Below are 53,251 nucleotides of genomic sequence, written 5' to 3'. Positions count from 1 at the left end.
ATCAGTGAAACCGACACGCTGATGGCGCGTTTTCGGGGCTTGCTGCGCATCAGCGAGCTGGAAGACCGCCGCCGTCGAGCAGGTTTCCAGCAGCTAGACCCACAAGCCTTGCTGGCCGAACTGCATGACTTCTACCTGCCGCTGGCCGAGGACGGCGGTATCCGCCTGGCGCTCGTACAGCCTGAACAGTTGAGCACGCTGCATGGGGACCGCGAACTGTTGTTCGAAGCGCTGGCTAACCTGGTGGGCAACGCGATCAAGTTCACCCCCGAAGGTGGGCAGGTGCGTGTGACCGCACGCCAGGACGAGGCTGCAGTGCACATTGCCATCGAGGACAGCGGGCCGGGGATTCCAGTGGATGAGCGCGAGGCGGTGCTCAAGCGTTTTTACCGCAGTGAAGAGGGCCATCGCCATGCAGGGTTCGGGCTGGGGTTGTCGATCGTCGCGGCGATCGTCGACCTTCACGGGTTCGGGCTTGAGGTGGGCAGCAGTGAGCTGGGGGGCGCGAAACTGGTGCTGCACTGCCCGCTGGGTGGGGCCGGCAGGTAGCCCCTGCCGAACTCCCGTGTAGGAGCGGCCTTGTGTCGCGAAAGGGCTGCATAGCAGCCCCCAAGATCTCTGTCTGACACAAAATCATGGGGCTGCTACGCAGCCCTTTCGCGGCACAAGGCCGCTCCTACAGGGGCGCGTAAGTGCTGATTAGTCAGCCAGGCGCCAGGTAGTCGCGCCTTTGCTGTCTTCCAGCACCACGCCCATGGCAGTGATCTGGTCACGGATGCGGTCGGACTCAGCCCAGTTCCTGTCGGCACGCGCCTGCAGACGCGCCTGGATCAGCGCCTCCACCTCGGCAGCATCGACCTTGCCCTCGGCCCCTGCACGCAGGAAGTCATCAGCATCCAGCTGCAACACGCCCAGCACATCGCCCAGCTCACGCAGACGGCCGGCAAGGCCAGCAGCAGCCTGCGCATCGCTCTCGCGCACGCGGTTGATCTCGCGCACCAGGTCGAACAGCACGGCGCAGGCTTCAGGGGTGCCGAAGTCGTCGTTCATCGCTGCGGCAAAACGCTCGACATAGGCCTCGCCACCTAGTGCGGCGACCCGTGGCAGGCCACGCAGCGCATGGTAGAAGCGCTCCAGGGCGCCTTTGGCGTCACGCAGGCTGTCTTCCGAGTAGTTGATAGCGCTGCGATAGTGGCTGGCCACCAGCAGGTAACGCACCACCTCCGGGTGGTACTTCTCCAGTACGTCACGAATGGTGAAGAAGTTGTTCAACGACTTGGACATCTTCTCGCCGTTGATCCGGATCATGCCGCAGTGCATCCACGAAGCTGCGTACTGCTTGCCAGTGGCCGCCTCGCTTTGCGCGATCTCGTTTTCGTGGTGCGGGAACTCGAGGTCGCTGCCACCGCCATGAATGTCGAAGCTCTCGCCCAGGCAGCAGGTGGACATCACCGAGCACTCGATGTGCCAGCCCGGACGGCCAGGGCCCCATGGCGATTGCCAGTGCGGCTCGCCAGGCTTGACGCCCTTCCACAGCACGAAATCCAGTGGGTCCTGCTTGGCCTCGTCGACCTCGATGCGCGCACCGATGCGCAGGTCTTCGATTTTCTTGCGCGACAGCTTGCCGTAGCCGACGAACTTGCCGACCCGGTAGTACACGTCACCATTGCCTGGCGCATAGGCATAGCCCTTGTCGATCAGGGTCTGGATCATGGCGTGCATGCCGGCGATATGATCGGTGGCACGCGGCTCCTGATCGGGCGGCAGGATGTTCAGGCGACGCTCGTCTTCGTGCATCGCATCGATCATGCGCGCGGTCAGTGCGTCGAACGCTTCGCCGTTCTCGTTGGCCCGATTGATGATTTTGTCATCGATATCGGTGATGTTGCGCACGTAGGTCAGGTCGTAGCCACTCTTGCGCAGCCAGCGGGTCACCAGGTCGAAGGCCACCATGCTGCGGCCGTGGCCGAGGTGGCAGTAGTCGTACACGGTCATGCCGCAGACATACATGCGCACCTTGTTGCCATCGAGCGGCTTGAAGGGTTCCTTGGTCTTGCTCAGCGTGTTGTAGATGTTAAGCACGGTGTTTCCTCAGCTGCCCCAGGAGTCACGCAGGGTGACAGTGCGGTTGAACACCGGGCGGCCCGGCTGGCTGTCTTTCAGGTCGGCGCAGAAGTAGCCTTCACGCTCGAACTGGAAGCGGTCTTCAGGCTGCGCCTGGCCCAGCGAAGGCTCGGCACGGCAGCCGGTCAGCACTTGCAACGAATCGGGGTTGATGTTGTCGAGGAAGCTGCCGCCGTCTTCGGTTTTTTCCGGGTTGGCGGAGCGGAACAGGCGGTCGTACAAACGCACTTCGCACTCTACGCTGGCTGCCGCTGGCACCCAGTGGATCACGCCCTTGACCTTGCGGCCTTCAGGGTTTTTGCCCAGGGTGTCCGGGTCGTACGAGCAACGCAGCTCGACGATGTTGCCGTCGGCGTCCTTGATGGCTTCGTCGGCGCGGATCACGTAGCTGCCGCGCAGGCGCACTTCACCGGCCGGCTCCAGGCGCTTGTAGCCCTTTGGCGGCTCTTCCATGAAGTCGTCGCGGTCGATGTACAGCTCGCGCGCGAACGGCAGCACGCGCACGCCCATGTCTTCCTTCGGGTGGCGCGGCAGTTCAAGCTGCTCGACCTGGCCTTCGGGGTAGTTGGTGATGACCACTTTCAGCGGGCGCAGCACGCACATGGCGCGCGGGGCGCTGCGGTCGAGGTCGTCACGGATGCTGAACTCGAGCATCGACATGTCGACCACACCGTCGGAGCGGTTGGTACCGACCATGTCGCAGAAATTGCGGATCGAGGCCGGGGTGTAGCCACGACGGCGGAATCCCGACAGGGTCGACATGCGCGGGTCGTCCCACGCCTGCACGTGGCCTTCATCTACCAATTGCTTGAGCTTGCGCTTGGAGGTGATGGTGTAGTTGAGGTTCAGGCGGCTGAACTCGTACTGGCGCGGGTGCGCCGGGACCGGCAGGTTGTCGAGGAACCAGTCGTACAACGGGCGGTGGCCTTCGAACTCCAGGGTGCAGATCGAGTGGGTGATGCCTTCGATGGCATCCGACTGACCGTGGGTGAAGTCGTAGTTGGGGTAGATGCACCACTTGTCACCGGTCTGGTGGTGGTGGGCGTGGCGGATGCGGTACAGGATCGGGTCGCGCAGGTTCATGTTCGGCGACGCCATGTCGATCTTGGCGCGCAGCACGCGCTCACCGTCCTTGAACTCGCCGGCTTTCATGCGGGCGAACAGGTCCAGGTTTTCCTCGACGCTGCGCTCGCGGAACGGGCTGTTCTTGCCAGGCTCGGTGAGGTTGCCGCGGTATTCCTTGGCCTGATCAGGGGTCAGGTCGCAGACATAGGCCTTGCCACGCTTGATCAGCTCGACTGCCCAGTCGTGCAACTGGTCGAAATAGTCGGAGGCGTAACGCACGTCACCGGCCCAGTCGAAGCCCAGCCATTTCACATCGCTCTGGATGGCGTCGATGTATTCCTGGTCTTCCTTGGCCGGGTTGGTGTCGTCGAAACGCAGGTGGCAGACACCGCCGAACTCTTTGGCCAGGCCGAAGTTCACGCAGATCGACTTGGCGTGGCCGATGTGCAGATAGCCGTTGGGCTCTGGCGGGAAGCGGGTGACGATGCTGGAGTGCTTGCCCGAGTCCAGGTCGGCCTGGATGATCGGCCGCAGGAAGTTTGCAGGGACGGCGGGGGCGCCTTTGGCAGCGGCGTTTGGCGCGTTTTCGGCAGTGGGCTTGCTCATAGGGTCCTTGAATGCAGGTAGCCGGCCGGGTAGGCCGATTGAATCAAAGGGCCTATCATAGCCGAAGCAGTCAAGCCGCTGACACCCGCGCACGTACAATCTCACGTGATTTGTAGCAGCATTTTGTCGCCTGCGCGGGTCGAAACCGGCAGAATGGCCGCCCGGCGCCTGCCGCCCCCTATTTCCGATGCCTTGAGAGCGAACTTAAGCATGTCCAAAGTCAAACTGAGCACCAACCACGGCGACATCGTCCTGCAACTGAACGCCGAAAAAGCACCGATCACCGTTGCCAACTTCCTGGCCTACGTCGAAGCTGGCCACTACAGCAACACCGTGTTCCACCGCGTGATCAAGGGCTTCATGATCCAGGGCGGCGGTTTCGAGCCTGGCATGAATGAAAAGCGTGACAAGCGTGCCAGCATCCAGAACGAAGCCGACAACGGCCTGAAAAACACCAAGTACAGCATCGCCATGGCCCGCACCATGGACCCGCACTCCGCGTCTGCCCAGTTCTTCATCAATGCTTCCGACAACGACTTCCTCAACCACAGCGGCAAGAACACCCAGGGCTGGGGCTATGCGGTGTTTGGCGAAGTGATCGAAGGCCGTGAAGTGGTCGACGCTATCGAAAAGGTCGCCACCGGTTCCAAAGCAGGCCACCAGGACGTACCTAAAGAAGACGTGATCATCGAGAAAGCCGAGATCATTGAGTGATTCTGCTGATCTCCGATCTGCACCTGCAAGAAGAGCGCCCGGACATTACCCGGGCGTTTGTTGATCTGCTCGACGGCCGCGCCCGCCACGCCAGGGCGCTGTACATTCTCGGCGACTTCTTCGAGGCATGGATCGGTGACGATGCCATGACGCCGTTCCAGCAATCGATCTGCCAGGCCCTGCGCCGGTTGAGCGATAGCGGCACGGCGGTGTACCTGATGCATGGCAACCGCGATTTCCTGATCGGCAAGGCCTTTTGCCAGGCCGCTGGCTGCACCCTGCTGGCCGACCCCAGCGTGGTCCAGCTTGGCGGCGAGCCAGTCTTGCTGATGCATGGCGACACGTTGTGCACCCGCGATGTCGGCTACATGAAGATGCGCCGCTACCTGCGTCACCCGGTAACCCTGTGGGTTTTGCGCCACCTGCCGTTGGCTGCTCGCCGCCGGCTGGCGCGCAAGCTGCGCAGCGAAAGCCGTGCACAGACGCGCATGAAGGCGACCGAAATCGTCGATGTAACGCCCGAGGAAGTGCCCAAGGTGATGGCCGCCCATGGTGTTCGCACGCTGGTGCACGGCCATACCCACCGCCCGGCAATTCACAAGCTGGTGGTCGATGACCAGCCAGCACGGCGGATAGTGCTGGGTGACTGGGACCGCCGCGGCTGGGCGCTGCAGGTGGACGAACAAGGCTTTGCCTTGGCGCCGTTTGAGTTTTCCTGAATGCCGGCATCCACCTGAATCAACCGCGATGCTCTTACACCGACCGCGTGAAGTCCGCTTCACCGGTCCTACACCACCTACACTGTGCAGGTTGCCTCTGATCATCAGGAGCCTGGCATGGACGACCAACCTCAGGGTAAACCACCCACCTTCTGGCAAATGTTGCACAGCATCCTCGCCGCCGCACTGGGCGTGCAAAGCGGCAAGAACCGCGCCCGCGACTTTACCCATGGCAAAGCCAGCCATTTCATCGCCATGGGCGCCGTCTTCACGCTGTTGTTCATTCTGGTACTGATCGGCCTGGTCCAGTTGGCCATGCACCTGACCGCGCGCTGAGCGCCCAGGCAAAAACGCCTGCCGAATGGCTCCGGCAGGCGCCCTGCTGTATCACGGTTTGCACAACTGGCTACTGGTGGCTGACCCAGTACACGGCGGTGACCACCACCAGCACGATCAGGCACAGAATCGCCCAGGCATCGACACTGCTGTCTGCTTTGCGGACCTTGGTCAAGTTACCCATTGCATTGCCTCTTGTAGTGATTATGGGAATGCACTTCACCAGCAGCAGTTAAGTCCAGCAATGCCCTTTGCTCAAGCAGGGTCTTTCAATAGTCGACGGGTGACGCAAGAAACGGGTAACGGAAGTCCGACGGCCTGCCTTCGGCGCTGTAGCGCTTGAAATCGATACCGTAGTCACTGTGCTCAAGCAACTTCAGCCAGCGCTGTGCCTTGGCGCCATCGACCGATTGCAGCACCGGCACCTGATGTTCGCGCACCCCGTCGCGGGCAAGGCTCACACCATGGGCATCATCATGCAGCATGACCATGGCCCAGCCGCCAAGGCTGAAGTGCCCGCCCATAAGCACACCCAGGCGACCATCGATACGCGCGCGCAGCGCTTCGGGCGAGCTGTTGACAGCGCTGAACACCACGTCCCGGCCAGGCACGCGGCCGGCCTCTTCGAAAGCACGCATGGCGCCGAAGGCCATTTCGTCGTTGGCCGACCATACCAGGCGGGTGTCGGGATAACGCTGCACAAGCATGCCTGCCTGTTCGTAGGCACGCTCACGACTCCAGCCGCCGTATACCACTTGGCGCAGGCGCACCTGAGGGAAGTCGGCAAGGGCGCGGCGCATGCCCTGCTCGCGCAACAGCGAGGCTGGCGTGGTCTTGACCCCGACGAACGCCACCAGGTCGACAGGGCCGCTGTCTTTGGGCAACAAGGCGACCATCTCGCGCAGCATCTGGTAACCAGCCTGCTCGTCGTTGACCGTCAGGGTGCCGAGCACCTGTGCGTACTTACCCGGCTGGGCCTGAATGCTACGAGCCTGGCTGGCCGTCAGGCCGTTGTTGACCAGAAACAGCTTGACCCCGGTGCCCTGCGACAAGCGGATGATCTCGGGGGCGATGTACTGTTCGTTGACCAGCACCAGGTAGTCCGGCCGCTTCGGCCCCTGCAGAATATCGCGGGCCTGGGACAGTGTCCGTTCCGGGCTGCGCTCGCTGTATTCAACCTTCAGGCTCATGCCCAGGTCCTGCGCGGCTGCCTGCATGAAACGGCTGTAGCTGCTCCAGAACACCTCACTGGAGGAGCCTGGGTTAAGAAACACTACTGAAGCTGCGTGCACGTTGGCTGCCAGTGGCAGGCTCAGGCACAAGCTTTGGCACAGCGCCTTGAGCATGCGATAACACCCCTTGAAACAAATGCACCAGTATAAACCCGTCCGGCGGCGCGACGAACAAATGGCAGTCAGTCTCACTTAGTCCGTTTGGTTCTTTTCATATGCAAAAACATCACTTTAGCGCATAAACCCAACCTGCTATCGTTCCCCGGCTCCGAACCGGAGTGCGCGGCCGTGCGCGCGAATAGCTGCATGCAGCCTGAGACAGGACTTTTATGTACGTATACGACGAGTACGATCAGCGGATCATCGAGGACCGCGTCAAGCAGTTTCGTGATCAGACCCGCCGCTACCTGGCCGGTGAGCTGAGCGAAGAAGAATTCCGCCCTCTGCGCCTGCAGAACGGCCTTTATGTCCAACGCTTCGCCCCGATGCTGCGCGTCGCCGTGCCCTACGGCCAGCTGAACGCGCGCCAGGTCCGCACGCTGGCCAAGATCGCCCGCGACTACGACAAGGGCTACGCGCACATCTCCACCCGCCAGAACGTGCAGTACAACTGGCCGGCACTGGAGGACGTCCCGGACATCCTCGCTGAACTGGCCACCGTGCAGATGCACGCCATCCAGACCAGCGGCAACTGCCTGCGCAACACCACCACCGACCAGTTCGCAGGTGTAGCGGCCGACGAAATCATCGACCCGCGCCCGTGGTGTGAAATCGTCCGTCAATGGACCACTTTCCACCCCGAATTCGCCTTCCTGCCGCGCAAGTTCAAAATTGCCATCAATGGCTCGAAGCAAGACCGCGCCGCCATCGAAGTGCACGATATCGGCCTGGAGCCGGTGTACAACGAGGCCGGCGAACTGGGCTTCCGCGTGCTGGTCGGCGGCGGCCTGGGCCGTACCCCCGTGGTGGGCTCGTTCATCAACGAGTTCCTGCCGTGGCAAGACCTGATCAGCTACCTCGACGCCATCCTGCGCGTGTACAACCGTTACGGGCGCCGTGACAACAAGTACAAGGCGCGGATCAAGATCCTGGTCAAGGCCCTTACCCCTGAAGTGTTCGCCGAAAAGGTCGAGGCCGAAATGGTCCACCTGCGCGGCGGCAGCAGCACCCTGACCGAGGCCGAAGTGCAGCGCGTATCGCGCCATTTCATCGACCCCGAGTACCTGGCGCTGGAAAACGTCGATTACAGCGCTTTGGACGCCGAGAACCCAGGCTTTGCCCGCTGGCGCTCGCGCAACACCCGCGCCCACAAGCGCCCGGGCTACGTTGCTGTAACCCTGTCGCTCAAGCCAACCGGCGTTGCCCCTGGCGACCTGACCGACAAGCAGCTCGATGCGGTAGCAGACCTTGCCGAGCGCTACAGCTTTGGTTTCCTGCGCACCTCCCACGAGCAGAACATCATCCTTGCCGACGTCGAGCAGCGCCAGTTGCATGCGCTGTGGCTGGAACTGCGTGAAAGCGGCTTTGCCACGCCGAACATCGGCCTGCTGACCGACATCATCTGCTGCCCAGGCGGTGACTACTGCTCGCTGGCCAACGCCAAGTCGATCCCGATCGCAGAATCCATCCAGCGCCGTTTCGACGACCTGGACTACCTGTTCGATATCGGTGAGATCGACCTGAATATTTCGGGTTGCATGAATGCCTGCGGCCACCACCACGTTGGTCACATCGGCATCCTCGGGGTAGACAAGAAGGGCGAAGAGTTCTACCAGGTTTCGCTGGGCGGCAACGCCGCGCGCGACGCCTCGTTGGGCAAGATCCTCGGCCCGTCCTTCGCCCAGGACGCCATGGCCGATGTGATCGAGAAGCTGATCGCGGTGTACGTTGAACAACGTACCGAGGAAGAGCGTTTCATCGACACCTACCAGCGTATTGGCATCGACCCCTTCAAGGAGCGCGTCTATGCAGCGAATCATTAAGAACAACCAGATCGTCGACGAAACCTGGCACCTGCTGCCCAAGGAAACCTCGTTCGACGAGCTGACCAACTGCGACGACTACATCGTCCCGCTGCAAATGTGGCGCGACCACGCCCATGTGCTAAAGGCTCGCGATGGCGGCCTGGGCATTTGGCTGGACAGCGATGAAGAAGCCGAAGAAATCGGCGAAGACGTTCAGCACTTCCAGGTCATCGCCCTGAACTTCCCGGCCTTTACCGACGGGCGCAGTTACTCCAACGCGCGCCTGCTGCGTGACCGCTACAAGTTCAAAGGTGAGCTGCGCGCCATTGGCGATGTGCTGCGTGACCAACTGTTCTTCATGGCCCGCTGTGGCTTCGATGCATTCGCCATCCGTGCCGACAAGGACCCGGAAGACGCGCTGCAAAGCCTGAAGGATTTCTCGGTGACCTACCAAGGTGCCACCGACGAGCCGCTGCCGCTGTTCCGCCGCCGCTGATCAGCGTGCGCTAAAACGAATAACCCGCCTGTATGGCGGGTTATTTCATTTTGCCGCTCATGTTCGCTGCCACCACGCCGATATCATGGCTGTATTCATGACTTACGCAAGGACAGCGATGATGAACCCCGTCACCTCCGCGCTACGGTTCACACCCGTTTACACCCCGCCTGCACCTTTGCAGATCGCCAGCGTGCGCCAGGCCGCCAGCGCCGTTGCCGACGCCCCGGCCACCCAGGTCACCCTTGGCCAGGACACCCGCGTCGCCAATGCCGAAACCTATTCGTCCAAAGGCACCCTGGGCACCCCGGTGGTGCGCCTGGTCTGGGAAAACGAGGGCGCGCAGGACAAACTCAGCACGCAGATGTTCACCAGCGCCGCCAGCACCAACATCGGTGCACGCTTCCAAGGGCTGGGCGCGTCGCTGATCGAGCAACTGGCAGCCAATGGCGGCCAGCGGGTTTCGCAATCGGCCCTGGCCGTGGGCGTCAACGGCTCCACCGAGCCCGGCATCCTTGACCTGCAGCGCGCCAACTTGCGCGAACATGCCAGCAACAGCGTCACCCTTAGCCTCACGACCGCCTCCGGCGCAACGGTGAACATCGGCCTGTACAGCGGCGAACAGGGCCTGGCGGTCGAAGCCTCGGTCAGCAATGGCGAGCTCAACGACGATGAGCTCAAGGCACTGGCAGCCATGGCCGACGGTTTCCAAAAGGCAGTCGATGGCCTGAACCAGGAAAAGCCGAGCCTGCAACTGGGTGATCTGCTCAAGGTTGACCAGAGCCTGTTCAGCGGCCTGCAGATGAGCGCCAAGCTGGAACTTGCCAGCGGCGAACAGCAGACCTTCGACCTGCGCCTGAACGGTTCAACCCGCAGCCTGAGCCTGCAAGGCCCAAGCGGCCAAGTGCAGTTGGAACTGGACAGCAAAGGCGGCGCCCTGCTGGGCGGCAAAGCCCAGCGTGAGGCCGCCATCGGCAATTACCTGACGCAGTTCGATGCCGCCCGTCAGCGCGGCAAGGGTGATGAGCAACTCGCTACGTTGTTCAAGGACGCCTTCAGCCAGCTCAACAGCGTGGATGACGACAGCGCCCGCCCGGCCCGCCACAGCTCAGCCATGAACACCCTCAGCCGTTCGCTGCTGAGCGGCGTGGCCGACTTCACGGCTTCGATCAGCGAAACCGTGAAGGCCAGCAACCCGATGCGCCCCGAAGAGATTGACCGCTTCGACTACAGCGTGTCGCAATCGACCAGCAAGGACGGCAAGGGCAACAGCTTCTCGCTGCAACAAGAGCAGCAATCGAGCCTCAAGGCGTCCTGGCACTCAAGCCTGAACCCGCTGGTGGGGTTGCAGTTATCCCGTGACAACGCCTCGCAGAACTACCGCTACCATCAGGTCAACGACGAAGCGAGCAGCAGCACGCGGGCCTCGGTGGTCAACGGCGCGCTGACCGAAGCCAGCTCGACGCAGCAAGCCAGCCGCAGCGAGCGCGTTCGGGTCTACCAGGAAGGCGTGCTGGAATCGGACAACACCACGTCCGCGTCAGAGCGCAAATCCCGTGACCAGCTTGCGCTGATCACCACCCTGCTGGACAACGACGCCAAGTCGCGCCGCCAAAGCGGCATTTCGACCTTCGAGCAGCAAATGGCCGACAAGAGCAGCGCCTGGCTGCTGCAAAGCGACCCTTCGCGCATCTGAAAACAGGCTTTCAGTGCCCTTCGCCGGGCGCTGAAAGCCCCTGTTTCAGCTACCGCTGCCCTGCCCGATCAGCACTCCGTCGACCTTCTGCCCATACAGGTTGACGCCATCATTGGCGTGGAACTTGAGCCGCGTCTTTTCAATCGAGCCTTGCACCAGGCGCGGATCCTGCGGGCGCTCATGGCGGTTGATCCAGGCGGCCACATCCCAAGCCTGCTGGTCGCTCAGGCTGCCAGGCCGGCCAAGCGGCATGTTGTATTTGATGAACGACGCGGCCGTGTTGATGCGGTGCATGCCCGCCCCCCAGTTATACGAGTCCTTGCCCCACAGCGGCGGCATCACGTACTCGCCCGCCACCTTCTGCCCCTCGCCTTCCTTGCCATGGCAAATGGCGCACTGCTCGCTGTACACCTGCTGGCCACGCTTGAAATCATAGCCTGCAGCCGGCTGCGGGACCTCGGGGTAGCCGCGCCCGGCGATCTCGACGCCAGTGGGTGCCTGGGTCGACAACCAGTATGAGTACACGCTCAAGGCGGTCATCTGGCGGCTTTCTGCTGCGGGTGGGCGGCCGTTCATGCTGAACTGGAAGCAGCCCTGGATACGCTCGGCGAAGGTGTTCACCTTGTCGTTTTTCTTGCGATAGGCGGGGTACATAGGGTACGCGCCCCACAGCGGCGCCGAATGCGCCATGCGTCCCTGGTCGAGGTGGCAATTGCTGCAGTTCATGCCATTACCCACCGCATCCGGCATCAGCCGCCGCGTGTCGACAAACAGGGCATGGCCTTCGCGCACCATCTGGCCGAAGGCATTGTCGGGAATCGCGCTTTCGGCAGGCGGCACGAACTGCGGGACAGCCTGCACGCCGGGGACCTTGAGCTGGGATTGGTCGGGCATGACAACGGGTGCGGCCTGGGCGCTGGCCGCAGACATCAGCAAAAGTGGCAACAGAGCTTTCATGGCGTGGCCTCCTGGGCTGCCGGCTGGGCAAAGTAGTTGGCCACGGCCTGGATTTCGCTCTCGCTCAGCGCCTTGGCCACGCCTACCATCAGCTGATTGGGGTCGTTGCTACGGCTACCGTCGCGCCAGGCCTGCAACTGCGCAACCAGGTACGCCGCAGGCTGGTGGGCCAAAGGCGGGAAATGCTCGCCCACACCACTGCCACCCGGCCCGTGGCATTGCACACAACCGGGCACCTGGCGGCTCCAGTCGCCATAAAGGGCCAGGCGCGCGGTCGGGTCGGTGGCTATCTGCTGGCGACGCAGGTCTGGCACCGCATCGCTGGGCAACTGCGCAAGGTAGCTACTGACCGCTTCGATTTCAGCGTCGTCCAGCGCCTTGGCCAGGGGCTCCATCACCGCCTGCTTGCGGCTGCCTTGGCGAAAATCGTGCAGTTGCTTGGCCAGATAACCCGCTGGCAGGCCCGCCAGGCGCGGAAAGCCGGCAGCAGCGATGCCCTTGCCGTCAGGCCCGTGGCAGCCCATGCAGGCCATTGCAGCCGGGTTGGCGCCACCTTTGTTGAAGATCGCCTGACCGTCGGCAGCATGCGCCAAGGGCCAGGCTACGAACAGCAAGCTGCTGATCGCAACGCGACTCAGATGATTCATCACGGAGACTCCATTTCCTTGTTATAAGCTTAGATCCAAACGACATAAGCCATTGGATACTAGGGCTCACCCACGCGACGCGACAACCTGTCACGGGCAAGGAAAGTGGCAATCTGCTAGCTAATTGCCAAGGAACTGCGCTAAATCAATTCCCGGAAATGCACACCGTCGCGGCGTCGCGCACATCACCTGGGCGCAATGGGAAGTTGCTGAGGCGCTCGTGCACCTTGATGGCACTGCCATCGCCACGCTTGTCAATATCGACCAGCGCTGCCGGGCCGCCGGTGGCGGAGAGCTTCTGCGGCACGATCAGGCGCAGGTCCTCGCCACGCGCCACTTCCTGCAACGGGTCGCGGCTGCCTTGAAGCTTGCCTTTCACGCAGTCGGCGTATTCGCGCGGTGATTTGCCGGACTTCACATCCATGGTTTCGTGGGTCTGCTCCAGGTCCGTCACGCTCGCGCAGCCGCCCATCATCAGCGACACCATTACTACCAGCCATCTCATGTAAACGCTCTCCTGCTTCAAATGCATGCTGTGACCACGCCCGGGCGGATTTACTCCCCTATCTGGCAGAAATCTCATGGCCCGGGCCAGGCAAGGGGGCAAGTGTACCCTCACATCGTGATATCTTTCCGGTTTGCTGAACCAATCCTTGCGGAGCACCCCATGAAATTCGTACACCAGCGCGAGCACCTCAACGAAGACGATATCGTCGTCGTCGAAGGCTCCCAGCGCTGCAACATCCGCCTGATGAACGACGCCAACTTCCGCAGCTTCAAGAATGGCGGGCGCCACACCTATCACGGCGGGCATTTCGAAAAACTGCCAGCACGCATCACCGTGCCGAGCACAGGCTTCTGGAACATCACCGTCGACACCGTCACCACACGGCCGATTTCGGTGACCCGCAAGCCGGCCTTCACCCCCAAGATCAAAATCATTCGACGCTCGTCGACGAAACTCGGATAAGCCACGCATGAGCCAGACCATCAAGTACGTCATCAAATACAAGCTCGACGGCGAGCGCCGCTGGGACTTCGCACTCATGGCCGATGCCTCGCTCGAACAGGCGCAAGCTGCGTTGCGCAAAATTCACGGCGACGACGCCGACAAGATCAGCGACATCCAGGTCAGCAAGGCCCTGTAACGCCCCGAGCCCGCTGCACTCAAGGAGCTGCCCATGAGCACCTGGCACGACCGCCGCATCCTCGACCTGCTCGGTATCGAGTTGCCCATCCTGCAGGCGCCCATGGCGGGTGCCAGCGGTGCAGCCATGGCCATTGCCGTGGGTAATGCCGGCGGGTTGGGCGCCCTGCCCTGCGCCATGCTCACCGAAGCGCAGGTGCGCGCCGAAATAGCCACCTTGCGCAGTGCCTGCCAGGGCCCGCTCAATCTGAATTTCTTCTGCCACCAGCCGCCGCAGCCTGCTCCCGAGCACGATGCGCGCTGGAAGCAGGCGCTCAAGCCTTACTACGACGAGGTGGGCGCTGATTTCGAGGCGCCGACGCCGGTGTCCAACCGGGCACCGTTCGACGAACAGGCCTGCAGCCTTATTGAAGAACTGCGCCCTGAAGTGGTCAGCTTTCACTTTGGCCTGCCCGAGGCCACGCTGTTGCAGCGGGTCAAGGCGAGTGGCGCCAAGGTGCTGTCCAGCGCGACCACGGTCGAGGAAGCTGTCTGGCTCGAACAACAGGGCTGCGACGCGATCATCGCCATGGGCTACGAGGCCGGCGGGCACCGCGGCATGTTCCTGAGCCGTGACATCACCAGCCAGATCGGCACCTTTGCGCTGGTTCCGCAGATCGCCGATGCGGTAAAGGTGCCGGTGATTGCCGCGGGGGGCATCGCTGACCACCGAGGCCTGCTTGCAGCCCTTGCGCTGGGGGCGTCGGCGGTGCAGATCGGTACCGCGTACCTGTTCTGCCCCGAAGCCAAGGTTTCACCGGCGCACCGGCGTGCATTGGACACCGCCTCAGCCAGCGATACGGCGCTGACCAACCTGTTCACCGGGCGGCCTGCGCGCGGGATCAACAACCGCATCATGCGTGAGCTTGGGCCGATGAGCCCGCTGGCGCCGAGCTTTCCGCTGGCCGGGGGCGCGCTGATACCGCTGCGGGCAATCACCGACCCGCAGGGCAAGAGCGATTTCAGCAACCTGTGGGCCGGGCAGGCGCTGCGCCTGGGGCGCCCTATGGGGGCTGAGGTTTTGACGCGGGACATCGCTGGCAAAGCGCTGCGCACGCTCTTTCGATAGTTTGGGGCTGCTTTGCAGCCCATCGCGGCACAAGGCCGCTCCTACATCGACCGCGTAGCGCCTGGCTAAGCGCGGCCGATGTGGGAGCGGCCTTGCGCCGCGATGGGCCGCTAAGCGGCCCCGGCGATCTTGGCAGCACCTCTATCCTGGCAATGGGTTATCGCTATATAGTAAATGCTATAACGATAACCCCAAGGAGCCGTTTTCATGCGTATTCGCCCGCCCCACGTGGTCGTAACTGCCCTCTTCAGCCTGATGCTGGCCAACAGCGCATGGGCCGATGAAGTTCAGGTCGCCGTCGCGGCCAACTTCACAGCGCCTATCCAGGCCATTGCCAAGGGTTTCGAAAAGGACACCGGCCACAAGCTGGTCGCAGCGTTCGGCGCCACGGGGCAGTTCTACGCACAGATCAAAAACGGCGCACCGTTCGAAGTGTTCCTCGCCGCCGACGACAGCACCCCGGCCAAGCTTGAGCAGGAAAACCAGATCGTCGCCGGTTCGCGCTTCACCTACGCCGTCGGCACCCTGGCTTTGTGGTCGGCCAAGCCCGGCTATGTGGACGCCAAGGGCGAGGTGCTAAGGGCAAACGCATTCAAACACCTGGCCATCGCCAACCCCAAAGCTGCGCCATACGGCCTGGCGGCAACCCAGGTGCTGGACAAACTCAAGCTGACCGACGCCACCAAAACCAAGATCGTCGAGGGGCAGAACATTACCCAGGCGTACCAGTTCGTCTCCACCGGCAATGCCGAGCTTGGCTTCGTCGCCCTGTCGCAGGTGTACAAGGACGGCAAAGTCAGCGAGGGCTCGGCGTGGATCGTGCCGGCCGAGCTGCATGAGCCCATCCGCCAGGACGCGGTCATTCTCAACAAGGGTAAGGACAACCCGGCAGCCAAGGCATTGGTGGACTACCTCAAAGGCCCTGAAGCTGCCGCGCTGATCAAATCCTACGGCTACCAAATCTGATGCCGCTCGACGCCGGTGAACTGGGCGCCGTCTGGCTGACCATCAAGCTGGCCAGCCTTACCACGGCAATCCTGCTGCTGGTCGGCACGCCCATTGCCTGGTGGCTGGCGCGCACGCGCTCCTGGCTGCGCGGGCCAGTTGGCGCCGTGGTGGCACTGCCGCTGGTGCTGCCACCGACGGTGATCGGCTTCTACCTGCTGCTGGCCCTGGGGCCCAATGGCTGGATCGGCCAGGGGCTGCAGGCGCTGGGCCTGGGGACGGTGGTGTTCAGCTTTACCGGGTTGGTGATCGGCTCGGTGGTGTATTCGATGCCATTCGTAGTGCAACCGCTGCAAAACGCCTTTGCGGTCATTGGCCAGCGCCCGCTGGAAGTGGCCGCCACGCTGCGCGCCAGCCCTTGGGATACGTTCGTCCATGTGGTACTGCCGCTGGCACGCCCGGGCTTTGTCACCGCCAGCATTCTTGGTTTTGCCCATACCGTGGGCGAGTTCGGCGTGGTGCTGATGATCGGCGGCAATATTCCCGATAAAACCCGCGTGGTTTCAGTGCAGATCTTCGATCACGTCGAGGCCATGGAATACGCACAGGCCCATTGGCTGGCTGGCGCTATGCTGGTTTTCTCCTTCCTGGTGCTGCTGATGCTGTATGCCGGCCGCCGCGGCAGGACAGGCTGGAGCTGAAATGAGCAAACTGATCCAGGCGCGCCTGCAACTGCGGCGCGACGACTTCACGCTGGATGTCGACCTGCAATTGCCGGGGCGCGGCGTCAGTGCCTTGTTTGGCCACTCAGGCTCAGGCAAGACCTCCTGCCTGCGCTGCTTGGCTGGGCTTGAGCAAGCGAGCCACGCCTATATCGAGGTTAACGGCGAGGTCTGGGAAGACAGCGCACGCGGTCATTTTCTGGCCCCGCACAAACGTCCGGTGGGCTATGTGTTCCAGGAGGCCAGCTTGTTCCCGCACCTATCGGTGCGTGGCAACCTTGAGTTCGGCTGGCGCCGGGTGGCTGCCAGCGAGCGCAAGATCAGCCAGGAGCAAGCCTGCCAATTGCTCGGCATCAGCCACTTGCTGGCACGCAAGCCGGCCACCCTTTCCGGTGGCGAAGCGCAGCGGGTGGGTATCGCCCGCGCCCTGCTCAGCAGCCCCCGGCTGCTACTGATGGACGAGCCACTGGCCGCACTGGACAGCGCCCGCAAGCGCGAAATCCTGCCGTACCTTGAGCGCCTGCATGACGAGCTGGACATTCCGCTGATCTACGTTAGCCATGCCCAGGACGAGGTGGCACGCCTGGCCGACCATCTGGTGCTGCTGGATAACGGCAAGGCAATTGCCAGCGGCCCGATCGGGCAGACCTTGGCGCGCCTTGACCTGCCATTGGCCCAAGGCGAAGACGCAGGCGTGGTGCTTGAAGGGGTGGTCGTCGACCACGACCCGCACTATGGGCTGTTCGACCTGCGCCTGCCGGGCGGCGACGGCCCGCTGCTGCGTATCGCCCATCCTGACCTGCATGTGGGCAGCACGCTGCGCCTGAAGGTTCAGGCTCGCGATGTAAGCCTGACGCTGGCTGCCGACAACGTGTCGAGCATCCTCAACCGGCTGCCGGTACGGGTGCTGGAATGCCGTGCGGCGGACAACCCGGCCCACGTTCTGGTTAGCCTGGATGCAGGCGGCAACGCGCTGCTGGCGCGGGTCACGCGCTTTTCGGCCGAGCAGCTCGGCGTACAGCCGGGGCAACAGCTGTGGGCGCAAATCAAATCGGTGGCATTACTGGGCTGAGCAACAGCGAAGCGGCTGTTGTCCATTGATGCAGAACCATTGGATTGGACTGCGCCGATGACCGACTGCCCGTTGCCCGCCAGCCTGCACTATGTCGACGACACCCAGCCCGGCTTCAGCCGCCGCCGCTGGCGCGACCGCTTTCACTACTTCGACACCCAGGGCGAACGCATCCGCGATGCCGACACCCTGGCGCGTATCAACGCGCTGGTGATTCCGCCAGCCTACACCGACGTGTGGATCTGCGCCGACCCGCAGGGCCATCTGCAAGCCACTGGGCGCGATGCCCGGGGCCGCAAGCAGTACCGTTACCACACGCAGTGGCGCGAGCTACGCGACCAGCACAAGTACGGTCGCATGCTGGCCTTCGCAGGGGCACTGCCGCGTTTGCGCAAACAGTTGGAGGCGCATCTGGCGCGGCCAGGCCTGGACCGGGAAAAGGTGATGGCCCTGGTGGTCACGCTGCTCGACGCCACGCTGATCCGCATCGGCAACCGCCAGTACCTGCGCGACAACCGCTCCTATGGCCTGACCACCCTGAACAACCGCCACGTGCAGGTGCGCGGCAGCACCATTCGCTTCCAGTTCCGCGGCAAACGCGGCGTCGAACATGACGTGACGCTACAGGACCGACGCCTGGCACGGCTGCTCAAGCGCTGCATGGAGCTGCCTGGCCAGGCGCTGTTCCAATACCTGGACGAGGACGGCCAGCGCCACAGTGTGGGTTCCACCGAGATCAACCAGTTCATCCAGCAACTCACTGGCGCCGACTTTACTGCTAAGGACTACCGCACCTGGGCCGGCAGCAGCCTGGCGCTAAGCCTGCTAAAGCCGCTGGCCTGGGAGCCGGACAGCGAAGCCAAACGCCAGGTGGCGAGCATCGTGCGCCAAGTGGCGGCGCGGCTGGGCAACACGCCGGCGGTATGCCGGCGTTGCTACATCCACCCAGCGGTGATCGACCACTTCCACCTCGGCCGCCTGCCGACCTTGCCCCGTGCTCGTCAGCGCAAGGGTTTGGAGGCCGACGAAGTGACGTTGTTGCGTTTTCTGCAGGCGCTGGCGCCTTGACGACCATTGACTGCGACTATTTACCCCATCACACAAGGAAATTTCCCATATCGTGCCAATCCCCCTATCCTTGCCAACAAGCGCCTTCGCTGATGGACATCAGCGGTTCGTACCTGTAGCTGCACCGCCAGAACCGGTAACAGAATTTCTGCGCCGGGGAATTCCTGAGCGCTGAAAGCGTCTTTAATGAGAAGGAAGAGGGACTCGCTCCCAACCGCCGGGCAAATGCCCCTCGGTTTTCTACAACACCAAGGAGAACTACATGCTGATACTCACCCGCAAGGTCGGCGAAAGCATCGTCATCAACGATGACATCAAGGTCACCATTCTGGGCGTCAAAGGGATGCAAGTGAGGATCGGTATCGATGCACCCAAGGATGTCCAGGTGCACCGCGAGGAGATTTTCAAACGTATCCAGGCCGGCAGCCCGGCGCCAGAAAAACACAACGATCAGTAACGGCGCGCCCATCAGCATCGAGCCGCACGGACGCGACTGATCCATGCCCGCCCATGCGGGGAGCCTTGCAGCCCTCAGGTGCCAAGCAGTTCGCGCACCTTGGCGATCATCCTGTCTATGTCGAATGGCTTGTCGAACACTGCGGCGAACAGCATCGGGCTGTCACGCCCCCGGCCCGCCTGCGCGCCACTCATCAGTACCACTGGCAGGTGGACGAGGCGCACGTCATTGCGAATGGCCTGGGCCAGCTCTTCGCCGTTCTGTCGGGGCATCATGTAGTCGGTGATCACCAGGTCGACGTGCCTGTCGCGCAAAGCCTCAAGGGCGCTAGTGCCGTTACTGGCCTTTAATACCAGAAAGCCTGCGTCCTCCAAGGCAAAACCCAGGATGTCGGCAATCAGGTATTCGTCGTCGACGACCAGAATGGTGTTCATGGCCCTATCCTATCACCGGTCATCCTGCTGCACCGCAGTTCCGCTGAGCACCCCTGCCGCGCCTTCAAATGCCCGCCCAAGGCGGATACCTTGCGGGCTCAGGGTCAGCGATTGCAGCGATGGATCATGGTCGCTGTCGCGCACTTTGATGACCGATAGCACTCGGTGGACACAAGCATCGAGTTCGGCGAGGCGCATCAACACCAGGTTGTCGACCAAGCTGGAGAGGTCAGGCGCGGGGGCGGTGATTTCTGCACCGAAGATGTCGCGCATTTCCCAAGTCAGCAGCACCGTCACATCCCGCGCGCGCAACTCGCCCGTCAAGGCGCGAAAGAACGCATTGAGCCTTGCCGGGTCCTGCGCCAGCCTGCCAAAGGCGCCCAGGCTATCGATCACCACCCGCCGTGCGCCCGAAGCCTGCACCTGCTCCAGCAGCCGTGCACCTACCTGATCCAACAAGCCTTCAGTGGTGGGCTGCCAGCACAGCTGCACAGCGCCGCTGCGCTCCAACTCATCAATGCCCAGGCCCAGCGCCTGCGCCTTGAGGCGCAACCGAGTCGGGGTTTCGTAGAAGCCAAAGTGCAGGCCCGGTGACTCACGGCTCGATGCCGCCAGAAACGCGATGCCCAATGCCGTCTTGCCAACCCCGGAAGGCCCCATCAACAGAGTGACAGAACCTTGCGCCAGGCCACCGCCCAGCATGCGGTCCAGATCCGGCACACCGGTACCGACTTTCTCCAGCACCTGTGACCCCAGTTGGGTGGGGCGGCTGTATAACGCTTCAAGCCGCGGAAAGACCTGCAAACCATCCTCACCGATCAGGCACTCATGGCGCCCCGACAGTGCTGCGCTACCTCGGGTTTTGCGCAGGTGAACATGGCGCACAGCGGCATTGCCGGCCATTTGCTCGCTCAGTTCGATCACCCCATCGACCATGGTGTGCTCGGGGCTGCCCTCCTCCAGCCTGGAACTGGTCAACAGCAGCACCGTGCAGCCTGCGAACGCAGCGTGCCCTTGCAGTTCAGAGACGAACTTCTTGGTATCGATGGGGGTTGCAGCCTGTGCTCGGGCGTTGAGCAGGCCATCGACGATCAGCAGGCTGGCATGGTGCCGGGCGATTTCCTCGCGCAGCAGGCGCACCACGGCATCCAGCCCGTCCTGCTCCAGGGTGTCGAATGCGCTGAGGAACTGAAGCGTGTCACCGACCATTTCGCGGTCGAAGAAGCTCAAGGTCGACAGGTACTGGAACAAGCGCTCGTGGGATTCGCTGAGCAACGTGGCAACCAGCACTCGGCCGCCGTCGCGCACGTGATTACAGGCCAGCTGGTTGGCCAGGATGGTCTTGCCCGAGCCAGGGTGACCCTGGACGATATACGAAGACCCGATGACCAGCCCGCCCTTGAGCAGGGCATCCAGTCCGGCGATACCTGTACGCAGGCGCTTGAGTTGTTCAACCATGAGGGTTATCCGTCAGTCGATTGAGGGCGATGGATGGTCGGCGCAGGCTGGCAGGTACAGGCTCATGCAGCAGCCCTCACCCGGCTGGCTGGCCACGGCTATTGCACCATTGCTTTGCTTGGCGAACCCATACACTTGGCTAAGGCCCAGGCCGGTGCCCTTGCCGAAAGCCTTGGTGGTAAAGAAAGGCTCGAAGATTCTCGGGAGCACCTGGGGGTCGATCCCTTGGCCATCATCCTGCACGTCAAAGCGCACGAACAGGCCGTGCAGGCCTTCAACCTCGCCTGCCAACAGCGCGCTGGCCACCACCAGGCGTATCTGCCCTGTCTCGGCAATGGCATCGCGCGCGTTGAACATCAGGTTAAGCAGCACCATCTGCAACTGCCCGGCGTCCACCTCTATCAGCGGCAGATCAGGCTGAACCTCCTGGACCAGTACGATACCACGGGGCAAGGCGTGCTCAAGCAGGCTGCGGGTGGACTCGATCACCTGCGCCGGGGTGATGCGTGCATGGCTCAGTTGGCGGTGCCGGGCAAAACTGAGGAGTTGCTGGGTCAGCTGGGTGCCCCGCTGGCCGGCATCGAGGATATGTTCGAGCAGGCGCTGCGTGCGCACGGGGTCCTGGCTGCCGAGGGCCAGCCGCGCGGAGCTTAGAATGATCGTCAGCAGGTTGTTGAAATCATGGGCCAGGCCACCGGTCAACTGCCCCAGCGCTTCAAGCTTCTGTGCCTGGAATAGCTGCGCACGCATGGCATCGAGCTGCAGGGCCGAATCGCGACGGTCGGTAATATCGCGAGTCACCTTGGCCAGGCCTATCACCTCACCCTGCTCATCACGGATCACATCCAGCGCTGCCAACGCCCAGAACTGCGTACCGTCCTTGCGCACGCGCCAGCCTTCATCCTGCGCCACACCCTCTTCGAGGGCCTGCTGCAGAATGCGTGCGGGGCGACCTTGCGCGCAGTCCTGGTCGGTAAAGAACAACGAAAAATGCTGGCCGATTACCTCGTCGGCGCAATAGCCCTTGATGCGCTGGGCACCGGCGTTCCAAGACACCACGTGGCCTGTGGGGTCGAGCATGTAGATGGCGTAGTCCACCACCGACTGCACCAGCCGTTCATAGCGCGTATCGGGTGTTGCGGGAGGGGTCGGGCGGTCCGCTGAAACCATGGGATCTCCACAAGCGGCGCGAAAGACATCATCAGCTTAGCTAAAACCTGCGCCCATTACCGGGGCTGTCGTCGGACCGTGACCAACCCGCCCGGCATGCCCTATAGTAGAGGCGCCCGCTTCAGCGTTAAGGACGCCACATGCCCGCCACACCCCGTATGCAAGGCTTGCAAGACGACCTTTTGCGCACCGCCGCCGACCTGGACACCTTGTCTGAAGCCCTCGACGGCCACGCCCGTTATTTGCGCCACTCCATCCACAAGGACGACGCCCCTGCGCTGGATGACCATGCCCAAGGCCTGCGGGACTCGGCAGGTGACATGCGCGACCTGGCGGCCACGATCAATTCTTGACCTTGCGCCCTGAAGTCTTTGCTCTGCAAAGCTCGGACATCGGGGCAGGTTCAAGCCTTCAGTAAAGCCTCGTGAGGCATCTCATTTTTTTTCATTCAGGGCCGATATGATGATTAGGCATGCAGCCATCATCCCCTTCGGAGTCCGCCCGTGAATCTAAGAAACCTGAACCTGGCGCCGCGTGCCGCGCTCTTCTTCTCCCTGATCGTAGGGCTCGTTGTGGTGCTGGGTATTTTTGCAGTGGTCCAGATGGGCAAGCTGCGCGATATCGAAAAGGACGTCGAACAGAACTGGATGGCCAGTATCCGCCAAACCGCGATGATGAACGCTGCGACGCTTCGCCTGAGGCTGGAAACCCAGCGCGGGCTGGCAGACCCACAAAGCCTGCAGAAAACCATCGAAAGCTTCCCTGCCTACCGCAAGGTCCTGGCCGACACCGTAGCGGGTTATGAGGCACTTATTGCCAGCGACAAAGAGCGCGCCTTGTTCTCTGAAGTTAAAAACAGCGCGCAAGCTTATCAACAGCAGTTGGAACTGCTGGAACCCATGATGAAGGCAGGCGACATCCCCTCAGCAGTACGCCTGGTTGCCGCGAGCATTCGTCCGCTGACCAGCAAGATGGAACAGCAGATCAAGGACCTCACCGACTTCAACAACAGCGGGGCGGCAGCAGCGGGCGAAATGGCAACCAGCATCTATTCATCAGGCCGCACGCTTGTCGTAAGCATCATTGCCGTTGTCGTGCTGCTGACCATTGCCCTGGCAGTCCTGCTGACCAAGAGCATCACCTCGCCCATCAGTAATGCATTGTCTGTGGCCGAGCGGATCGCGAGCAGCGACTTGTCGAAGGAAGTGCAGGTTATCGGAACCGATGAAGCCGCCAGGCTGCTCAAGGCCTTGGCGCAAATGCAACACAATCTGCGCGATACGATTGTGCAGATATCCGATTCCTCCACTCAGTTGGCCTCGGCAGCCGAGGAAATGACCGCCGTCACGGAAGCATCGAGCCGTGGCCTGGTGTCCCAAAATGATGAAGTCAACCAGGCTGCCACCGCGGTTACCGAGATGAGCGCCGCCGTGGATGAAGTGGCTCGCAGTGCCGAGTCCGCCTCCCAGGACTCGAAACGCACGCAAGGCTTTACCGAGAGCGGGCTGGACCGGGTGGCGCAGACCTTGAAGTCGATCCAGCGGCTCAGCGGCAACGTGGAGCAAACAAGCGAACAGATCCAAGGGTTGTCGAACCGTGCGCAGGCTATCTCCAAAGTCGTGGAGGTTATCCGGGGCATTGCCGAGCAAACCAACTTGCTGGCGCTGAACGCCGCAATCGAAGCTGCGCGGGCAGGTGAACAGGGGCGAGGCTTTGCTGTGGTCGCTGACGAGGTCAGGGCGTTGGCGCATCGCACTCAACTGTCGACGCAAGAGATCGAGCAGATGATTGCAACGATTCAGACCGATTCCGAGCAGGCGGTACAGGCGATGACCACTAGCCGTGATTTGGCCAACCAGTCCTTGGACATTGCTCAGGAAGCCAGCACTTCGCTGGACCAGATCGCCACTGCGATCACGCAAATCAATGAGCGTAACATGCAAATCGCCACGGCGTCTGAAGAGCAGTCCCATGTCGCGCGTGAAGTGGACCAGAACCTTTTGCGTATCCGCGACCTCGCCTCGCAGAGTGCTGCCGGGGCAAGCCAGACAGCCAGTGCTTGCGGGGAAGTGTCGCAATTGGCCATCAACCTCAACCAATTGGTCACGCGTTTTGTGGTCTGACGTACCGGGAAACACCTGACTACCTGTAACACCCACCCTGGCCACTTCGCTATACACAAAGAGGTGGCCACGGGGGAAACCTAGAGCCTCAAGGCCGCGTATTCAACACGCCCATGGCGGGCAGCTCGTGCCAGCAGGCACCCTAAATCGTTGATTTGCGCAATATTTTCGTGTCTAATCGGCTGCTTCACATCGGCCTCGATGGTGAAATTGGTAGACACATCGCACTTAAAATGCGCCGCCGCAAGGCATCCCGGTTCGAGTCCGGGTCGAGGCACCATTGCTGCTCCCCGCCTTATCCGCCCGCCAGTCATTCGCCAGCTAGCTGCTAGAGTGGACAGTGTCACTGTTCATTGGAGCGCCGCCATGCGCTATGCACTGCTCGAAGGGCAACGCGACATCATCCTGCTGCTCGCCCGCATTCTGTTGATGGTCCTGTTCGTGCTCGCCGGCTGGGGAAAGCTGACCGGCTTCGACGGCACGGTAGCCTATATGACCTCACTCGGCGCCCCTGCCCCGACCTTGGCCGCTGCGGTGGCAGTGGTCATGGAGTTCGCAGTCGCCATCCTGCTGATCCTGGGCTTCTACACCCGGCCGCTGGCGTTGCTGTTCGCGCTGTTCGTGCTGGGCACGGCGCTGATCGGCCACCCGTTCTGGAACATGGTCGACCCCGAGCGCAGCGCCAACATGACCCAGTTTCTGAAAAACATGAGCATCATCGGCGGCCTGCTGGCGCTGGCCGTCGCAGGCCCTGGGCGCATTTCACTGGACCGGCGCTAAGCCGACTGCGGCTGCGGCGTCAGTCGTCGCAGTCGTCGTGCCAGGCCGGGGGATTATCGTCATCGTCGAAGTCATCGAGCAGGTCTTCATCCTCCTCGACTTCATCCAGCACGCCTTGGGCATCTGCCTCGGGGTCAAAGCCGTCGTGGAATTCATGGTCGAGCAGGTGGTCGTGCTCGGGTTCGTGCAGATCGTCTTCGTCACGCATGGCAGGCTCCTTTCACCTCAACCCCGCCTATATAGGCCCAAGCGTGCCAAGGGTCAATGCGCGCGAGCGTTAACCTTGAGTTAACCACGCAGGCGCAAGGTAAAGGCTCTCCCTTCAAAACGTCCTTGGCCCGCCTTTACCGGCGGGCTTTTTTTGTTAGCGGAGCCCCTCGCGATGCGCTGCGAAAAATCCGGTAACGTTTGTTCAACGCTGTATCCAGGCACTTTCACGAAATTCTGACAAAGCGAGCGGCACACTGGCCTGGCTTTGATACGTTCTAATTCAAACCCGCCCACCGTGGCGGGTTTTCTTTTCTGGCCTGGCCCAGGCGCTTGCGGCAGGCTTATCCCAGCTGGCAACTCGCAAAAAACACATCCATCGCCGCCGAACAGGCACTGGGCGCGCTCATCTGCGGGTAATGGCCCATGTTATCAATAAGGCTCAAATGGCTGTTAGGTAGTGCGGCGTGCAGATAATCACCCACCGCCACGGGCACGACCGGGTCACCTGTGGATTGCAAGATCAGTGTCGGTAACTGAAGCCCAGCTATGTCAGCGCGGTGATCGGACAAAAAGATCACGCGGGCGAAGTGCCTGGCGATCTGCGCATCGGTGCGGCAAAAGCTGCTGACCAGCTCCTCGCCAAGCGCCGGCTGCCCAGGCGTGCCCATCAGTACCGGGGCCATGCTGCTGGACCAACCTTTGAAGTTCTCATCAATGGTATGCAGCAATGAGTGCACTTCTTCTGCCGAGAAGCCGCCTGTATACCCTGGCGAATTGATATAGCAAGGCGAGCCGCCAATCATTATCAGCGCAGCGATTCGCCCGGCACTCTGGCGCTCAGCCAAGGCGCCGACCATTGCGCTAACCGAATGGCCAACGACGATAATCGGCCCTTGGGCGAATTCGTCGATCAATTCGTTGAGGTCAGACGCATAGCCCCACAATGACGCGTACTTGTCGCGGTCGTAGGCTTGAGTATCAGATTGGCCAGCGCCTACAAGGTCATAGGTCACGACGCGAAAGCGGGTGAGCAAATGCGGCAGCAGAAACTTCCACATCGACTGGTCGCAGCCAAACCCGTGGGACAGGATCAACGTCGCGGTGCCACTTCCGGCAACGTGCACATTGTTACGTTTTTGCAGGGACATACCGATCTCGGTGTTGGGCAATCAATGTGCCCGGGGCGAGACCACTATATCCGCCCCCACGCCAAACCGAAACGGCTTGAAGCCACGCAGCGCCGGGGCTCGCCGTTACGTGCTGTATTTGCCCAGATAGGTGATGGTTGCGGTGCTTTCGGGCAGGCGCGTCACCGGCTCAACTTGATCGGAAAGCGAGCGACGGTCGCACCATATGGCTGACGGGTTGCTGCCAATCATGATGAAGTGGGTAAACGCTGAGCCTTTGGCGATTACCTGAGCCCGTTCAGCTGGGCAACGCATCTGCGACAGAACACCCTCTATCCCGCCTGGATACTCGACAAAGTCAGAGTCCATATGGAACTCAAGGTCTTCAGCCAATCGCCAAGTCGGATTACGCTCTTCCCAGGCACTGTATTCATCGTCACTGGCTGTGGCGGGCGGCTCTGCTTCCCACTGCTCGAAGATGTACAGCTGGGCGTGTTCTTCACTTTCGAAGTTCGCGCCGAACAGGTGAAAGTCCCAAGCATCGTCATCTATCAGAAGCATCTCGCACAAAAGATCCGTTCAAGAGTGATATATGCACGAAGGTGCAGTTGATCGAAATGATCACATGACGAAGATGTTTCTTTCACCCTTTTTTCACCTTGGCCCCGGCACTATGAACTCATCCCTACGTGATAGACCTTGCCCGCCTCGGTGGGCTTTCTTTTGCCCGCACGATATGCCGGTGGCTATACCGCTGTTAAAAGCCCGATAGCGGCTGCCGTCGCCGTTTGGCGTTAATGGCTGCGCTGAACCGCCGCCACAATCGTCAGCCGCAACTCTTCTTTTGCCTGCTCTTGGGTGATATCTGCTGCCAGTGCAGCATCCGACAGCGCCTCGGCTGCCCCTAGGATGGCCCAAAGACTGGAGCTGGAAGCACCACCAGGCCCGGAAAACGGGGCGAATATCCCGGCACACTTGCCGATGAACGCCTTTTGATACTCGCGCTTGACCATCGCCAACTCTGGCGAGCCACTAAGTGCGGCTAGGACACCCTGGATCTCGCGCCCCTGGGCCATCACACAATCCACGTAGGCGTTGGCACACGCACGAGCCTTGGCCTGCAAGGTGGGCTCGACGGCGGCTATCGCAGCATCGAAAAGCGCGGTTTGGCGAATGTCGTAGTCTTCGTACAGCGCGGCCAACAGGCCGTTACGCGTGCCGAAATGGTCATAGACCACAGGTTTGGTAACGCCCGCGGCCTCAGCCAGGCGGCCGAGGCTGAGCGCATCCGTGCCCTCCTCGGCGATCAACGCCCAGGAAGCCTCCAGCAACTGGCGGGCGCGGGCTTCTCGGGTCAGGCGTCGGCGTGAAGGCACGGAAGTAGACGAGTTCATGGGCCGCATTGTCCCACTGCGCCTTACACCTGTGAAGCGAAGATGCGCGTACCGATAGCGTGCGCCCTTTCCAGGTAGGCCAGCGGGTAGTCGCTATCAGCCGGTAACAGCACGGACGAACTGCGGACCTCGGCACCACAGTAGTCAAAAATCCCGTGATCGATCTGCGTTTTCATGGCAGACGCATAGCCATGCCGGGTGAAGGAGCATTCGTCAGCGGCGCCTATGGCGACCAGATGCACCTGCAAACGCTGCAGTTTCTTCTGCACCCGGCCGTCACTACTGTCTTCGTAAGCCCAGCCTTGACTGAAGACGCGATCAATCCAGCCTTTGAGCAATGCCGGGAAAGACCACCAGTAGATCGGAAAAACCAAAACCAGCGCATCAGCACGATCCACCCGCTCTTGCTCAGCAGCAACGTCAGCAGGCGGTGCAGACTGCTTGAGAAACAATGCGCGGTCCGACGGGTTGAAACGCGGGTCGAAGCCCTCTTCAAAAAGGTCAGCCAACTCAATGGTGTGCTGCGAGCCTGAGGCGGTGATACCGCCCACGATGCGCTGGGCGATGGCATGGGTGAGTGAATGGGGCTCGGGGTGGGCAACGACAATCAAGCTGTGCATGGTTAGCTCTCCAGATACCAGATAAGGCTCTCTCGGCAAAAGAGAATAGCCTACTACCTACCAAAGGTAACCTACGATTAGTAGCTTGTCGAGCAGCACGCCTCCCTAGCCCTGAACCGGGGGGCGTTCTGCACAGCCGGCAACCCCAGGTTGCATTGCTTTACTTGGCTTTGCTCAGGCCATATGCTCGCCGCCGCTGACACCACCTGACCTGTGCTGACAAGGAAGTACTGAAACATGGACGCTGCGGCACCAGAAAGCACCACTGCCGAAATCGAAAGGCTTATAGAGACAAAGAATGAGCTGTATAGGCTTGGTTGGCACAGCAAGAGAAAGTTTTATGTAGCGATACTGTTGGCCTTTCTGTACATCGGCTCTTTCGCGGCGGGGGATTTGCTGCTGCATGGGGTGAGCGTGGTCAACCTTTTGGCAATCATCGCGACAGGCTTGGCATTCAAGAGAGCCACCGCCATGGAGCGAATGACCTTTCATTACCAGGCCGAGTACTGGGAGGTTTCGAAGAAGCTAGATGCGCTTGGGCATGCAGGCAAAAATAGCAGCCATCAGGACATCAAGAACTCCATATAGCCCGCTAGCCGTCAATACGGTCAATCTCATCTTGGCTCATCACACGCCAATCACTTGGCAAGATACCGTAATCGACATGCGCGGACGCCACCGCATCCTGCAGTGACAACATCAGGTGGTCGCCTTCAACCTGCAGACTGTGATAATCGATGAACCGAATCTCCAGATAAACCGGCGGTTCGCCCGCGCCTTCGACCCTCAGGCCAAACAGCACAATGGCCGTAACGTTGGGACGATATTCACAAGGTTGCCGTACCGTGGCGAACAGGTGGACGGGGTCTTCCAGAGGGCGAACTGTTTCATTGAGCATGCAGTACCTTTTTGTCGGCGCCTAGACCACCGAACTGCGCAGCGAGCCCACGAAATGCGCAGCAAAGCGAACTGATGGGTTCAGCGCGGCATCCATTGCATTGTCTGGACAGTGATATGCGGGTGGCTTTCCAAGGCTTCCCATTCACCCAGGAAGACAAAGCCCTGCTTTAAGTAGAAGCTTGAGGCTGTAGTGTTGCCAGGGGAAACATCCAGGAAAACGCCGTCAAAACCTCGCGCTGAAGACCGAGCCTTGACGACATCGACCAACTGTTTTGCGATGCCACAACCACGAGCAGCGGGCTCAACCCACATCCCGATCAAATTAAAGCGGTTTGATTCGCTGACTGTTGCACCGACCATTCCAATGGGCTGCCCTTCCTGGAACGCCAGCCAGAATTCGGTACCCGCGCAAGAGGCTCTTTGTTTCCACTGGTCGCTGTCGTAGCCCGCAGCAGTTGTGTAACTGACGCCGAAAGCCGTTGGCGCGTCCAGCAGCGCGGCGAGCCTGACCTGCTTCAGTAGCCTCCAGTCTTTCTCGGTCGTTGCTCGGATGTTCATCGCTTTGCTTGATATCCACCTATCCACGTTTACAGGTACTAAATCAGGTTTGCGAGTCGGGTACCTGCTCCGTTTCAGCCCCTGTCCGAAACAGCCGGGCCGCTACCTCTCGCCCTCGCTCCAACCCCTCTTCCGTCAACCAGACGGATTTTTTTTTGTTAACTGGATTACTGATGAAACCATGCTCATGCAGCCGATTCATGATCTCGAAGTCGAACCCTTTCCACGCCGTACCTTCGTCGAAACTGTAGATAGCCAACAAAGCAAGCACCGCATCTTCAATCAGTTTGTCGTCGTATTGCATGATCGTTTCTCCATCAGTACAGACAGCACCTAGGTAATCGGAAGCAGCACCTTGAATACCGTGCCTTGCTCCACGGTGGACACTACCTCGATTTCTCCCCTATGGGTGTACACTATTTCTGCCACGGTGCCACTGTGCGGATCAACTGCAGGCGATCTCGACCAGCCTGTGTGATGGCGTTCTCCCCTTCATCGCTAATGCGATACCGGCCTGACACCATCTTGGTTATCGAGAACCGGACCAGCCCACTTTCGGACAAGGCTTGGCCAGCCTCGAAGCTCATTACCTGTTCCAAGTCGAAGACCTTGATTTCTCCGATTTTGTAACGAGCAAAAGCCACCAAGGCGTTATCCAATTCTTGTTGGCTGATCTTCTGTGCGACGTCCATTCGACCTCCCAGGTCATGAGAGCCCCGGTCCGTGGGATTAGAGGTAAGGTGCCGGGGGTGAGTTGAAGGCGGACCGTACTACGACACTACAGAGCTCGCCACTGGCTTTCCATCCATGCTGGATAGGTGGGCAGGTCAAGGATATGTGCCCGATCAGAAGGGCCCCAGCTCCGCTGCGGTGGTTATAGCGCCCGCCGAGCGGAGGACGGCACCTTCACCGCCTCGCAGTGCGAAGCGCGCTGATTGGCTGGTTCAAGCTCAGGAAGACCCTGCGATTGGCCCAGCAATTGAATGCTGGGCCGGAACGGCAAGTTACAGCACTACAGTGGCCAGCATGCCTAAGGCACCTAGCGTGAAGCCAATGAGCGCTCCCCGCCCAGGTGACTCATGAAACAGAGCCCAGACAACGACGGGCTCAAGAAGCAACAAAGAGGTCACTGACACCACGGTGACGATCCAGATATCACCGACTGCAACGTATCCAAGCCAGTATGCTGCCAGTAGGCAAATACCTGCAAAACACATCAGTACCAAGGGAAGAAAGAGTGTCTCCCACGAAGCACTTCCTGTTTGGGCGAGCTTGGCGACAACCACTTCACTGTAGATTGCACAGAACTCACCGACCACCATCAAGCCTAGAGCAGAAACTCCGAGTAGTTCTTTGGACATATCAAAAATTCCTTCGTATTCAGCGAACTATTTTTCCGCTCCCAGCTGGCGATGCCGCTGGCCGGAAGCACGTTGCAGGAATACGAAGCAGCCTTGAACAGGCCTGAATTATCGAAATACTTTCCCATGCTCATGTCCTTCAATGGGGTGAGGCTCAGTAACAAACTGCGAAACCGTTCAGATCATACGGCCCCTGAACCAACCTGAACAACCAGCGCCGCGGCGGGCTAACGTCAAGAGCCCCAATCACCTGGTCGACGGTGCCCGCGGTAGTGCCATGTGGTGCGAGCGGTGTTAGCCTTCATGCGAATCCGCAAGCAAAGGATATGGAGATGAGCGTCAACTGGCACTCAGGGCCGATTACCCGAACCACCCCACTCGATAGCAACTACCGCAACACTCAGAAAGTCAGACAGTTCCTGGCCCGCGAATGTGGCGAGGCATTCAAGTTCGATCGTGCCTTCATGGCTTGGATCAAGAGCGGCGCACCTGTCACCATGGGCGACGTCGCAGATGAATGGCTGCGTAAGCGCCGCTGACTAAGGCACGGCTCGGCAGAAGGTTCATCAGCCAACTCCTCCCCTACAACTCAAGACCCCCGGCGTCTTGACCAGTAGGCCGTGACAAGCAGCACCAGGCCAGGCACGAGCAGACCAACTGCGGTGTACCCGAAGGCTTCCTGCCCCGAAGCGCCAACGGCGGCGAAGGCAGTGCCTATCGCAACAAGCGGTAAACCCGCGAAGTAAAAGGGTTTGGCTGTCTTGCCCATATCGAATCTCCTAGTTGACACCCTCTTTTACCACATGAGCCCGCCGACATGCCCGGGCGAGGATGACCTATATCATCCAGCCCCCGAAGCCCCAACGACGCGCGGGTAACTCATCGGCGAGCCGCAGCAACCCGTCGTGGTGCGCACATGGGCAGTCGCATCTTCGCGCGACATCGTCGTAAAGGACAAACCCGTCATGGAGAGAAATGCCGGCAGCGCCGGGTTGAAGTTGGCGTTAGCACTCGACATGCGCTAATGTCCGCCGCCCTGTTCCGGCCAATCAAAGGACTGCGCGTGCCCGAAACCACCTACACCCCAAACCAACCAGGCCCGACCACCGCACACCCGTTAAACAAACACCGTCCTTTCTACGTGGTGTCCAAAGGCAAATTCCTCACCCTCTGGGTTTTGTCTATAGGCCTGTACCAGATCTACTGGGCTTACAAGAACTGGAAGCAGTTGGAACGCAGCAAAGGCGAAAAACTGTGGCCGATAGCCAGGGCATTCTTCGCGCTGTTTTTTACCCACGCCCTGTACCGCGAAGCCGATAACCAGCTCAAGCGTGACGGCAGCGACTTCCAGTGGCGCCCTGTCGGGCTGGCGACGCTGTTCGTGATTGGCCTGCTCATCAGCAACCTTGCCGACACTCTGGCGCGGCGGAACATCGGTTTCCCCATTGCTGACATGGTCAGCCTGGGGATCCTGCCGGTCACCGGTTGGATCGCCTGGCTGGGCCAGCGCGGGCTGAACGCTGCCGCTGGGGATCCTGAGGGTCGCAGCAACGCGCGCTTCACGCCGCTCAACTACGTGCTAATGGTGATTGGTGCGCTGATACTGGTGCTGGCCTGCTACGGCTTGACACTGCCTGCGGAGTGAACACTGGCGGACACGCAATTTGCTTGGCCGTCCCCTTTTTGTCCCAAATGCAGGGGTTTGGGCAATCTGCAGGCTTAAAAAGCCCCGCTAATGCGGCTTGCAGCACGTTATCAGTTCCCAAACAAAGTCGAAACGGAGCGGCTACAGGCCGCATTCTACAAGGGTCGGTGTTTCAGTTTTGGAACCGATTTTTACCCTTCTCGGCACCCTACCTACACGCCCGCCGTCCTGGCTGGCGTCACTCCCACTCTGCTTCTGACTCGAACCAGAGCAACCCCATGGCGCCCCCTCCTCCCGCTCGTTGTGAGCCCAACCATGGCGGCCCAAATAGCCAAGCCGACGACAGGCAACGCGAGCAACATGAGCGCCACATGGCCTTTGTCACGTCGGCCTTGTCGCTGCGAAACACACTGATGATTGCCCACAAATCGACCAGCAAGATGATCACCGAAACAGCGATCCAGAAGTACGTCACCGGATCAGTCATGATTCTTTCTCCTCGTTGGGTACTAGGCGGCTGCAGCGACTCGGTTTCACCGCAGCCCAGTTACCCTGAAGAAGCCGCTCAGCTCATCTAAGTTCAGGACATTTCCCTTGGCCTGGACAGGCGAGGCTTCTAACTCTGAACCAACCCAAGCGCAAACGCGTCCACCACATAACATCCAGAGGAGGACGTGTCATGGACGCGGACCCTGTTATCGACGCACTGGGATACCCCAAAACCCATAAATTACTGCTCACCACAGCCGAATCCTGCAGGGCCGGCGCAATGGTCACGCTACTGGCAGATCTTCCCGGTACCGGCGAGGTATTGGAAAGCGGCTACGGGGTGTATTCGCCTCAAGCCAAGCAGCGCCTGATCGGAGTGAGCCCGCTGACTATCGAGCATTACGGCCTGACTAGCGAAGCCGTCACGTGGGAAATGGCCTTAGGCGCTCTAAAAGGCAGTGATGCAGCAGTAGCCCTCGCCACGACCGGGCCCGCTGGCCGTATTCAGCGCTCCTTTGGCGAACGTGCCGATGCCATGCGCCAAGGTGCGCACTACGAGCTGTCGCGCCTGGCACTTTACCGCCGACGCTGGCTGCGCGGGGAATCAGCCTGAGGACAGGGACATGAATGAAGACGAGTTGCTTTCAAGGCATGAGCCGGTAGAAGAGGACATACGCATGCAGGAGCGGGTATGGCGTTTCGAGCGGGTGGGCTGGTATGTCTTGGTAGTGATTATCCTACTGGCCCTGGCCGGGGCCTTCGGCAACGGCCCGCTCAGCGACGCCCAGGTCACCAGCACTGACGGGCGTATACAAGTAGAGTACCAGCGCCTCAGCCGCAGTGGCACCACGGACGACCTGCGCATCACCGTTCACGGTATAGCCGGGAAACCTGTGAAAGTAATGCTCGGAGGAAGCCTGCTGCGTGAAGCCAGTATCGAAACAATGCAACCCGAGCCGCAGTCATCCATTTCTCACGGCGAGGCGCTGCTACTGCAGCTCGGCACCAGTCGAGACGGTATCGCCACGCTCTACCTGACCTTGCGCAGTGAATCTGTCGGCACCCTGGAAGGTATCGTCAGGACTAGTCCGACCAGCGCAGTAAGTTTCTCCACCTTCCTTTATCCGTAGGAACGAGCTATGGACTCCATCCTTCGCGCGGCGGGTATGTACGTCGCTCTCATGCTACTGTTTCGCGTTGCCGGTCGACGCTCGCTGGCAGACCTGACCACCTTCGACTTTGTCCTCTTGCTGATAATTGGCGAGGCAACCCAGCAGGCGCTGCTCGGCGACGACTTTTCCTTCATCAATGCCATGCTGGTGATCGCAACCCTGATTGTTCTGGACGTCGGTCTGTCGCTGGCGAAGCTCAATTCGAAACCGCTAGCGCGATTGCTGGATGGTCATGCAACCCTAGTGGTCGAACAGGGCCGCTTCCTGCACCAGCGTATGCGCCGGGCGCGGCTGACAGAAGATGACATCTTGGAGTCGGCACGGGACAGCCAAGGCATCGAACATGTCGAGCAGATCAAGTTCGCCATTGTTGAGCGCAACGGCAAGATTTCAGTCATCCCCAAGGAGTGACATCCGCATCCGGCCGCAGGAGATACTCCGTCAGACTGAGTGAGCAGGCTGTGATTCCCTCGACCAGTACCATCTCGAAACCATGGGTATTTTCTGTCGGAATCGCGATACACCCCGCCCAGGCATCAGTACCAGTACTGAGCACAGCACTCGCATCAGACGCAAAGTCGGCTAGCAATGCTGGCTGCGGCGTGAAGCCGGCTCTGCGCGTTGCCGCCATCAAGGCCTGCACCACACTGCGGCTGTAGTATCCCTTCTGGTCACCGGTGTTGATGATAGGGTCGGCCGATAGCTGGGTGCCGTACTCGTCCAGTACTGGCCCGACCTCCACGGCTATCGTCGTATCACCTGGCAGCCTGGCGGCTGCATACATAGCGCCGGCATTGGACTCCTCCTCGAGCGTTGTCAGGACGAACCACACATCTTGGTGCAGTTCGCTGCGCCGGTTTTGTAGCAGGTGTGCGCAGTGAAGTGCCGCCGCCAGCGGGGCTCGGTCATCAAGAAAGTGTGCAGCGATGCAATCATGCACTTTGAACGGTTTACGCCAGTGCTGGCTGAGCACCACCCTGGTGCCAGGGCGAACGCCTGCATGTTCCAGCGCCTGCTTGGATTGGCGGGTCACGACGTAGACATCCTGCCACTTCACCGCACCGGAAAGCACGTCACGCCCATTGGCGCTATGCCCGCTGTTATGCATCGACCCGTATGACAACACCCCTGGTAACACTAGGGCGTCGCCGAGGATGTCAACGGGGCATACTCCGAAGCAGATCGGCTGCGCGCCGCCCAGTGCCATGACTTCCAGCGTACCGTCCTGCCTAACTTTCTTGACGATCATCGCGATCTCGTCGAGATGGGCCATGACTCGTATCGCTGCATCGGGGCTGCCTTTATCGGCACCCCGAACAACTCCCACCAGGTTGCCGGCATTGTCGGTGAAAATCTCATCGCAAACTTCTGCCAGCATCTGTCGTGCGACCACCCGCACCTCGTCTTCCTGGCCGCCAGGCCCACGGGCGTGCAGTAACGCCTCCAGTAAAGGCAAGATCTCCATGGCCATTCCTCGTCAATTCAGATGGCGCCAGTAGACCGCTGCCGCCGCTCATGTGTTCAGCAGCACCAAACAGTGCCGACTGTGGTGGCCAGGATGCGACGCATGCGGACGGACCTTGACCCGCACAGCAGCGGCATCGGATCCCAAATTACGTCGTTAAGCCCCACCGCCATCCATAGATGAGGCGCCTGTCCCAATAGCGTGATAATCACCGCCTGCAATGGCCAGAAGGTACCCGCGGCCAGCAAGTTGTTTCAGGTCTCGACATTCGCGCCAGTCAATAAGCCCGACCCGATCCATCTCGTCGGCAAGACTGAGTAGCTCGTCGTGGTGCGTGCTCGGGCATTCGCGCTACGTCATCGTAGAGCGCAAACCAGTCATTGAGCGCAAGACAACGGCACTGCTCTTGGGCTATCTGCTCTGTGATTGCGTTCATACCGATAGCACCTAGGGCTGCTGATAGTGACCTGGTGACGTGCCACGCACGTGTTCATGCTCGATACGCTGTACTTGAACATCGGTGAAAGAAGTCGCTTCGTTTCTATGGAGGCCTTGAAGGTACGCGCGGGCGTCCTCACGGCTCAGATTTTCCTGGTCGCAACGTAACTCGCACGTACCAGGCTGGTTGTCGAGGATGTAGCTGATTAAATACAGGTGATGGGACATGACGAACATCCTGTGCGCTGGGGGCTTAGTTGGATGGATACCAATCTCATCGCATCCGTTCAGCCCAATTGATAACTGGTTGAAAAAGTCCTTTATCGCACTCGGTACTAAATGCCTGTGCCGTTGCTTTCTGCACCGCGGTTAATAGTGGTTTGAATGCCCGCGCGTGTTGTTCAACTCCTCTAGAAAAACGAGCCCAGCTCTTTAGTGCATTCCGTCGATCAATCCAGAATTCTTTGCACATCATGCCGCTTGACCTCGGTCACTGATGAACACAGACCTTCCTGTGTAACTACCGACATGAGGTGTCAATCATGGCTAGCAATCAAGACGACCGCGGTAACCAAGGCGGCAACGCCAACACCAATCCAGGCAACTTCGCCAACGACCGCGATAAAGCATCCGAGGCCGGGCACAAGGGCGGCCAGATGTCTGGCGGCAACTTCAAGAACGACCCGGAGCGCGCCTCCGAAGCTGGGAAAAAAGGCGGTGAAGCGTCGGGGGGGAATTTCAAGAACGACCCTGAGCGAGCTTCCGAGGCTGGCCATAAAGGGGGTCAGGCTTCCGGGGGCAACTTTGCCAATGACCGTGAGAAAGCCTCCGAAGCCGGGCGGGTCGGTGGCCAACATAGCCATGGCGGCGGTCGTAAAAGTGACGACAACCGCTAGTCATCCGTGAAACGCGCAGGGGCAGTTCTGCTGCCTCTGCACACTGATGAGGAAAGTTTATGTTCATGCACAACAAGCGATTGCAATACACCGTCCGCGTGGCGCAGCCCAACCCAGGCTTGGCGAACTTGCTGTTGGAACAGTTCGGCGGGCCGCAGGGCGAGTTGGCGGCCGCCATGCGCTACTTCACCCAGGCCGTCAGCGAGGATGATCCAGGACGCAAGGACATGCTCTACGACATCGCCACCGAAGAACTGAGTCATCTGGAAATCATCGGTTCGATCGTGGTGATGCTGAATAAAGGTGCCAAAGGCAGTTTGGCAGAAGGCGTTGAAGCAGAAGGAGAGCTGTACCGCTCTCTGACAGGCGCAGGCAACGACTCGCATGTTACCAGCCTGTTGTATGGGGCCGGCGCACCGTTGATAAATTCTGCAGGCGTACCCTGGAGCGCTGCTTACATCGACACCATCGGTGAACCTACTGCGGATCTGCGCTCAAACATTGCCGCCGAGGCAAGGGCCAAGATCGTTTATGAACGGCTGATAAACGTGACGGATGACCCCGGCATCAAGGACGCCCTGGGTTTCCTCATGAGCCGGGAGATTGCCCACCAGATGTCCTTCGAGAAGGCGCTGCACGCCATCCAGCCTAATTTCCCGCAGGGTAAATTGCCGGGTGACCCTGAGTTCAATCGGACCTACTTCAATCTGTCCCAAGGGGAGGAAATGCGCGGCGCATGGAATGAAGGGGAGCACTGGATTTACGTGGACGAGCCTCAGCCAGCGGTGGACGGTGGTGATGGCTCGGCCAGTGTCCAGCTCGACGAGGTCGGCGCGCAGACAGTGGAGGCAATGAAGCTGCGCACTCAATCGGATCCTGATGCCCAGCCGCTGACAGGAGCCGAACTGGGCAAGGTGAATACTGGCCAACAATGAGAAAAGACCGCGCCGGAATTCCCGGCGCGGCGCCTCACCGCCTAGCGCTTGGCTTCAGCGTCAGGGTCAGCCGACCGCGTCAGGAACGCGCGGGTTACCTCCGGCAGATGCTCCTTCAGCCACTGCGCCATGGCGACTTCTTCCTCGAGAATCGAGCGACAAGCTTGCTCCGTGGCGCTGTCACCGGCCATCTGCGCTGCTTCGATGAGCACGGTGTATGAAGCAATTTCCATATTCTCGAAGACGTAACCTGCCATCGCGCCTTTGACCACCTCGTCGCTCATGGTCATGCCGCCTACCGCTTGGCCAAACGCCATCAATTTGCCTGCCAGGTCCTTGAATGTAGACGTGCTGCCCCCCAGGCGTTCGATGCACTCCACCAGTGCGCGCTGCTGGCCTTGTGTCTCCTCGATATGCCTGACAATTCGCCCCTTGAGTTCTGGGTAGTGCTCCAAGCGCTCTGCCTGGCCCTTAAGCATGCTTTCTGCCTGTTGCTCCATCGCGTGTGCGTCACGTAGCCAGTCCAGTAGGTTTTCCTTTGGAGTTGCCATGATCTATCCCTCGCTTGCAGTGGTAGGTAGCTCTTAAGAACCCATGACATCTGCGAAGCTCACCTGGATCGACAAGTGGTTTTACACCACCAGCCTCGATAAGGCTGAGCTGTCAGCGAGATGCTGCCGTGCCCCTTCTGCGGCCAGCAGGACTTTCTCATCGAGCGCCTAGACAGCGACGCCACAGTGGTGATCTGCCAAGGCCTGACTGGGCCGCATGAGGCTTGCCTGGCCCGTGGCCCAGTTAGCGTGGCACAGGATGAGGGCGAAGAGCAGCCAGGCCGCGACAAGGCGATCGAGCTGTGGAATGCGAGAGCCGAGCGGCTGCGCACAGTTGTAGATCAGTAAAAAAACCTCATCGCCTCGCTGCGCGCGAACTGGTCGGGCCCACAGAGGGCTGCGAAATCTGCGATGGCGAGGGTGAATATGCTCAGCGCCACACGATCCCGTGGAACCAGATCAAGTTCATCTACAGCGAAGCCGTGAAGGGCCTCGCACTCCAGTCGCCATCTGCCGTGGGGGCATCGCAGATGACGTTCGCGTACACCCCGACGGCGAGCGCCGCTCCGTCAGCGTGTCACGTGCTGAGGTGGTGGAGCATATGGACAGCGAACTGTTCGAGAAGCTGACCGACACGATCTGCCAGTGCGAGCCGATCGGTGAAACCAACGTTGTGGAAGCCTGACCACGCCATCCTGACGCCAAGCGCACATTTGTACCCCAACCAGAAAACGAGCTTTCGGCTACGACTTCGCTCCTCGCTTAGATGCCGCAGGAGCCACGGCCATATGGCGAGCTCGCCCTACGCCCCAGGCCAGCGCGCGCGTCATTGACTCACCAGGGCGTGAGTCATAGGCCTCCTCGTCCAATGCCATGCCTGAAGGCGAGTACACGCCCAAGAACAACTGAGTTGTGCCCGTCCGCGATAACCGTACCTGTACGTCGATGAAAGTGCCGTCATTGAGGGTTTCTTCATGGGTTCGGTGATGCAGCGAAGGATCGGCCCATTCCCAAAAGATATCTCCGCGAATTCTCATACAGCCATCCTTGAATAAACCGTTGAGGTAATTAAGGCGATTAAAGATAGCTCACCAGATGTACTGGGCTATCTATTTAAGCGGCACATATTTCCTGACTAGACCAACGGCATTTAAAACTGTACGCACAACTTCCTTTGTATAACTGCTTCCACATAATTGCGACGAAGGAATTTCTATGTCCGAAGCATTGAAACTAATCCAACGAGCGCCTATTGAGCGCGATCAAGACGGCTGGTGGCACCATCCCGACGGACCGGAGTTCGAAGAGGACGTGGCAGCCTTTAAGGCCTGGCTTGTACAGCAGGGCCTTGAGTTACAACAGTGGCACATGGACTCAGATATCGGTGAGCAGCACCCCTACGCCGATGGGGATTGCCATTGCCTCGGGTGGAAGCCGGAATGCCCAGGGCCAGAGTGGTTTCTGCTTGGAATTTTCGATACCGAGGAAGGGCCGTGCGTTAGCTGGGTTCGGCGCAAGGCCGAGGAAGCTTGGTCACTGAATGGCGTCGACGGATCGTGGGATTACCCGAACCTTACCGCTCTGATCCGCGACAACTTCGGCAGCGCCGCGGAAGGCACAAGCTTCGGCCCAGGCCTTGGCAATGGCCTCAAGGTGGGCGATACCGTACATTCCGGCACCGTCTGCAAGGCCGACCCTGCCGTATTCCTCACGGATGGCGATGAGCTGCTCAACCACATGTTCGGGGCAGCAGCTGGAAGCGATGCGGGCGAATGGGTCGACAACTACGGGAAGCGCATGAGCTGGCCGATGTTACGCAACGGGTGGGCGGACGCTCGCGAGGCTGCCAGGACGAAGGCTGAAGTCGAGAAGAAGCCAGACCTGGCAAATCGAATCGCTCAGTTCCAGTCCCAGTCCCAGTCCCAGTTCCAGTTCCAGTTCCAGTTCCAGTTCCGAGATATCCGACCGAAGGCAGCTTCGGAGATCAACGATCTGAATGAAGCAAGCCTGCTTCTGGGGCACTCGAAAGAGGGAATCACAGAGCGCGGCTATCGCCGCGTCGGAGCTATCGCCAAGCCTTCAAAAAGCTGAAGGTTCGGAACTCCACCCCTTTAGTTTCGGAACCCATGGCTTTTTAGACCCACAAATAAAAACCCCGCAGACGTTAATCTGCGGGGCTTTCGAATGTGGAGGCCGAGGTCGGAATCGAACCGGCGTAGACGGATTTGCAATCCGGAGCATAACCACTTTGCTACTCGGCCTCAAGTTGGAGCGAGCTTTCGCTATCTCCTTGAAACTGCTGCGCTTTTTCAAACCAGCTGCGTTTCAATGGACGCCATTATGTCGGCAATCGTTTCACCTTGCAACCCCCTTAAAGAAAAAATTCTTCAAGAGGTTCAAGGTGTTAGCGCAGCCGCCCAAGCTTGCTCCACAAACCCACTACGGTGTTTTCCACCGCTGCGCTGGCTGCCACCCCAATTCGCTCCTGCAGGCTCTTGCGTTCGGCGTAATGCAAGTGGAAGACGTTGGCTTCGCTGGCACGCTGGCTGAGGTACTCATCGCTGGTGCCCAGTTGGTCAACCAACTGCATGTTCAACGCAGCAATGCCGAGCCAGACTTCGCCGGTGGCGACCTCATCGATATGCAGCTGTGGGCGATAGCGGGCTACGAAATCCTTGAACAGCTGGTGAGTCACGTCCAGGTCTTCCTGGAATTTCTCACGGCCCTTCTCGGTGTTTTCGCCAAACACGGTGAGCGTGCGTTTGTACTCACCGGCGGTGAGCACCTCGACGTCGATGTCGTGCTTCTTAAGAAGGCGATTTACGTTCGGCAGTTGGGCGACCACGCCGATAGAGCCGAGCACGGCAAATGGCGCGCTGACAATCTTCTGGCCGATGCACGCCATCATGTAACCGCCGCTGGCGGCGACTTTGTCGATGCAGATGGTGAGCGCAATACCCGCCTCGCGGATGCGCGCCAGCTGCGAGGCGGCAAGGCCGTAGCTGTGCACCAGGCCACCACCGCTTTCGAGGCGCAGCACCACTTCGTCACGCGGGGTGGCGAGGGTGAGCAGCGCAGTTATTTCGTGGCGTAGGCTTTCTGTGGCAGAGGCTTTGATATCGCCGTTGAAGTCGAGCACGAACACCCGGCGCTTATCTTCGGGCTTTTTCTTTTTCTGTGCCTTGTCGGCCTTCGCCTGCTGCTTGCGCAGCGCCTTGAGCTCGGCCTTGTCGAACAGGCCCGACTCCAGCCGCTCACGCAGCTCTTTATACACTTCGTTCAGGCGTGTGACCTGCAACTGTCCACCCTGCTTGCGCCGCCCTTTGCCGCGCAGGCCGGCAATCGCCGACAGCACCACCAGAATGGCGATGACCAGCGTTGCGGTTTTGGCGAGAAAGCTTGCGTATTCGGCAAGAAACTCCACAGTGACTCCTTGATAGACCTGCGCCCCATCGGCGCGAAACAGTGCCAAGCATACCGGTGCGCAAACCCCACTGCCAGCCAGGGAAAACGCTGGCAACACAGTTCAAACAACCTTTTCAAACGCTTGTATGTTTTTTCGTTGACAGCCCGACTGGGGCGTCCTAACCTCGCAGCAACTCCACCCAGGCCGGACATCTTTGTGGGCAACCTCTACCTGATCCGACATGGCCAAGCCTCATTTGGTGCCGACGATTACGACGTGCTCTCGCCCATCGGCGAGCGCCAGAGTGTCGCCCTCGGTGAGCACATGGCTCAGCTAGGGTTGCAATTGCAGCGCTGTGTCGCCGGTAGCCTGCGCCGCCAGCAAGACACCGCGCGCCTGGCGCTGCAGGCCATGCAAGGCAATGGCACCAACGTTCCGGCCATAGACACCGATACTGCATTCAACGAATTCGATGCCGACGGCGTGATTCGCGCGCTGCTGCCCGCATTGCTGCCCGATGAGCCCGAAGCGCTACACATCCTGCGCAACGGTGCCCAGCACCGCAGCGAGTTTCAGCGTCTGTTCGCCTTGCTGGTACAACGCTGGCACGCCGGCGACCATGCCACGGATGCGCATCTGGAAACCTGGCAAGCCTTCACCAGCCGTGTCGGCGCTGGCCTGCAACGCTTGCTGGCCCAGGCTGCCAGCGGTGACGACATAGCGGTCTTCACCTCAGGCGGCACCATCGCTGCCCTGCTCCACCTGACTACCGGCATTACCCCAGCGCAGGCTTTTGCCCTGAACTGGCAAATCATCAACACGTCGCTCAGCCAGCTGAAGTTCCGCGGGCGCGACGTGGCACTGGCTTCCTTCAACAGCCAAGCCCATGTGCAGCTGTTGCAGGCGCCGGAGCTCATCACCTACCGATGAGCCCGGCCTGTTTAGTCCCCCCGGGACACAAAAATCACTTAATAAGGAATACACCATGACCTCCGTCGCCGATGCCGTGAAAAAGATGCAAGAGAAGTTCAACCCATCCGCCGCTGCTGGCCTGGACCTGGTGTTCGGCTTCAACATCACCGATGAAGACAAGCAGTACGCGCTGATCGTCAAGGACGGCACCTGCGACCTGCAAGAAGGCGAGAACCCAGACGCCAACTGCACCTTGGTCATGGACAGCGAAACCCTCAAAGGCATCGTCAGCGGTGAAACCGATGGCATGCAAGCGTTCATGGGCGGCAAGCTGCGTGTTGAAGGCGACATGATGCTGTCGATGAAACTCAGCGAACTGTTCCCGTCCTGATCGACGCAGTCACCGCCACCAAAAAACCGAAGCCTGATGCGCTTCGGTTTTTTTTCGCCTGGCCTGTGGTTATGCGGTTATCAAGCCCAGTGATCGCTCGGCAACACCCGAGCCTATATACGCCTGGCACGCTTGTACCAATAACGACGGGAAATTAGATTAACCAATAGTCTCCGCCCTGGCCCATAAGGAAACCGCATGACGCTGACCGACCAGTCCACCCAGGTGCGCCCCGGCGAGGAGCTTGATGCCAGTGTCATCGACCCTTACCTCAAAGCTCACATTCCGGGCTTGATCGGCAACCCGGCCGTCAGCCAGTTCCCGGGCGGCGCCTCCAACCTGACGTACCTGGTGACCTACCCCGGCAAGGAATTCGTGCTGCGCCGCCCACCGTTCGGGCAAAAGGCCAAGTCGGCCCACGACATGGGCCGCGAGTTTCGCATTCTTACCCAGCTCAACGACGGCTTCCCGTACTGCCCCAAGGCGTATGCCCACTGCACCGACGCCAGCCTGATCGGCAGCGAGTTCTATGTCATGGAGCGGGTCAAGGGCATCATCCTGCGCTCGGACATACCCGCTGAGCTTGACCTGGACGCCAGCCGCACCGAAGCCCTGTGCAAGAGCTTCATCGAGCGCATGGTCGAGCTGCACCAAGTGGACTACAACGCGTGCGGGCTGGCCGATCTTGGCAAACCCGAGGGCTATGTGCAGCGCCAGATCGAAGGCTGGAGCGCACGCTACGAAAAAGCCCTGACCCCTGATGCCCCGCACTGGCAGCAGGTAATCACCTGGCTGCACGACAAGATGCCCGCCGATCACCCGCGCCCGGCCATCGTGCACAACGATTACCGCTTCGACAATGTCATCCTCGACAGCGCCAACCCGATGCGCATCATCGGCGTACTGGATTGGGAGATGGCCACCCTGGGCGACCCGCTGATGGACCTGGGCAATAGCCTGGCCTACTGGATCGAGGCGGGCGACCCGGCCCCGGTGCAATTGATGCGCCGCCAACCGAGCAATGCTCCCGGCATGCTGAGCCGCCGGCAATTCGTCGACCATTACGCAGAATGTGCCGGCATCCACATCGACAACTTCGACTTTTATTACTGCTACGGGCTGTTTCGCCTGGCCGGCATCGTGCAGCAAATCTACTACCGTTTCTTCCACGGCCAGACACAGGACAAGCGCTTTGCCCAGTTCATCCAGATGAACCGCTTGCTTGAACAGATGAGCCTGCAACTGATCGGCAGGTCTCCCCTGTAACCCTGGCAACGCCCGACCATAAGGAAAACCGGCATGTCCAAGACCCAGCTGTTCGACCTCGACGGCAAAATTGCCTTCGTTTCCGGTGCCAGCCGCGGCATCGGCGAGGCCATCGCCCACCTGCTGGCCCAGCAAGGCGCCCATGTGATCGTCTCCAGCCGCAAGCTCGACGGCTGCCAGCCGGTGGCCGATGCAATTATCGCGGCCGGGGGCAAGGCCACTGCAGTAGCCTGCCATATTGGTGAAATGGAGCAGATTGGCCAGGTGTTCGCCAACATTCGCGAACAGTTCGGGCGCCTGGATATCCTGGTCAACAACGCCGCCACCAACCCGCAATTCTGCAATGTGCTGGACACCGACCTTGGGGCGTTCCAGAAGACCGTGGATGTGAATATTCGCGGTTACTTCTTCATGTCGGTGGAGGCCGGCAAGCTGATGCGCGAGCATGGCGGCGGCAGCATCATCAACGTGGCGTCGATCAACGGCGTGTCACCGGGTGTGTTTCAGGGCGTTTATTCGATCACCAAGGCGGCGGTGATCAACATGACCAAGGTGTTCGCCAAGGAATGCGCGCAGTTTGGTATCCGCTGCAACGCCCTGCTGCCGGGCCTGACCGACACCAAGTTCGCCTCGGCCTTGGTCAAGAACGACGCCATTCTCAACACCGCCCTGCAGCAAATCCCGCTCAAGCGCGTGGCGCAGCCTGGCGAAATGGCAGGTGCGGTGCTGTACCTGGCCAGCGCAGCCTCCAGCTATACCACCGGCACTGCGCTCAATGTCGATGGCGGCTTCCTGTCCTGAGCGCTACAGGCACGTAGCCGCTGCCGCCTTGCGCTGCAGGGCCACCTGGTCGTCTTTCTGCGCGTAGTAGTCCACCCGCGTACCGCCGGCCTGGGCGTAAACATCGACGAACGACTCGGCTTCGCGGGTGTATACCGTGAAGCCTCCGGTTTTACGCGCTTGCAGGTAGCCGCTGGCGTCCACGCCAAAGGCCCGCTCTTCCTGCCAGCTGAACTGGATGCACTGGGCGACCAGGTCCGGGGCCTTGTGCGAGGCCAACTGCGCGGTCGGTGCGCCGTTGCGCGCCGCTTCCATGGTTGACGATGCGCAACCCACCAACAGCAGCGCCACAGTCATCGGCAGAATCGCTCGCATGTTCCATCCTCGGGGCAAAAAAGAACGCGACTCTAGCATTGCTGAGTAGCAGAGTGAATTCTGCGCCCCAAGCCGTTGTCGCAGAACAAGACACCGTAGATAACCTGAGGACACTCCATGAACCTTCGCCCCCTGTTCTGCGCCCTGCTGCTCACCAGCGCCCTGCCCCTCGCCGCCACGGCTGCCGAGTCAAAGCAGGAAAGCGTCCAGGCCCCGGAAACCCACAACCGGGAGCTGAAAGTCGGCGACAAGGCGCCCGACGAGTACAAGCGTGAGGACAAGGCCATCAAGGACTGGCGCGCCAAGGGCCTGCCGGCTCCTGAGAAAGAAAGCCACTGGGTGCTCATGGGCAAACAGTATGTGCTGGTGCAGATCACCAATGGCGTAGTGCTGGCAATCCAGCCTGGGTCCTGATCAACCGGCGCCCGCCAGGGCCACCAGCCGCACCGCGTTGCGCCCACCGGCCTTGGCCTGATAAAGCGCAGCGTCGGCCTGGGCCAGCACACTGGCGACGGTGTCTGCAGGCCCAGGCACCGCGCACCAAAGCCCGACACTGAAGCGCAGGCCGATTTCACGGCCGGCAAAGTGCGCAGGGTCGGCCGCAATGGCCTCGCGCATGCGTTGCAACGTATCCAGTGCCTGCGCCAGTGGTACACCGGGCAGCAACACCAGAAACTCTTCGCCGCCATAGCGCCCCAGCTGGTCTTGGAGCCGCAGTTGCTGCTGCAATTGGCGAACGCAGTGGCACAGCACCTCATCACCCGCCAGATGGCCATGCATATCGTTGATGCGCTTGAAGTGGTCGATATCGATCATCGCCAGCGCAAGGCTCGCCTGGGCGCTGCGTGCCTGCTCCAGCGCCTGGGCAAAATTATCCAGAATGGCCCGACGGTTATAGGTGCCGGTCAGCACATCGTGCAGCGCCAGGTGTTGCAGCCGCGCTTCGCTGCGCTCCTTGGCCATCAGCACCAGGCCGATGGAGAACATCATCACCGTGACTGTGCCGATACTGACCGAAACCGTTTGCTTGAGGTTGCTGATGTCGTAGCGCATTTCGCCCGCGCCGCCTGCAAGCACCGCCACCACCCGCATACCGAGCCCGATCAGGCTGATACCCGCGCCGATCGACACCAACAGGTGCGCACGCCCTGGCCGCTCGGCATGGCGCTGCGCCCACACTAGCAACAAGGCGCATTGCAGCATCAGCACCAGGGTTGCCAACAACATGCGCGGCTCGAGGGTATCGAGCAACAGGCTCAACCCCAGCAGCATGCAGAGCGGGATGGCAAACACTAGGCGCCACGGCACAGGCTGCTCGCGCAAGCGGAACAGGCTGGCCGAATAGAACGCCAGCGCCAGTGATAACAGGCTGTTGCCGGCAAGGTAGGTCAGCCACAGTGGCGCGTGGTCGTACAGCGTGTAGCAGACATAGGCCAAGGCGTGGGCGAGCAGCCCGCAGCCGGTCAACAGCAAGTTGTCGCGGCGGTTGAGCTGGCCGACCAGCAACAGGCAAAAAGCCAGGATGGTCGCAACCAGGGCAACAGCGGCGAACAGCGTCGGGGTATGGGCGATCATCGTGATTCACCGTGCAGGCAGTGGCCGTCTTGGTTGCAGCCTGAGAGCAAGTCTAGGGCGCATGTCCGCAGGCAGCCATGGCCCAGCGGGACAGAACAGCAGCTATCAAACCCGGCAACGGTCAAAAGCACGGCAATATTTTGCGCAACAGAGAACCAAAATGAACGTCTCAGGTCCTAGAAACTGCCCGGTAAACCGTTACCGATCATGGACCTAGCCAATGTTTCCACGTATCGCCAGCGTTTCTCTGATCGCCGCCATGCTGCTGCTCGGCGGTTGCTCTCACCACCATCACCATGACCGCGATGACGGCTGGCGTGATCGCGATCACCGCCACTCTTCGCGCCATGACCGTGACCGTGATGACGACAATCGCCAGTACCGTGACCGCGGCTACCGCTAACGCGTCTTTCACTGCCTGACTGGCCGCTTTATAGCGCGGCACCTTCCCTGACTTGAGGTTTCACAACATGCGTCTGACTCTGCCCTCCCTCGCCCTCGGCCTGCTGCTGTGCCAGGGTGCCTTTGCCGGTGACGGCACTGCAGCAATTGGCGGCGGCCTCGGCGGCGCCCTGGGCAACGTGGTCGGCCAGCAGATCGGCGGCAGCACCGGTGCTGCCATCGGCGCGGGTCTGGGTGGTGCAGCCGGCAGCGCCGTGGGCGCGCGCAAGGGCAACCGCACCGAAGCGGCCCTCGGCGGCGGGCTGGGTTCGGCAGGCGGCTCGCTGCTGGGCGGCAAGCTGGGCGGCAGCAACGGCTCGACCATCGGCGCAGGCCTGGGCGGTGCGGCCGGTGGCGCAATCGGCAACCACATGGGCGACAGCGGCAAGAGCAAGAAACACAAGCGTCGCCACCGCCACTGACAAGTCACGCCACGACTGCGGGGCTTGCCCGCGGTCGCTTGGCGCACAAAAACATTGCAGCACGTCAACGACGTTTGTCGCGCAAGCTGCCACACTGGTGCAACTGCCGTTCGTGCCCCTGTGTGAAGGAACACCCCCTCCCCATGAACCATGAGTTGCTCTGGGTCCTTGGCCTGCTGGCCGTCGTCATCGTCCTGTTCATCATCAACCGCCCACGCATGGACGTGGTCGCCTTGCTGGTGATCCTCGCCCTGCCGTTGTCCGGCATCCTCAGCGTAGAGCAGGCCCTGGCCGGCTTCAGCGACCCCAACGTAGTACTGATTGCCGCCTTGTTCGTGATCGGCGAAGGCTTGGTACGCACCGGCATTGCCCTGCGCATCGGCGACTGGATGAGCGAGCGGGCCGGCAACAGCGAAGCGCGCCTCATTGTGTTGCTGATGGTTTCGGTGGCCGGGCTCGGTTCGGTGATGAGTTCGACCGGCGTGGTGGCGATTTTCATCCCGGTGGTGCTGAGCATTGCCGCGCGCATGAAACTGTCGCCCAGCCGGCTGATGATGCCCCTGAGCTTCGCCGGCCTGATCAGCGGCATGCTCAGCCTGGTGGCGACACCGCCCAACGTCGTGGTGCACAGCGAGTTGGTGCGCCACGGCGAAAGCGGCTTTACCTTTTTCAGCTTTACCCCGTTCGGCCTGGTGGTGCTGGTGCTCGGCATCGGCTACATGCTGCTGACCCGCCACTGGCTCAACGGCGAAGTGCGCAAGGACGGCCGCGCCGAAACCCGGCGCACGCTGCTGGACCTTGTGCTCGACTACAAGCTCAACGGCCGTGAACGGCGCCTGCGCATCCGCCCGCATTCCCCGCTGATCGGCCACACCCTGGGTGAGCTGGAACTGCGCACCCGCCATGGCGCCAACGTGGTCGGCATCGAGCGTCAGCACAAGTTCACCACCCGGGTGATCACCGCCGATTCCGGCACGGTGCTGCAACAGGGCGATATTCTGCTGCTCGACCTGTTCGCCAACCGCGACGACCTGCGCAGCCTGTGCCAGGCCATGCAACTTGAGCCCTTGCACTTCAAGGCTGCGTATTTCATCGACCAGTCCCAAGAGCTGGGCATGGCCGAAGTGTCCCTGCCGCCGGGCTCGCAACTGATCGGCAAGAGCATCCTGGAGCTGGCCTTTCGCAGCCGTTACGACCTTAACGTGGTCGGCCTGCGCCGCGACCAGGAGGCCATCGAGGAGCAACTGGTCGAAGAAAAGCTGCGCCTGGGCGACACCTTGCTGGTGGTCGGGCCGTGGAAGGCGGTACGCCTGCTGCAATCCAAACCGCGGGACTTCCTGGTACTGAGCCTGCCAGCCGAAATCGACCAGGTCGCGCCAGCACGCGCCCGCGCCCCTTATGCGCTGCTTAGCCTGGCGGTGATGGTCGGGCTGATGGTCAGCGGCGTGGTGCCCAACGTGGTCGCGGCGCTGATCGGCTGCCTGCTGATGGGCGCCGGGCGGTGCATCGACATGAACAGCGCCTATCGCGCCATTCACTGGCCAAGCCTGGTGTTGATCGTCGGTATGCTGCCGTTTGCCCTGGCGCTGCAGAAGACCGGCGGTATCGACCTGGTGGTCAGCGGGCTGGTCGAGCTGCTCGGGGGCGCTGGCCCGAGCGCGATGCTGGCGTGCCTGTTCGCCCTGACCGCCGTGATTGGCCTGTTCATTTCCAATACCGCCACTGCCGTGTTGATGGCGCCGGTGGCAATCAGCACCGCGCAGCAGCTCGGGCTGTCGCCCTACCCGTTCGCCATGACCGTGGCCCTGGCCGCCTCGGCGGCGTTCATGACGCCGGTGTCATCCCCGGTCAATACCTTGGTGCTGGGGCCTGGCCAGTACCGCTTTGCAGATTTCGTCAAAGTCGGCGTGCCATTCACGCTGCTGGTGATGGTGGTTACCGTGGTGATGGTGCCGTGGGTGTTCGGGCTCTGACAAGCGCCCTGCGGCGATTTGACATCAATTACAGACATGAAACACACTGGCGCGACATCGTCCCAAGTGCCTGCGGCTGTTTTCCGGGATTTTCGTTCTAGCCTGCCGGTCGACCCCATGGTGTTTCCCGTTCCCTCGCGCCTGTTGCCACTGCTCACCCTGTTCGGTCTGACCTTCGGCCTTACCTTGGCTGGGATTCTGGCTCGGCCAATCGAATCGCTGTCGCTGTTCTGGCCGGTCAATGCCGTGCTGGCCGGGGTACTGCTGCGCAACCCGCGCCATGCCAGCACAGGCGGCTTCGCGCTGGTGTACCTGGGCATGGTGGCAGCGGACTTTGCCTGTGGCAGCAGTTGGAAGCCGGCGCTGTGGTTCAACCTGTGCAACCTCGGCGCAATCGTCAGTATCTGGTACCTGATGTCACGCCTGCCGCGCATCCACCGCCGGCTGCGTACACCCCATGGCACCCTGTGCCTGTTCGCCGCCTGCGGCGCGGGGGCGATGGTCGCGGCAAGCCTGGCGTGCGTCGTGGCCGCCCCCTGGTTCGAGCAATCGGTGCGGGCAACCTGGCTTGCCTGGTTCAGCGAGCAGTTCTCCACCAGCGTGCTGGTGTTGCCGCTGCTGCTCACCGCGCCCTCCCCACGAGCGCTGGGCCGCAGTAATGCCCAGCCGATTCGCCTGGCGCCGCTGTTGGTACTGCTGCTGTCACTGGCGCTGAGCATCGGCTTCGGCGGGCCTGGCGCCATCGCCTTCCCGATTGCGGCGCTGCTGTGGTGTGCGCTGATCTATTCGCCGTTTTTTGTCTCGGTACTGACCCTGATCGCCGGCAGCACGTTGATCGTGGCGGTGGCGCAGAACCTGGTGCATTTCATTGTGCCGCAGAGCGAACCTGGGGTGACCACGCTGATGTCGGCGCGCCTGGGTATCGCCATGCTGGTGCTCGGCCCGTTGGTGGTTGCCTGCGTGAGCCACGCCAATCGGGGCCTGATGGCGCGCCTTGAGCATCAGGCGACCATCGACCACCTGACCGGCGCCCTCACCCGCAGCGCCTTTACCCGGCGGGCGAATGCGCTGCTCGATAGCCGCGTGCTGCACACTCCGCACGCGCCGTTGACCCTGATGATGCTCGACATTGACCATTTCAAGCACATCAACGACCAGCACGGCCACGCGGTGGGCGACCAGGTGCTGCAGCAGTTTGCGCTCACCCTGCAAGAACAGTTGCACGAGGGCGAGCTGTTCGCCCGGCTGGGTGGCGAGGAATTTGCCATCATCGTGCCAGGCCTTGCCCCGGAGCTTGCCCAGTTCAGCGCCGAACGCGTGCGCCGCGCCGTGCAGGACCTGCGGGTCAGCCAGGCCGAGCTGCAACTGACGATTACGGTCAGCATTGGCCTGGCCGGCTGCACAGACGCCACCCAATCACCGCCGCTGGATGTACTGCTGGCTCAGGCAGACCAAGCGCTGTATCGGGCCAAGGCGCAAGGGCGCAACCGCATCGAACACGCCGAAGGGCTGCGCCAGCGCGGCTGACTCAACTGGCCAGCAAGTCCCAGGTCAGCTTGGCAATCAGTACGCACAGCAGCACCAGGAACAGCCCGCGGACGAACCCCGCGCCTTTGCGTACCGCAAGCCAGGTGCCGGTAAGCGCCCCGAGAATATTGAACACCGCCATGGGCAAGGCTATCGCCCAAAGCACGTTGCCCGAAGGAATGAAGAACACCAGTGCGGCCAGGTTGGTGGCGATGTTGACCAGCTTTGCCGAGGCCGAGGCGTGAAGGAAATCCAGGGCGAAAAAGCGGATGAACAGAAAGATCAGGAAACTGCCGGTGCCCGGCCCGAACAACCCATCGTAAAAGCCGATAGCGCCGCCGATCAGCACCGCCAGGCACTGCTCGCGCCGGCCAACCACACGCGGGGTGTGCAAGGTACCGAAGTCTTTCTTGCAGAAGGTGTACACCGCCATCAGCACGATCATCACCAGCACCAGCGGGCGCATCAGCCCGGCAGGCACCAGCGACACAGTGGCCGCGCCCAAAAAAGACATGACGAACGCGCTGAGCATCGCCGGCACGATCAGCCCCCAATCGAGCTTGACCTTGCGGATGAACGAGCGCGCCGCAAACGCCGTGCCGCACACCGACGCCAGCTTGTTGCTGCCAAGCAGGGCCGCAGGCTGTGCGCTGGGTAGCACGTTGAACAGCGCAGGGATCTGGATCAGCCCGCCACCGCCAACGGCAGCGTCAATCAGGCCAGCGGCGAAGGCGAACAGCGAAAGCAGGGCTATATCCATCATGGGGCGAGGTCCAGGTTGAGCAGTACTGCCGGCAAGACTAATCAAAGGCCCCGCTTTATGTTGAAATGCCACATTGCAAAAACTGCAATCTGGAGTGGGTATGGCCTTGGATATGTTACGAGAGATGGATGCCTTCGTCAGCGTGGCGCACAAGCGCAGCTTCGTCACCGCCGCCCGCGCACTAGGCCGCTCACCCAGTGCGGTGACCCGCGCAATACAGGCGCTTGAAGACCACACCGGGACCAAGCTGTTCAACCGCAGCGCCAGTGCCGTGACGCTGACCGAAGCCGGTGAACGGTTGTTACCTCATGCCGAACGGTTGCTGGATGTGCAACGTGATGCCGCCGACGAATTGGCGGCGCTGACGGGCACCGCGCAAGGCTGGATCCGCATCGCGGCGCCTGAAACGCTGGCTTGTCGGGTGTTGCCACAGGTACTCAGCGGGTTTTGCGCCAAGCACCGCCAGGTGACAGTCGATGTGCAATACAGCGACGAGGCCCTGGACCCGCTACAGGGGCGCTTTGATTTCGTGATACGCGGCGCGTTTGCGCAGTCCAGCGAACTGATCGGCTACCCGCTTTGGGGTTACCGCCGCCACCTTTACGCCAGCCCCGAGTAC

Annotated in this window: 65 protein-coding genes, 2 tRNA genes and 3 pseudogenes (2 of these 70 cut by a window edge); 41 read left to right on the top strand and 29 right to left on the bottom strand. The window is 61.0% G+C overall.

Going from position 1 to position 53,251, the window contains the following annotated elements; all coding sequences use genetic code 11:
- Positions 1-549, top strand: partial view of a sensor histidine kinase gene (locus HU719_RS07005; RefSeq protein WP_186534919.1) — the 3' end only. The gene continues 843 nt to the left of window position 1, outside the view; the window shows 549 of its 1,392 coding nt (coding positions 844-1,392); its start codon lies off the left edge, out of view; the stop codon is at positions 547-549.
- Between the two features lie 150 nt (positions 550-699).
- Here the strand turns inward: HU719_RS07005 and cysS are convergent, their stop codons facing one another.
- Positions 700-2,082 (bottom strand): cysteine--tRNA ligase, encoded by a 1,383-nt coding sequence (gene cysS / locus HU719_RS07000; protein WP_186534920.1) that lies wholly within the window; start codon positions 2,080-2,082, stop codon positions 700-702.
- Positions 2,083-2,091: 9 nt separating this feature from the next.
- On the bottom strand, positions 2,092-3,795 hold the full coding sequence (locus tag HU719_RS06995) for a glutamine--tRNA ligase/YqeY domain fusion protein (protein ID WP_186534921.1): 1,704 nt from the start codon (positions 3,793-3,795) through the stop codon (positions 2,092-2,094).
- Positions 3,796-4,005: 210 nt separating this feature from the next.
- Between HU719_RS06995 and HU719_RS06990 the strand changes: the two genes are divergently transcribed.
- The 3 genes from HU719_RS06990 to HU719_RS06980 all read left to right on the top strand — a co-directional run bounded on the left by HU719_RS06990 (position 4,006) and on the right by HU719_RS06980 (position 5,564).
- Positions 4,006-4,509 (top strand): peptidylprolyl isomerase, encoded by a 504-nt coding sequence (locus tag HU719_RS06990; RefSeq protein WP_186534922.1) that lies wholly within the window; start codon positions 4,006-4,008, stop codon positions 4,507-4,509.
- The gene (lpxH, locus tag HU719_RS06985; protein WP_186534923.1) at positions 4,506-5,228 is read left to right on the top strand and encodes a UDP-2,3-diacylglucosamine diphosphatase; all 723 of its coding nucleotides are present in this window, start codon (positions 4,506-4,508) and stop codon (positions 5,226-5,228) included. The genes HU719_RS06990 and lpxH overlap by 4 nt, the downstream gene beginning before the upstream one ends.
- 117 nt (positions 5,229-5,345) lie before the next feature.
- Positions 5,346-5,564, top strand: a complete 219-nt coding sequence (locus HU719_RS06980; RefSeq protein ID WP_186518475.1) for a DUF2970 domain-containing protein — start codon at positions 5,346-5,348, stop codon at positions 5,562-5,564.
- Between the two features lie 269 nt (positions 5,565-5,833).
- Here the strand turns inward: HU719_RS06980 and HU719_RS06975 are convergent, their stop codons facing one another.
- On the bottom strand, positions 5,834-6,910 hold the full coding sequence (locus HU719_RS06975; protein WP_186534924.1) for an ABC transporter substrate-binding protein: 1,077 nt from the start codon (positions 6,908-6,910) through the stop codon (positions 5,834-5,836).
- Between the two features lie 215 nt (positions 6,911-7,125).
- On the opposite strand from HU719_RS06975, the gene HU719_RS06970 reads away from it, so the two are divergent.
- From HU719_RS06970 to HU719_RS06960, 3 genes are all read left to right on the top strand, one after another.
- Positions 7,126-8,778: a nitrite/sulfite reductase gene (locus HU719_RS06970; protein ID WP_186518479.1), complete on the top strand. Its 1,653-nt coding sequence runs from the start codon at positions 7,126-7,128 to the stop codon at positions 8,776-8,778.
- Positions 8,762-9,256 (top strand): DUF934 domain-containing protein, encoded by a 495-nt coding sequence (locus tag HU719_RS06965; protein ID WP_186518481.1) that lies wholly within the window; start codon positions 8,762-8,764, stop codon positions 9,254-9,256. The genes HU719_RS06970 and HU719_RS06965 overlap by 17 nt, the downstream gene beginning before the upstream one ends.
- 121 nt (positions 9,257-9,377) lie before the next feature.
- Complete coding sequence (locus HU719_RS06960; RefSeq protein ID WP_186534925.1) at positions 9,378-10,952, top strand: hypothetical protein; 1,575 nt, start codon at positions 9,378-9,380, stop codon at positions 10,950-10,952.
- Between the two features lie 45 nt (positions 10,953-10,997).
- Here HU719_RS06960 and HU719_RS06955 read toward each other — a convergent pair whose 3' ends face one another.
- The 3 genes from HU719_RS06955 to HU719_RS06945 form a co-directional block, all read right to left on the bottom strand.
- Positions 10,998-11,909 carry a c-type cytochrome gene (locus HU719_RS06955; RefSeq protein WP_186518485.1) on the bottom strand — a complete coding sequence of 304 codons (912 nt, stop codon included), beginning with the start codon at positions 11,907-11,909 and terminating at the stop codon, positions 10,998-11,000.
- Complete coding sequence (locus tag HU719_RS06950; protein WP_186534926.1) at positions 11,906-12,556, bottom strand: c-type cytochrome; 651 nt, start codon at positions 12,554-12,556, stop codon at positions 11,906-11,908. Before HU719_RS06950 ends, HU719_RS06955 begins: the two co-directional genes overlap by 4 nt.
- Positions 12,557-12,701: 145 nt before the next feature.
- On the bottom strand, positions 12,702-13,061 hold the full coding sequence (locus HU719_RS06945) for a hypothetical protein (protein WP_186518489.1): 360 nt from the start codon (positions 13,059-13,061) through the stop codon (positions 12,702-12,704).
- 162 nt (positions 13,062-13,223) lie between these two features.
- Here HU719_RS06945 and HU719_RS06940 point away from each other — a divergent pair, with 162 nt between their 5' ends.
- From HU719_RS06940 to csrA, 8 genes are all read left to right on the top strand, one after another.
- Positions 13,224-13,526: a DUF1883 domain-containing protein gene (locus tag HU719_RS06940; protein WP_186518491.1), complete on the top strand. Its 303-nt coding sequence runs from the start codon at positions 13,224-13,226 to the stop codon at positions 13,524-13,526.
- A 7-nt stretch (positions 13,527-13,533) separates the two neighbouring features.
- On the top strand, positions 13,534-13,704 hold the full coding sequence (locus HU719_RS06935) for a hypothetical protein (protein ID WP_186518493.1): 171 nt from the start codon (positions 13,534-13,536) through the stop codon (positions 13,702-13,704).
- A gap of 33 nt (positions 13,705-13,737) precedes the next feature.
- Positions 13,738-14,811, top strand: a complete 1,074-nt coding sequence (locus tag HU719_RS06930; RefSeq protein WP_186534927.1) for an NAD(P)H-dependent flavin oxidoreductase — start codon at positions 13,738-13,740, stop codon at positions 14,809-14,811.
- A 255-nt stretch (positions 14,812-15,066) separates the two neighbouring features.
- On the top strand, positions 15,067-15,777 hold the full coding sequence (gene modA / locus HU719_RS06925) for a molybdate ABC transporter substrate-binding protein (protein WP_437179656.1): 711 nt from the start codon (positions 15,067-15,069) through the stop codon (positions 15,775-15,777).
- A complete protein-coding gene (gene modB, locus HU719_RS06920) occupies positions 15,777-16,457 on the top strand; it encodes a molybdate ABC transporter permease subunit (RefSeq protein ID WP_186534929.1) in 681 nt (226 codons plus the stop codon). Before modA ends, modB begins: the two co-directional genes overlap by 1 nt.
- Position 16,458: 1 nt before the next feature.
- Positions 16,459-17,550, top strand: a complete 1,092-nt coding sequence (gene modC / locus HU719_RS06915; RefSeq protein WP_186534930.1) for a molybdenum ABC transporter ATP-binding protein — start codon at positions 16,459-16,461, stop codon at positions 17,548-17,550.
- A 57-nt stretch (positions 17,551-17,607) separates the two neighbouring features.
- A complete protein-coding gene (locus HU719_RS06910; protein ID WP_186534931.1) occupies positions 17,608-18,618 on the top strand; it encodes a DNA topoisomerase IB in 1,011 nt (336 codons plus the stop codon).
- 262 nt (positions 18,619-18,880) lie between these two features.
- A complete protein-coding gene (gene csrA, locus HU719_RS06905; RefSeq protein WP_138217318.1) occupies positions 18,881-19,075 on the top strand; it encodes a carbon storage regulator CsrA in 195 nt (64 codons plus the stop codon).
- 74 nt (positions 19,076-19,149) lie between these two features.
- Here csrA and HU719_RS06900 read toward each other — a convergent pair whose 3' ends face one another.
- The 3 genes from HU719_RS06900 to HU719_RS06890 are packed head-to-tail and all read right to left on the bottom strand — an operon-like array spanning position 19,150 to position 22,137.
- The gene (locus HU719_RS06900) at positions 19,150-19,509 is read right to left on the bottom strand and encodes a response regulator (protein ID WP_186534932.1); all 360 of its coding nucleotides are present in this window, start codon (positions 19,507-19,509) and stop codon (positions 19,150-19,152) included.
- A 12-nt stretch (positions 19,510-19,521) separates the two neighbouring features.
- Positions 19,522-20,967 (bottom strand): ATPase domain-containing protein, encoded by a 1,446-nt coding sequence (locus tag HU719_RS06895; protein ID WP_186534933.1) that lies wholly within the window; start codon positions 20,965-20,967, stop codon positions 19,522-19,524.
- A gap of 12 nt (positions 20,968-20,979) precedes the next feature.
- Positions 20,980-22,137 carry a two-component system sensor histidine kinase NtrB gene (locus HU719_RS06890; RefSeq protein WP_186534934.1) on the bottom strand — a complete coding sequence of 386 codons (1,158 nt, stop codon included), beginning with the start codon at positions 22,135-22,137 and terminating at the stop codon, positions 20,980-20,982.
- A 140-nt stretch (positions 22,138-22,277) separates the two neighbouring features.
- Between HU719_RS06890 and HU719_RS06885 the strand changes: the two genes are divergently transcribed.
- The 4 genes from HU719_RS06885 (at position 22,278) to HU719_RS06870 (ending at position 25,040) form a co-directional block, all read left to right on the top strand.
- The gene (locus HU719_RS06885) at positions 22,278-22,490 is read left to right on the top strand and encodes a hypothetical protein (protein WP_186518513.1); all 213 of its coding nucleotides are present in this window, start codon (positions 22,278-22,280) and stop codon (positions 22,488-22,490) included.
- Between the two features lie 171 nt (positions 22,491-22,661).
- A complete protein-coding gene (locus HU719_RS06880) occupies positions 22,662-24,260 on the top strand; it encodes a methyl-accepting chemotaxis protein (protein WP_437179655.1) in 1,599 nt (532 codons plus the stop codon).
- 195 nt (positions 24,261-24,455) lie between these two features.
- A tRNA-Leu gene (locus HU719_RS06875) sits at positions 24,456-24,540 on the top strand.
- An 86-nt stretch (positions 24,541-24,626) separates the two neighbouring features.
- Positions 24,627-25,040 (top strand): DoxX family protein, encoded by a 414-nt coding sequence (locus tag HU719_RS06870; RefSeq protein ID WP_186518518.1) that lies wholly within the window; start codon positions 24,627-24,629, stop codon positions 25,038-25,040.
- Positions 25,041-25,059: 19 nt separating this feature from the next.
- On the opposite strand, the gene HU719_RS06865 is transcribed toward HU719_RS06870, so the two are convergent.
- The 5 genes from HU719_RS06865 to HU719_RS06845 all read right to left on the bottom strand — a co-directional run bounded on the left by HU719_RS06865 (position 25,060) and on the right by HU719_RS06845 (position 28,391).
- Positions 25,060-25,248, bottom strand: a complete 189-nt coding sequence (locus tag HU719_RS06865; protein WP_186534936.1) for a hypothetical protein — start codon at positions 25,246-25,248, stop codon at positions 25,060-25,062.
- A gap of 343 nt (positions 25,249-25,591) precedes the next feature.
- Entirely contained in the window at positions 25,592-26,398 is an 807-nt protein-coding gene (locus tag HU719_RS06860) for an alpha/beta fold hydrolase (RefSeq protein ID WP_186518522.1), read from the bottom strand.
- Positions 26,399-26,503: 105 nt separating this feature from the next.
- Entirely contained in the window at positions 26,504-26,938 is a 435-nt protein-coding gene (locus tag HU719_RS06855) for a hypothetical protein (protein WP_186518524.1), read from the bottom strand.
- 233 nt (positions 26,939-27,171) lie between these two features.
- The gene (locus HU719_RS06850; RefSeq protein ID WP_186534937.1) at positions 27,172-27,771 is read right to left on the bottom strand and encodes a TetR/AcrR family transcriptional regulator; all 600 of its coding nucleotides are present in this window, start codon (positions 27,769-27,771) and stop codon (positions 27,172-27,174) included.
- Between the two features lie 23 nt (positions 27,772-27,794).
- Positions 27,795-28,391, bottom strand: a complete 597-nt coding sequence (locus HU719_RS06845; RefSeq protein ID WP_186534938.1) for an NAD(P)H-dependent oxidoreductase — start codon at positions 28,389-28,391, stop codon at positions 27,795-27,797.
- 237 nt (positions 28,392-28,628) lie between these two features.
- On the opposite strand from HU719_RS06845, the gene HU719_RS06840 reads away from it, so the two are divergent.
- On the top strand, positions 28,629-28,979 hold the full coding sequence (locus HU719_RS06840; protein WP_186534939.1) for a hypothetical protein: 351 nt from the start codon (positions 28,629-28,631) through the stop codon (positions 28,977-28,979).
- 4 nt (positions 28,980-28,983) lie between these two features.
- Here the strand turns inward: HU719_RS06840 and HU719_RS06835 are convergent, their stop codons facing one another.
- From HU719_RS06835 to HU719_RS06815, 5 genes are all read right to left on the bottom strand, one after another.
- Positions 28,984-29,289 (bottom strand): hypothetical protein, encoded by a 306-nt coding sequence (locus tag HU719_RS06835; RefSeq protein WP_186534940.1) that lies wholly within the window; start codon positions 29,287-29,289, stop codon positions 28,984-28,986.
- Between the two features lie 80 nt (positions 29,290-29,369).
- Entirely contained in the window at positions 29,370-29,849 is a 480-nt protein-coding gene (locus HU719_RS06830) for a GNAT family N-acetyltransferase (protein WP_186534941.1), read from the bottom strand.
- A gap of 43 nt (positions 29,850-29,892) precedes the next feature.
- Positions 29,893-30,153, bottom strand: a complete 261-nt coding sequence (locus tag HU719_RS06825; RefSeq protein WP_186534942.1) for a DUF6429 family protein — start codon at positions 30,151-30,153, stop codon at positions 29,893-29,895.
- A 112-nt stretch (positions 30,154-30,265) separates the two neighbouring features.
- Positions 30,266-30,541 (bottom strand): hypothetical protein, encoded by a 276-nt coding sequence (locus HU719_RS06820; RefSeq protein WP_186534943.1) that lies wholly within the window; start codon positions 30,539-30,541, stop codon positions 30,266-30,268.
- Positions 30,542-30,853: 312 nt separating this feature from the next.
- Positions 30,854-31,210: a hypothetical protein gene (locus HU719_RS06815; RefSeq protein ID WP_225917121.1), complete on the bottom strand. Its 357-nt coding sequence runs from the start codon at positions 31,208-31,210 to the stop codon at positions 30,854-30,856.
- 332 nt (positions 31,211-31,542) lie between these two features.
- Between HU719_RS06815 and HU719_RS06810 the strand changes: the two genes are divergently transcribed.
- Positions 31,543-31,749 carry a DUF6434 domain-containing protein gene (locus tag HU719_RS06810; protein ID WP_186518538.1) on the top strand — a complete coding sequence of 69 codons (207 nt, stop codon included), beginning with the start codon at positions 31,543-31,545 and terminating at the stop codon, positions 31,747-31,749.
- Positions 31,750-32,126: 377 nt separating this feature from the next.
- Positions 32,127-32,855: a hypothetical protein gene (locus tag HU719_RS06805; RefSeq protein WP_225917120.1), complete on the top strand. Its 729-nt coding sequence runs from the start codon at positions 32,127-32,129 to the stop codon at positions 32,853-32,855.
- A gap of 212 nt (positions 32,856-33,067) precedes the next feature.
- Here HU719_RS06805 and HU719_RS23575 read toward each other — a convergent pair.
- A pseudogene (locus HU719_RS23575) lies at positions 33,068-33,303 on the bottom strand (PLD nuclease N-terminal domain-containing protein).
- Between HU719_RS23575 and HU719_RS06800 the strand changes: the two are divergent.
- From HU719_RS06800 to HU719_RS06785, 4 genes are all read left to right on the top strand, one after another.
- Positions 33,227-33,433: a hypothetical protein gene (locus HU719_RS06800; protein WP_186534944.1), complete on the top strand. Its 207-nt coding sequence runs from the start codon at positions 33,227-33,229 to the stop codon at positions 33,431-33,433. The pseudogene HU719_RS23575 and the gene HU719_RS06800 sit on opposite strands and share 77 nt — an antisense overlap.
- Positions 33,434-33,534: 101 nt before the next feature.
- A complete protein-coding gene (locus HU719_RS06795) occupies positions 33,535-33,957 on the top strand; it encodes a CinA family protein (RefSeq protein ID WP_186534945.1) in 423 nt (140 codons plus the stop codon).
- 10 nt (positions 33,958-33,967) lie between these two features.
- Positions 33,968-34,474: a hypothetical protein gene (locus tag HU719_RS06790; RefSeq protein WP_186534946.1), complete on the top strand. Its 507-nt coding sequence runs from the start codon at positions 33,968-33,970 to the stop codon at positions 34,472-34,474.
- Positions 34,475-34,483: 9 nt separating this feature from the next.
- Complete coding sequence (locus tag HU719_RS06785; RefSeq protein ID WP_186534947.1) at positions 34,484-34,927, top strand: DUF421 domain-containing protein; 444 nt, start codon at positions 34,484-34,486, stop codon at positions 34,925-34,927.
- Here HU719_RS06785 and HU719_RS06780 read toward each other — a convergent pair.
- Complete coding sequence (locus HU719_RS06780) at positions 34,911-35,981, bottom strand: M28 family peptidase (RefSeq protein WP_186518546.1); 1,071 nt, start codon at positions 35,979-35,981, stop codon at positions 34,911-34,913. The genes HU719_RS06785 and HU719_RS06780 overlap by 17 nt on opposite strands.
- Positions 35,982-36,428: 447 nt before the next feature.
- Positions 36,429-36,647, bottom strand: coding sequence for a hypothetical protein (locus HU719_RS06775; RefSeq protein WP_186518550.1), 219 nt, complete (start codon positions 36,645-36,647; stop codon positions 36,429-36,431).
- A gap of 314 nt (positions 36,648-36,961) precedes the next feature.
- On the opposite strand from HU719_RS06775, the pseudogene HU719_RS06770 reads away from it, so the two are divergent.
- From HU719_RS06770 to HU719_RS06765, 3 genes and pseudogenes are all read left to right on the top strand, one after another.
- Positions 36,962-37,222 (top strand): annotated as a pseudogene (locus HU719_RS06770) (con-10 family general stress protein); the annotation flags it as partial.
- Positions 37,223-37,315, top strand: a pseudogene (locus tag HU719_RS23680) (con-10 family general stress protein); the annotation flags it as partial.
- Positions 37,316-37,374: 59 nt separating this feature from the next.
- The gene (locus tag HU719_RS06765) at positions 37,375-38,250 is read left to right on the top strand and encodes a manganese catalase family protein (protein ID WP_186518554.1); all 876 of its coding nucleotides are present in this window, start codon (positions 37,375-37,377) and stop codon (positions 38,248-38,250) included.
- A gap of 41 nt (positions 38,251-38,291) precedes the next feature.
- Here HU719_RS06765 and HU719_RS06760 read toward each other — a convergent pair whose 3' ends face one another.
- Positions 38,292-38,801, bottom strand: a complete 510-nt coding sequence (locus HU719_RS06760; RefSeq protein ID WP_186534949.1) for a ferritin-like domain-containing protein — start codon at positions 38,799-38,801, stop codon at positions 38,292-38,294.
- 120 nt (positions 38,802-38,921) lie between these two features.
- Here HU719_RS06760 and HU719_RS06755 point away from each other — a divergent pair, with 120 nt between their 5' ends.
- Positions 38,922-39,149: a Lar family restriction alleviation protein gene (locus HU719_RS06755; RefSeq protein ID WP_186534950.1), complete on the top strand. Its 228-nt coding sequence runs from the start codon at positions 38,922-38,924 to the stop codon at positions 39,147-39,149.
- 395 nt (positions 39,150-39,544) lie between these two features.
- On the opposite strand, the gene HU719_RS23570 is transcribed toward HU719_RS06755, so the two are convergent.
- Positions 39,545-39,838, bottom strand: coding sequence for a hypothetical protein (locus HU719_RS23570; protein WP_225917119.1), 294 nt, complete (start codon positions 39,836-39,838; stop codon positions 39,545-39,547).
- Between the two features lie 178 nt (positions 39,839-40,016).
- Here HU719_RS23570 and HU719_RS23565 point away from each other — a divergent pair, with 178 nt between their 5' ends.
- Positions 40,017-40,892 carry a site-specific integrase gene (locus tag HU719_RS23565; protein WP_225917118.1) on the top strand — a complete coding sequence of 292 codons (876 nt, stop codon included), beginning with the start codon at positions 40,017-40,019 and terminating at the stop codon, positions 40,890-40,892.
- A gap of 96 nt (positions 40,893-40,988) precedes the next feature.
- Here the strand turns inward: HU719_RS23565 and HU719_RS06740 are convergent.
- Positions 40,989-41,062 (bottom strand) — tRNA-Cys (locus HU719_RS06740).
- Positions 41,063-41,205: 143 nt separating this feature from the next.
- Positions 41,206-42,225 (bottom strand): protease SohB, encoded by a 1,020-nt coding sequence (gene sohB, locus HU719_RS06735; RefSeq protein WP_186534951.1) that lies wholly within the window; start codon positions 42,223-42,225, stop codon positions 41,206-41,208.
- A 198-nt stretch (positions 42,226-42,423) separates the two neighbouring features.
- Between sohB and HU719_RS06730 the strand changes: the two genes are divergently transcribed.
- The 4 genes from HU719_RS06730 (at position 42,424) to HU719_RS06715 (ending at position 45,577) form a co-directional block, all read left to right on the top strand.
- Positions 42,424-43,137: a histidine phosphatase family protein gene (locus HU719_RS06730; RefSeq protein ID WP_186534952.1), complete on the top strand. Its 714-nt coding sequence runs from the start codon at positions 42,424-42,426 to the stop codon at positions 43,135-43,137.
- 55 nt (positions 43,138-43,192) lie between these two features.
- Positions 43,193-43,510 (top strand): SCP2 sterol-binding domain-containing protein, encoded by a 318-nt coding sequence (locus tag HU719_RS06725; RefSeq protein ID WP_132841644.1) that lies wholly within the window; start codon positions 43,193-43,195, stop codon positions 43,508-43,510.
- Positions 43,511-43,708: 198 nt separating this feature from the next.
- Positions 43,709-44,776 (top strand): phosphotransferase family protein, encoded by a 1,068-nt coding sequence (locus tag HU719_RS06720; protein WP_186534953.1) that lies wholly within the window; start codon positions 43,709-43,711, stop codon positions 44,774-44,776.
- Between the two features lie 33 nt (positions 44,777-44,809).
- Positions 44,810-45,577, top strand: coding sequence for an SDR family oxidoreductase (locus HU719_RS06715; protein WP_186517726.1), 768 nt, complete (start codon positions 44,810-44,812; stop codon positions 45,575-45,577).
- A gap of 3 nt (positions 45,578-45,580) precedes the next feature.
- Here the strand turns inward: HU719_RS06715 and HU719_RS06710 are convergent, their stop codons facing one another.
- Entirely contained in the window at positions 45,581-45,931 is a 351-nt protein-coding gene (locus HU719_RS06710) for a hypothetical protein (protein ID WP_186517727.1), read from the bottom strand.
- Positions 45,932-46,048: 117 nt separating this feature from the next.
- Here HU719_RS06710 and HU719_RS06705 point away from each other — a divergent pair, with 117 nt between their 5' ends.
- Entirely contained in the window at positions 46,049-46,345 is a 297-nt protein-coding gene (locus tag HU719_RS06705) for an RcnB family protein (protein WP_186534954.1), read from the top strand.
- On the opposite strand, the gene HU719_RS06700 is transcribed toward HU719_RS06705, so the two are convergent.
- Positions 46,346-47,506 (bottom strand): GGDEF domain-containing protein, encoded by a 1,161-nt coding sequence (locus tag HU719_RS06700; protein WP_186534955.1) that lies wholly within the window; start codon positions 47,504-47,506, stop codon positions 46,346-46,348.
- A 220-nt stretch (positions 47,507-47,726) separates the two neighbouring features.
- Here HU719_RS06700 and HU719_RS06695 point away from each other — a divergent pair, with 220 nt between their 5' ends.
- The 4 genes from HU719_RS06695 to HU719_RS06680 all read left to right on the top strand — a co-directional run bounded on the left by HU719_RS06695 (position 47,727) and on the right by HU719_RS06680 (position 51,869).
- Entirely contained in the window at positions 47,727-47,909 is a 183-nt protein-coding gene (locus HU719_RS06695) for a hypothetical protein (RefSeq protein ID WP_186534956.1), read from the top strand.
- A 67-nt stretch (positions 47,910-47,976) separates the two neighbouring features.
- On the top strand, positions 47,977-48,369 hold the full coding sequence (locus HU719_RS06690; protein WP_186517733.1) for a glycine zipper domain-containing protein: 393 nt from the start codon (positions 47,977-47,979) through the stop codon (positions 48,367-48,369).
- A 143-nt stretch (positions 48,370-48,512) separates the two neighbouring features.
- Positions 48,513-50,342: an SLC13 family permease gene (locus HU719_RS06685; protein ID WP_186534957.1), complete on the top strand. Its 1,830-nt coding sequence runs from the start codon at positions 48,513-48,515 to the stop codon at positions 50,340-50,342.
- 102 nt (positions 50,343-50,444) lie between these two features.
- The gene (locus HU719_RS06680) at positions 50,445-51,869 is read left to right on the top strand and encodes a GGDEF domain-containing protein (RefSeq protein ID WP_186517858.1); all 1,425 of its coding nucleotides are present in this window, start codon (positions 50,445-50,447) and stop codon (positions 51,867-51,869) included.
- A gap of 1 nt (position 51,870) precedes the next feature.
- Here HU719_RS06680 and HU719_RS06675 read toward each other — a convergent pair whose 3' ends face one another.
- Positions 51,871-52,632, bottom strand: coding sequence for a sulfite exporter TauE/SafE family protein (locus tag HU719_RS06675; RefSeq protein WP_186534958.1), 762 nt, complete (start codon positions 52,630-52,632; stop codon positions 51,871-51,873).
- A gap of 100 nt (positions 52,633-52,732) precedes the next feature.
- On the opposite strand from HU719_RS06675, the gene HU719_RS06670 reads away from it, so the two are divergent.
- Positions 52,733-53,251, top strand: the 5' portion of a protein-coding gene (locus HU719_RS06670) for a LysR family transcriptional regulator (RefSeq protein ID WP_186534959.1). The gene runs 399 nt beyond the window's last position; the window shows 519 of its 918 coding nt (coding positions 1-519); it begins with the start codon at positions 52,733-52,735; its stop codon lies beyond the right edge, outside the window.

This window comes from Pseudomonas farsensis (genome assembly GCF_014268805.2).
Taxonomy (GTDB): domain Bacteria; phylum Pseudomonadota; class Gammaproteobacteria; order Pseudomonadales; family Pseudomonadaceae; genus Aquipseudomonas; species Aquipseudomonas farsensis.
Note: the sequence above shows the minus strand (reverse complement) of the source record. Positions and strands in the feature narration are given on the sequence as shown.

Bases quoted from the DNA above. Each gene is read 5' to 3' on its own strand.
- HU719_RS06825 (WP_186534942.1), bottom strand. From the start codon at position 30,153: ATGCAATACGACGACAAACTGATTGAAGATGCGGTGCTTGCTTTGTTG.
- HU719_RS06970 (WP_186518479.1), top strand. From the start codon at position 7,126: ATGTACGTATACGACGAGTACGATCAGCGGATCATCGAGGACCGCGTC.
- HU719_RS06865 (WP_186534936.1), bottom strand. From the start codon at position 25,248: ATGCGTGACGAAGACGATCTGCACGAACCCGAGCACGACCACCTGCTC.
- HU719_RS06955 (WP_186518485.1), bottom strand. From the start codon at position 11,909: ATGAAAGCTCTGTTGCCACTTTTGCTGATGTCTGCGGCCAGCGCCCAG.
- HU719_RS06960 (WP_186534925.1), top strand. From the start codon at position 9,378: ATGAACCCCGTCACCTCCGCGCTACGGTTCACACCCGTTTACACCCCG.
- HU719_RS06910 (WP_186534931.1), top strand. From the start codon at position 17,608: ATGACCGACTGCCCGTTGCCCGCCAGCCTGCACTATGTCGACGACACC.
- HU719_RS06715 (WP_186517726.1), top strand. From the start codon at position 44,810: ATGTCCAAGACCCAGCTGTTCGACCTCGACGGCAAAATTGCCTTCGTT.
- HU719_RS06820 (WP_186534943.1), bottom strand. From the start codon at position 30,541: ATGGACGTCGCACAGAAGATCAGCCAACAAGAATTGGATAACGCCTTG.
- HU719_RS06845 (WP_186534938.1), bottom strand. From the start codon at position 28,391: ATGCACAGCTTGATTGTCGTTGCCCACCCCGAGCCCCATTCACTCACC.
- modB (WP_186534929.1), top strand. From the start codon at position 15,777: ATGCCGCTCGACGCCGGTGAACTGGGCGCCGTCTGGCTGACCATCAAG.
- HU719_RS06755 (WP_186534950.1), top strand. From the start codon at position 38,922: ATGCTGCCGTGCCCCTTCTGCGGCCAGCAGGACTTTCTCATCGAGCGC.
- HU719_RS06720 (WP_186534953.1), top strand. From the start codon at position 43,709: ATGACGCTGACCGACCAGTCCACCCAGGTGCGCCCCGGCGAGGAGCTT.
- HU719_RS06785 (WP_186534947.1), top strand. From the start codon at position 34,484: ATGGACTCCATCCTTCGCGCGGCGGGTATGTACGTCGCTCTCATGCTA.
- HU719_RS06725 (WP_132841644.1), top strand. From the start codon at position 43,193: ATGACCTCCGTCGCCGATGCCGTGAAAAAGATGCAAGAGAAGTTCAAC.
- HU719_RS23570 (WP_225917119.1), bottom strand. From the start codon at position 39,838: ATGAGAATTCGCGGAGATATCTTTTGGGAATGGGCCGATCCTTCGCTG.
- HU719_RS06765 (WP_186518554.1), top strand. From the start codon at position 37,375: ATGTTCATGCACAACAAGCGATTGCAATACACCGTCCGCGTGGCGCAG.
- HU719_RS06695 (WP_186534956.1), top strand. From the start codon at position 47,727: ATGTTTCCACGTATCGCCAGCGTTTCTCTGATCGCCGCCATGCTGCTG.
- HU719_RS06940 (WP_186518491.1), top strand. From the start codon at position 13,224: ATGAAATTCGTACACCAGCGCGAGCACCTCAACGAAGACGATATCGTC.
- HU719_RS06980 (WP_186518475.1), top strand. From the start codon at position 5,346: ATGGACGACCAACCTCAGGGTAAACCACCCACCTTCTGGCAAATGTTG.
- HU719_RS06800 (WP_186534944.1), top strand. From the start codon at position 33,227: ATGGCCTTTGTCACGTCGGCCTTGTCGCTGCGAAACACACTGATGATT.
- HU719_RS06895 (WP_186534933.1), bottom strand. From the start codon at position 20,967: ATGGTTGAACAACTCAAGCGCCTGCGTACAGGTATCGCCGGACTGGAT.
- HU719_RS06890 (WP_186534934.1), bottom strand. From the start codon at position 22,137: ATGGTTTCAGCGGACCGCCCGACCCCTCCCGCAACACCCGATACGCGC.
- HU719_RS06840 (WP_186534939.1), top strand. From the start codon at position 28,629: ATGGACGCTGCGGCACCAGAAAGCACCACTGCCGAAATCGAAAGGCTT.
- HU719_RS06675 (WP_186534958.1), bottom strand. From the start codon at position 52,632: ATGATGGATATAGCCCTGCTTTCGCTGTTCGCCTTCGCCGCTGGCCTG.
- HU719_RS06975 (WP_186534924.1), bottom strand. From the start codon at position 6,910: ATGCTCAAGGCGCTGTGCCAAAGCTTGTGCCTGAGCCTGCCACTGGCA.
- HU719_RS06835 (WP_186534940.1), bottom strand. From the start codon at position 29,289: ATGCTCAATGAAACAGTTCGCCCTCTGGAAGACCCCGTCCACCTGTTC.
- HU719_RS06700 (WP_186534955.1), bottom strand. From the start codon at position 47,506: ATGATCGCCCATACCCCGACGCTGTTCGCCGCTGTTGCCCTGGTTGCG.
- HU719_RS06855 (WP_186518524.1), bottom strand. From the start codon at position 26,938: ATGCTTCTGATAGATGACGATGCTTGGGACTTTCACCTGTTCGGCGCG.
- HU719_RS06775 (WP_186518550.1), bottom strand. From the start codon at position 36,647: ATGTCCCATCACCTGTATTTAATCAGCTACATCCTCGACAACCAGCCT.
- HU719_RS06870 (WP_186518518.1), top strand. From the start codon at position 24,627: ATGCGCTATGCACTGCTCGAAGGGCAACGCGACATCATCCTGCTGCTC.
- HU719_RS06805 (WP_225917120.1), top strand. From the start codon at position 32,127: ATGGGCAGTCGCATCTTCGCGCGACATCGTCGTAAAGGACAAACCCGT.
- HU719_RS06830 (WP_186534941.1), bottom strand. From the start codon at position 29,849: ATGAACATCCGAGCAACGACCGAGAAAGACTGGAGGCTACTGAAGCAG.
- HU719_RS06690 (WP_186517733.1), top strand. From the start codon at position 47,977: ATGCGTCTGACTCTGCCCTCCCTCGCCCTCGGCCTGCTGCTGTGCCAG.
- HU719_RS06860 (WP_186518522.1), bottom strand. From the start codon at position 26,398: ATGTCCCTGCAAAAACGTAACAATGTGCACGTTGCCGGAAGTGGCACC.
- HU719_RS06995 (WP_186534921.1), bottom strand. From the start codon at position 3,795: ATGAGCAAGCCCACTGCCGAAAACGCGCCAAACGCCGCTGCCAAAGGC.
- HU719_RS06780 (WP_186518546.1), bottom strand. From the start codon at position 35,981: ATGGAGATCTTGCCTTTACTGGAGGCGTTACTGCACGCCCGTGGGCCT.
- HU719_RS06810 (WP_186518538.1), top strand. From the start codon at position 31,543: ATGAGCGTCAACTGGCACTCAGGGCCGATTACCCGAACCACCCCACTC.
- modA (WP_437179656.1), top strand. From the start codon at position 15,067: ATGCTGGCCAACAGCGCATGGGCCGATGAAGTTCAGGTCGCCGTCGCG.
- HU719_RS06950 (WP_186534926.1), bottom strand. From the start codon at position 12,556: ATGAATCATCTGAGTCGCGTTGCGATCAGCAGCTTGCTGTTCGTAGCC.
- HU719_RS06760 (WP_186534949.1), bottom strand. From the start codon at position 38,801: ATGGCAACTCCAAAGGAAAACCTACTGGACTGGCTACGTGACGCACAC.
- HU719_RS06900 (WP_186534932.1), bottom strand. From the start codon at position 19,509: ATGAACACCATTCTGGTCGTCGACGACGAATACCTGATTGCCGACATC.
- HU719_RS06790 (WP_186534946.1), top strand. From the start codon at position 33,968: ATGAATGAAGACGAGTTGCTTTCAAGGCATGAGCCGGTAGAAGAGGAC.
- HU719_RS06935 (WP_186518493.1), top strand. From the start codon at position 13,534: ATGAGCCAGACCATCAAGTACGTCATCAAATACAAGCTCGACGGCGAG.
- HU719_RS06815 (WP_225917121.1), bottom strand. From the start codon at position 31,210: ATGTCCAAAGAACTACTCGGAGTTTCTGCTCTAGGCTTGATGGTGGTC.
- modC (WP_186534930.1), top strand. From the start codon at position 16,459: ATGAGCAAACTGATCCAGGCGCGCCTGCAACTGCGGCGCGACGACTTC.
- HU719_RS06705 (WP_186534954.1), top strand. From the start codon at position 46,049: ATGAACCTTCGCCCCCTGTTCTGCGCCCTGCTGCTCACCAGCGCCCTG.
- HU719_RS06795 (WP_186534945.1), top strand. From the start codon at position 33,535: ATGGACGCGGACCCTGTTATCGACGCACTGGGATACCCCAAAACCCAT.
- HU719_RS23565 (WP_225917118.1), top strand. From the start codon at position 40,017: ATGTCCGAAGCATTGAAACTAATCCAACGAGCGCCTATTGAGCGCGAT.
- HU719_RS06990 (WP_186534922.1), top strand. From the start codon at position 4,006: ATGTCCAAAGTCAAACTGAGCACCAACCACGGCGACATCGTCCTGCAA.
- HU719_RS06945 (WP_186518489.1), bottom strand. From the start codon at position 13,061: ATGAGATGGCTGGTAGTAATGGTGTCGCTGATGATGGGCGGCTGCGCG.
- csrA (WP_138217318.1), top strand. From the start codon at position 18,881: ATGCTGATACTCACCCGCAAGGTCGGCGAAAGCATCGTCATCAACGAT.
- HU719_RS06685 (WP_186534957.1), top strand. From the start codon at position 48,513: ATGAACCATGAGTTGCTCTGGGTCCTTGGCCTGCTGGCCGTCGTCATC.
- HU719_RS06885 (WP_186518513.1), top strand. From the start codon at position 22,278: ATGCCCGCCACACCCCGTATGCAAGGCTTGCAAGACGACCTTTTGCGC.
- HU719_RS06850 (WP_186534937.1), bottom strand. From the start codon at position 27,771: ATGAACTCGTCTACTTCCGTGCCTTCACGCCGACGCCTGACCCGAGAA.
- HU719_RS06710 (WP_186517727.1), bottom strand. From the start codon at position 45,931: ATGCGAGCGATTCTGCCGATGACTGTGGCGCTGCTGTTGGTGGGTTGC.
- HU719_RS06930 (WP_186534927.1), top strand. From the start codon at position 13,738: ATGAGCACCTGGCACGACCGCCGCATCCTCGACCTGCTCGGTATCGAG.
- HU719_RS06965 (WP_186518481.1), top strand. From the start codon at position 8,762: ATGCAGCGAATCATTAAGAACAACCAGATCGTCGACGAAACCTGGCAC.